The following is a 45463-nucleotide window of genomic DNA, read 5'->3' on the forward strand; positions in this document are numbered from 1 at the left end:
GCCCCTGCTTTTCAGGGGCGCGGGAATCTGCGGGGGCAACCACGAACCACCCGCGGTCGCCCGATCACAGGCACACCCGCGTCATCAGGCGCCCCAGCCAAAAAGCAAGCGCTTAGAAAAGTGCGGTCGGAGTCACACCCGACATCCCGTGACCCCGCCCATACGTACGGGTAACTTCCCCCACAGCCCTGCTTTCCGTCGCATGCCAATGGAGCCGTGATGCCCGAAGCCGTGATCGTCTCAGCCGCCCGCTCCCCCATCGGCCGCGCTTTCAAGGGCTCGCTGAAGGACCTGCGCCCCGACGACCTGACCGCCACGATCGTCGCGGCCGCCCTCGCGAAGGTCCCTGAGCTGGACCCCAAGGACATCGACGACCTGATGCTCGGCTGTGGCCTCCCGGGCGGCGAGCAGGGCCACAACCTGGGCCGTATCGTCGCCGTACAGCTGGGCATGGACCACCTGCCGGGCTGCACGGTCACCCGTTACTGTTCCTCCTCGCTCCAGACGTCCCGCATGGCCCTGCACGCCATCAAGGCCGGCGAGGGCGACGTCTTCATCTCGGCGGGCGTGGAGGTCGTCAGCAGCACCGCGCGCGGCACGAGCGACATCCCCACCGCCCGCAACCCCCTCTTCGCCGAGGCCGAGGCCCGTACGGAGACCGTCTCCAAGTCGGTGGGCGCCTCCTGGCACGACCCGCGCGAGGACGGCCTGCTCCCCGACCCGTACATCGCGATGGGGCAGACCGCCGAGAACCTGGCCCGCCAGTGGGGCGTGACCCGGCAGGACATGGACGAGTTCGGCGTCCGCTCGCAGAACCTCGCCGAGGAAGCCATCGAGAAGGGCTTCTGGGAGCGCGAGATCACCCCGGTGACGCTTCCCGACGGCTCGGTCGTCGGCAAGGACGACGGCCCGCGCGCGGGCGTCACCCTGGAGGCCGTCCAGGGCCTGAAGCCGGTCTTCCGCGAGGACGGCCTGGTCACCGCCGGCAACTGCTGCCCGCTGAACGACGGCGCCGCCGCCCTCGTGATCATGTCGGACACGAAGGCCCGTGAGCTGGGCCTGACCCCGCTCGCCCGGATCGTCTCGACGGGCGTCTCCGGCCTCTCCCCCGAGATCATGGGCTACGGCCCGGTGGAGGCGTCGAAGCAGGCCCTGTCCCGCGCGGGTCTCACCGTCGACGACATCGACCTGTTCGAGATCAACGAGGCCTTCGCCGCCCAGGTGATCCCCTCCTACCGCGATCTGAACATCCCGCTGGACAAGCTGAACGTGAACGGCGGCGCCATCGCCGTCGGCCACCCCTTCGGCATGACCGGCGCCCGCATCACCGGCACGCTCATCAACTCTCTCCAGTTCCACGACAAGCAGTTCGGCCTGGAGACGATGTGCGTCGGCGGCGGCCAGGGCATGGCGATGGTCATCGAGCGCCTCAGCTGACCGACCGCACCCACGCGGAGCCGTAACCGTACGGATGCACTCCGCAATGCTGTGGCCCGGGGTCCCGCATTCTGGGGGACTCCGGGCCGTTTTGTGATCCAATCTCCCCCAGGATGTGACCTATCTCCCCCCGGAAAGCGATTTACGCAGGTCAGAGTCGCTTCACCACCAAACATCGGGATCAAAATCCTGCCCGTTTCGTGACGTTACGCACTGACAGCTGGTTAGTCCGCCCTTCAAGCTGATGTAGGAAGTCGGGGGTCGACTTTGAACCGGGAGTACGTCAGTGAGCGCCATGCCGATCGCCTTGCTGCTCACCACGGCCGCCACCGCCGCCGTGGGCGTCGCCGTCCTGCGCACCCTCACGGGGCTGCGCCGACAGGTCGCTGCCTTGCGCACCGAGCTGGCCGAGAGCCGGGCCGCCGGTGTGCGCGCCCCGGTACCGGCCGCCCGTCCGGCCGCCGACACGGAGGAGATACGCGCGGCCGTCTCCGAGGCGCTCGCCGAGGAGCGGGAGCGTGAGCTGGCCGAGGCACGGGCGTTCTGGGCCGCCCAGGAGTCCCGTGACGTCGCCGACGCGCCTTCTCTGCTGGGGCTGCCCGACAGCGACCTGTTCCTGCCCCGGCAGTCCGATTTCGCGGGTCTGGAGCACCTGGAGCCGGTGATCGAGCCGAGCCTCGAGGGCGACGAGTTCGCCGGGGACTCCGCGGAGCTGGCCGCGGCCCGCCGCCGTCACCCCTCGCACCCCGATTTCGTGCCGGTGCAGTCACCTGTCACCAACGACCACGAGCGCACGGTCGCCTGCCTGGAGGACCTCGCCGCGTCCCGCACCGAGCTGGCCGACGTCCGCCCGGGCCCCCTCGGCACCCTCGACGTCTACGTCTTCGCCGACGGCACCACCCTCTGTATGACCCCCGGCCACCGCGAAACCGCCGAACGCCTCGCCACGGCCCTCCAGAGCGGTGACACCCCCGTCCTCCTGGGCGGCTCGGGCATCTCGGGCGCGTACACCCTCACGTTCGAGTGCGGCGACGACATGGTCTACATCCTGGCGGACCGGGTGATCGCGTCGCTGTAGGGGGCACTCCCGGGCTTTCGAGGGGCGCGGGAAACCGCGCGATCAGCCCTCACGCACCCGCCGCCGTCGCCCGATCACAGTGACCCCCGTGCTCCCCAGGCGCCCGACTCACACCCCGGCCCGCCGCTGAGCCTCCTCCACCAGCCCCACAGCCTCCGCCAGCTCACTCTCATCGCCCAGAACGAGCGCGAGGTCATTCCCGGCGACCATGACCTGATCGGCCGCCGCGAACATCCCCGCATCCGGCATCTCGTGCAGAGGCCCCTCGGGCGACTCCAACCGCTGGGCACGCAGTGCCAACTCCCTGGCCAGCCCCAGCGCCTCCGCGGCAGCGCTCCGCTGCAGCCGGCTCTGCGGAGCGGCCCTCAACCGGTCGGCGAAATGGTCCACGGCACGGGTCAACGGCGTCGTATCAAGCACGCCGCGAGCGTACGCGCCTCAGCCGGACTGTTGCCAACAGGCCGCCACTCAGGCAACGTGACCTGAAGGACCGGCTTACATTCCCTTTCGTCCGGAGGCGCCGATGTCCCAAGTCTTCTCCCCTGAGACCCACCGCAATCTGCTCGCCCGCATCCCCCATTGCACCGGTCGTGAAGTCTCCGACTGGCTCCGCAAAGTCGACGAAGGCCCCGCTCTCTTCAACTTCGAGGAGAAGGTCAGCTGGCTCCGGCACGAGTACGACCTCGCGTACGGCCACGCCAAAGCGATCGTTCACGAGTACGACCTGAGGAGGGCCGCGCGGAAGCTCCGCTGAGGGGCACCGAAAACCACGAAGGCCCCCGGACCTCGGTCCGGGGGCCTTCTACGGTTGTACAGGGGCGGGGTCAGCCCGTGTTCCTGGTCGTCTTCCTAGTCGTCGCCGCTGAAGATGGCGACCAGACGGAGCATCTCGACGTAGATCCACACGAGGGTCATGGTCAGGCCGAACGCGGCCAGCCAGGCCTCCTCGCGCGGGGCGCCGTAGGCGATGCCGTCCTCGATCTGCTTGAAGTCGAGGGTCAGGAAGAACGCGCCGAGCAGGATCGCGAGGATGCCGACGACCGCGCCGAGCGGGCCCATGCTGCGCAGTCCGCCGTCGGGGGCGAGCCCGAAGACGACCAGGAGCAGGTTGACCGCCATGACGAGGATGAAGGCGATCGCGATGGTCATACCGATGCGGGCGTACCGCGCGGTGACCCGGATCCAGCCCGCCTTGTAGACCAGGAGGGTGGCGCCGGAGACGGCCATGGTGCCGAGCACCGCCTGGAAGGGCGCGCCGCTCCACTGCGCGTTGAACATCTCGCTGAGCACGCCGAGGAAGACACCCTCGAAGGCTGCGTACGTCAGGATCAGCGCGGGCGAGGCCTTGCGCTTGAAGGACTGCACCATCGCCAGGACGAACGCGATGAGCGCGGCGCCGATGGCCAGGCCAAAGCTGGTGGACGTCACCGGCAGGAGGGCCCAGGCCAGGATCGCGCCGACGACGACCGTGCCGAGCGTCATGGCCGAGCGCATGACGACGTCGTCCATGGTCATGGCGCCCGTGCGGGCCGGAGCCTGCGGCGGGACGCCGTGCTGCACGTCCTGCTGGGCGTACGGGTTCGTCGCGTACGGGTTGCCGCCCTGCTGGGCGTAGGGGTTGCCCTGGGTGCCGACAGCTGCTCCCCCGGCCTGCGGCGCGGTGTTGAAGCCCGCGTGGCCGTTGTCGCGGCTGAACCCCCGTCGCGAGAAGACCGGGTTGCTGCTCCTCATTTCACTCCTCCATGGCCACCCTGCGTGGCCTTGGCTCAAGAGTAATAGGTAGGCAAAGGATTGACCCTAGTGCTTGGGGAGGATCTTTCCCTGCCGTGTCATCGAACACGCTACGCGTCTCCCTGATTCCCCGTCCCACCCCCCTCAACCCATGACCAACCCGGTACAAGCCCGCGATCATCCAGAGATCAACCACCACCACCCCCTGTCAGCCGCCCCGCTCCCACGGCTCGCACCCGTTGGTGGCGAGCGCCTTGCCAGGTCCCCTTGAGGGTCACGGTGGCCCGCCCCGGGGGTTCCGGAGGAGTGCCGGGGGGCATGGAGACAGCGTGCGCCCGGGGAGCGTGACGCGCATGTCCCCCGGGGGCGATGTGTCGGGGTGCGGGAGGAAATGTTCGGGGTTGGTCGGAGGTGCCCGGAACCGGACTTGAACCGGTACGCCCGCGAGGGGCAGCGAGGTTTAAGCTCGCCGTGTCTGCATTCCACCATCCGGGCAGGCCATGGGCTCCGCGCTGAGGTTCCGAGCCTATCGGGACGCTTCCCCCGAACAGTCGACGAGCGGACCGATGTTGTCTTATTTTATTGACGTCTGAGGGTGCATCAGCCCACGGAACACGCCATCCGCACTTGCCAATAGCCTTTCGGACGGCAGGACCGGGCGTGCGTGGAATGACGGAATTTCACCGCCCGAACGAGCGGACCGGTCGAGAACACGCGCAGTGACGCGGTGACTCGTGTCGGGCATGGCGCGTGACTCATGTCGGGCATGGCGCGCGTGACTCGTGTCGGGCAAGGGGCGTGACTCGTGTCGGGCATGGCGCTCCGCGCCCCGGGTCGGAGCCCGCCGTCATACCCAGGTATGACGCGCCGCCCGTCCGTCCGTCCGAAGTCTGCCCCCGGAACCAGAACAGCGGCTGACTACACGGCGCCCCTCCGTCGCGACGATGGAGGCATCCACGAAACGAACGGCCTCCGGCATGCCCCTCGGTACGTCCCGGCACGCCCCCCGGCCGTTCCCCGAACACCCCGAACGCCGTCGCCCCGCAAGGAGTTCCCACCCGTGACCACCACTCCCCTCGTCGACCGGGCCACCGCCGTGGCCGCCCGCGCCACGGAACTGTCGAAGGTCTACGGACAGGGCGAGACCAGGGTGGTCGCGCTGGACCAGGTCACCGTCGACTTCCAGCAGGCCCAGTTCACCGCGATCATGGGCCCCTCGGGGTCAGGCAAGTCCACGCTGATGCACTGCGTGGCGGGCCTGGACAGCTTCTCGGCCGGCTCCGTCCGCATCGGTGAGACCGAGCTGGGCTCGCTGAAGGACAAGCAGCTCACCAAGCTCCGCCGGGACAAGATCGGCTTCATCTTCCAGGCGTTCAACCTGCTCCCGACGCTGACGGCGCTGGAGAACATCACCCTCCCGATGGACATCGCGGGCCGCAAGCCGGACAAGCAGTGGCTGGACACCGTGATCCGGATGGTGGGCCTGGCCGACCGGTTGAGCCACCGCCCCGCCCAGCTCTCCGGCGGCCAGCAGCAGCGCGTGGCCGTGGCACGGGCGCTCGCTTCCCGGCCGGACATCATCTTCGGGGACGAGCCGACCGGAAACCTCGACTCGCGTTCGGGCGCCGAGGTGCTGGGCTTCCTGCGCAACTCCGTACGGGAGTTGGGGCAGACCGTCGTGATGGTGACGCACGACCCGGTGGCCGCGGCGTACGCGGACCGGGTCATCTTCCTCGCCGACGGACGCATCGTGGACGAGATCCACGAGCCGACGGCGGACTCCGTCCTGGACCGCATGAAGAGGTTCGACACCAAGGGGCGTACGAGCTAGGGGAGTTCGCCCCGCCGCCCCTACCCGTCCCATCCCGTTCCTGGGGCCGCGCCCCCAGACCCCCTCAGCCTTCGGCCTCGGCCTCGTCCTCGCACGCCGGACGGGCCGATTCGTGTGCCCCGACCCCGAAACAGGGACCCCTTCATGTTCCGTACCGCCCTGCGCAACGTGCTCTCGCACAAGGCCAGGCTTCTCATGACCGTGCTCGCGGTGATGCTCGGCGTCGCCTTCGTGTCGGGCACGCTGGTCTTCACGAACACCGTCTCGGACGCGCTCCAGAAGAGCTCGGCCAAGGGCTTCGACCACGTGGACGTCGCGATCGAGCCGGGGTACCGGCCGAACGAGGGCGACACCGTCATCGAGCAGCCGAAGCTGACGCCGGAGCTGCTGAAGAAGATCGAGCGGGCGCCCGGCGCCGAGTCGGCGATCGGGGTGGTGAGCGGGTTCACCGCCCTCGCCGACAAGGACGGCAAGCTGATCGGCGGCGGCTTCCAGTCGCAGGGCGGAAACTTCTGGGGGACGGACGACCCCCGGTATCCGATCCAGGACGGCGGTCGCGCGCCCGAGGGCGGGAACGAGATCGCCATCGACTCGGAGACCGCGAAGCGCGCCGGGTACAAGGTGGGCGACACCATCCGGATGTCCGTCGACGGGCCGGTCCGCACCCCCACCGTCACCGCGATCTTCACCACGGACGACGGCAATGTCGCGGCCGGCGGCAGCCTCGCCCTCTTCGACACGGCGACCGCGCAGAAGCTCTTCCACCTGGAGGGTGAGTACGACGCGATCAACGTGACGGCGGCGGACGACACCAGTCAGGCCCAGCTGCAGACGGCCATCGGCAAGATCCTGCCCGAGGACGCCGCCCACACCACCACCGGCCGGCAGCTCGCGGACGACCAGGCCACGCAGATCGCCACCGAGATGAGCGGCCTGAAGAACGCGCTGCTGGTCTTCGCCGGGATCGCCCTGTTCGTGGGCACGTTCATCATCGCCAACACCTTCACGATGCTGGTCGCCCAGCGCACCAAGGAGCTGGCCCTGCTGCGCGCGGTCGGTGCCTCCCGCCGCCAGGTCACCCGGTCCGTGCTGATCGAGGCGTTCGTCGTGGGCACGGTCGCCGCGGTGACCGGTCTCGCCGCCGGTGTCGGCATCGGCGCCGGGATGCGGGCCCTGATCGGCACCCTCGGCGAGACCCTCCCCGACGGCCCGCTGGTGGTCTCCCCCGGCACGGTCGCCACCGCCCTGCTCGTCGGCGTGTTGATCACCATGGTGGCCGCCTGGCTGCCGGGCCGCCGCGCGGCGAAGATCCCCCCGGTCGCCGCGATGAGCAGCGTCCACGCGAAGGCGACGACCAAGTCGCTCGTCGTACGGAACACGCTCGGCGCGCTGCTCGCCGGCGCGGGCGCCGCCACCGTCCTGTACGCCACCACCATGGACGGCTCGGACGGTCAGGCCCCGATGGGTATCGGCGCGGTGCTCCTGATCATCGGCGTCTTCGTCCTCACGCCCCTCCTCTCCCGCCCTCTGATCGCGGCCGCTGCGCCCCTCATGCGCGTCTTCGGGATCTCCGGCAAGCTCGCCCGGCAGAACTCCGTACGCAATCCGCGCCGCACCGCGGCGACCGCCTCGGCCCTGATGATCGGCCTGACGCTGATCACCGGTATGACGGTCATGGCGGGCAGCCTGCAGCAGTCCATCGCCAGGATGGCCGCCGACGCGATCAAGGCGGACTACGTCGTCTCGATGGCCAACGGCAACCTCCTCTCCCCCGACGTGGAGAAGAAGCTCGCCGCAGCCGAGGGCGTCACCGCCGTCTCGCCGTTGCGCAACGCCGAGTCCCGCATCGGGGACGAGACCGAGTACCTCACCGGGGTCAACGGCCCGGCCATCGGGAAGCTGACCGACCTCCCCATCGACAACGGCACGTTCAAGGTGGGCGGCCCGGACGTCGTCGTGGACGCGGACACCGCCGAGCGGCGCGGCTGGAAGGCCGGTTCGGAGTTCACCGCGGCATTCGAGGGCGGCGAGAAGCAGAAGCTGACGGTCACCGGGGTCTACGAGAGCAACGAACTGATCCGGGGCATCCTCCTGGACAACGCGACGCTGGCCGAGCGGCTGCCGGCCTCCGCCGACCCGGCCGACATGATGGTCATGGTCGAGACCTCGGCCGGTGCCTCCGACGCCACCAAGGACCGGCTGGAGAAGGCCCTGGGCGAGAACCCGGCGATCAAGGTCCAGAGCGGGCAGGACCTCTCCGACGACATCGCGAAGATGTTCACGCTGATGCTGAACATGCTGTACGGCCTGCTGGCCATGGCCGTGATCGTCGCCGTCCTCGGGGTCATCAACACCCTGGCCATGTCGGTCTTCGAGCGTTCGCAGGAGATCGGCATGCTCCGCGCGATCGGTCTCGACCGACGGGGCATCAAGCGGATGGTCCGTCTGGAGTCCCTCGTCATCTCCCTCTTCGGCGGTGTCCTCGGCATCGGCCTCGGCGTCTTCTTCGGCTGGGCCGCCGGCGAACTCATCGCCAGCACGATGCCGACGTACGAACTGGTCATCCCCTGGGCCCGGATGGCCGTCTTCCTCCTCCTGGCCGCCGCGGTCGGCATCCTGGCCGCCCTGTGGCCGGCCCGCCGCGCGGCGAAGCTGAACATGCTGTCGGCGATCAAGTCGGAGTAGTCACGCGGGAGGTGTGACACAGCTGAGTGGGCCCCGTTCCGCACCGGAACGGGGCCCACTCACACACGCGCGTACGGGACTGCACGAGGCCGCGCACAGTGCCCGCGCGCCCGTACGTGGCCGCTCACGCCCCCGTACGGGCGGTCAGGCCCCCCAGGTCCGGGCCCTGAGCGGCAGCCCCGACGCACCCCCTTCCGGGGGCCGGACAGCCAGTACCTGGTTGACGCCGATGCGGTTGCGTTCGAAGCCGAGGGCGGAGGCGGCCATGTAGAGGCGCCAGACGCGGGCGCGGGCGGGGCCGACGAGGGCGACGGCCTGGGCCCACCGGGCTTCGAGGTTGGTGACCCAGGCGCGCAGGGTGAGGGCGTAGTGCTCGCGGAGGGACTCCACGTCGCGGACCTCGAACCCGGCACACTCGAGCTGGGTGACGGTGGTGCCGACGGGGGCGAGTTCGCCGTCCGGGAAGACGTACGCGTCGATGAAGCCGTCGACGGAGTACATCCTCTCGTCGCGCTGCGGCCGCCGTGAGATCTGGTGGTTGAGCAGCCGTCCACCGGGGGCGAGGAGCCGGTACAGATCCTCGGCGTACTCCAGGTACTTGTCGGCGCCGACGTGTTCGGCCATGCCGATGGAGGAGATCGCGTCGTAGGGCCCGTCGGTGACGTCGCGGTAGTCCTGGACGCGGATCTCGACGCGGTCGGTCAGTCCCTCGTCGGCGACGCGTTTACGGGCGTATGCCGCCTGCTCCTGGGAGAGAGTGACGCCGACGACGTTCACGCCGTACTCGCGGGCTGCGTGCACCGCCATGGAGCCCCAGCCGCAGCCGACGTCGAGGAGCCGCGTGCCCGGGGTCAGGCCGAGTTTGCGGCAGATGAGGTCGAGCTTGTCGCGCTGGGCGGCTTCGAGGGTGGTGGTGCCGTCGGCGGCCGACCAGTAGGCGCAGGAGTACACCATCGACGGGCCGAGGACGGCCTCGTAGAAGTCGTTGCCGACGTCGTAGTGGTGGCTGACGGCTCGTCTGTCGGTGTGCCTGGTGTGCCGGTGGCGGGCGCGGACCTCCTCGGCGGGCGGTTCGGGCGGGAGGAGGACGGCGGGGCCGGCCAGCTTCAGCAGCCCCCTGATCGCCGCCCGCGCGTCCGGGGCACGCAGGGCTTCGGCGAGACTCCGGGCGTCCTCGTCCCGTTCCCACACGTGCTCGGCCACCAGGTCCAGTACTGCGTACAGGTCCCCGTCGATGCCGAGGTCGCCTGCGACCCAGGCGCGGGCCAGGCCCAGTTCACCCGGCTTCCACAGGAGCCGGCGCAGGGCCCTGCGGTTCCGTACCACCAGTACGGGGGCCTCCGGCGGACCGGCCGTCGAACCGTCCCACGCCCGCAGCCGGACCGGGAGCGAAGCCCCCGACAGTTGCTCGAACAGGGTCTTCAGCCGCGACGCGGCGTCCTGCATGGTGCACACCTCCGTGGCGAGAGATCCCGGAATGTCCAACGCCACGGTAAGCACCTGCGGGGCTCAGCCGTGGTCCGGAATGAGGTGTGTTGTTCGGGTGCGGGTGGGTGGGGGTCGCTCGCGCACGCCACACGACCGAACCTCCCGAGTTCTCCCGCGAACGCCGAAGGACCTCCCGCACCACGGATGGCGGAAGGTCCTTCGGGTCGATCAAGGGTGACCGGGAGGGGTCAGGAGGCCTTGGCCCTCTCCTCGGTCTTGGCCGGAGCGGCAGCGACCGGCGCCGGCTTGGCGGCCTCGTAGAACTCCTCGCGGGGAGTCTCGATGGCGCCGAGGGAGACGACCTCGCGCTTGAGGAACATCGCGAGGGTCCAGTCGGCGAAGACGCGGATCTTGCGGTTCCAGGTCGGCATCGCGAGGCCGTGGTAGCCACGGTGCATGTACCAGGCGAGACGGCCCTTGAGCTTGATCTTCATCTTGCCCATGACGATCATCGCGACGCCCTTGTGGAGGCCGAGGCCGGCCACCGCACCCTTGTTGGAGTGCGCGTACTCCTTCTGCGGGAAGCCCCGCATACCGGAGACCACGTTGTCGCCGAGGACCCGGGCCTGCCGCAGCGCGTGCTGCGCGTTCGGCGGGCACCAGGCGTTCTCGACGCCGGCCTTGCGGGCGGCGACGTCCGGGACCTGGGCGTTGTCGCCCGCGGCCCAGATGTAGTCGGTGCCGGTGACCTGGAGGGTCGGCTGGGCGTCCACGTGGCCACGGGGGCCGAGCGGCAGGCCGTAGCGCGAGAGGACCGGGTTCGGCTTGACGCCGGCGGTCCAGACGATCGTGTTGGAGTCGACCTCGAGGCCGTTCTTCAGCACGACGTGGCCGTCGACGCAGGAGTCCATGGAGGTGTTGAGGTAGACCTCGACCCCACGGCCCTCCAGGTGCTCCTTGCCGTACAGGCCGAGCTTCGGGCCGACCTCGGGGAGGATCTTGTCGGCGGCGTCGACGAGCACGAAGCGCATGTCCTCGCGGGACACGTTCTTGTAGTACTTCGCGGCGTCGCGGGCCATGTCCTCGACCTCGCCGATGGTCTCGGCACCGGCGAAGCCACCGCCCACGAAGACGAAGGTCAGCGCCTTGCGGCGGACGTCCTCGTCGGTCGTGGAGTCGGCCTTGTCAAGCTGCTCGAGGACGTGGTTGCGCAGGCCGATGGCCTCCTCGATGCCCTTCATGCCGATGCCCTGCTCGGCGAGGCCGGGGATCGGGAAGGTGCGGGAGACCGCGCCGAGCGCGATCACCAGGTAGTCGAAGGGCAGCTCGTACGCCTCGCCGACCAGCGGGGCGATCGTGGCGACCTTGCGGTCCTGGTCGATGGTGGTGACCCGACCGGTCAGGACCTCCGCCTTCGGCAGCACGCGTCGCAGCGGGACGACGACGTGCCGGGGGGAGATGCTGCCGGCGGCGGCTTCGGGGAGGAAGGGCTGGTAGGTCATGTACGACCGGGGGTCGACGACCGTGACGGTCGCCTCGCCGTAGCGCATCTTCTTGAGGATGCGCCGAGCTGCGTACAGGCCTACGTACCCACCGCCTACTACGAGGATCCTGGGACGCTCCGTGGTGCTCATGCCATCGAGTATGTACCCGCCATCCGGGGGTCGCTCGTGCGCCCCTTCACAAGCTTCTACACACCCTCTGCTACACTGCGCGGCCCTCGTGACGCAGGTCATGGCGCGAGCCGGGAACCCCCTTGTACGGCGGGGCGTTGTCAAGGCCGCGTGAACTGCCGTTCCGGCTTCTCGGACCCCCTGAGGGCCCCTCGAATCGGCCCCTGTTTTCACCCGGACGAGGCCCCGGCGAAACCCCCTCCACGGCGCCCTGTGGACTCCTCGGAAACCCCGAAGCCTCTGCGGAGCCTCAAAACATCGCTCAACTGGGCCGATTCTCTTGTGAAGAACTTCACGAAGTTTCCGGGCGGCGGGTCGACGAGGGATGCCGGAGCACCCCTCGGACGCGCTCATACGTTATCCGAACAGCTCAGGCGAGGCTACCGGCGAGTAGTAAACACTTGCTCACAAGCCACGCAGTGCGGCTGGGAGAGCCCCGATACCCGCCCGGGACTCAAGCCGCACCCAAGCCGGACTCACGCCACGGACCAGGCGATTCCGTCCAGAATGTCGTGTTCGCTCACCACGACCTCGGCCGCCCCGATCCGCTCCATGATCGAGAGGAGGACGAGGGCCCCCGCCGCGATCACGTCCACCCGCCCTGGATGCATCGACGGGACCGCCTCCCGCTCGGCATGCGTGGACCGCAGCAGCCACTCGGTGATCTCGCGGACCCGCTCGTAGGAGATCCGGGAGTGGTGGATGGCCACCGAGTCGTACGCGGGCAGGTCCTGGGCGATCGCGGACAGGGTGGTGACCGAGCCGGCGAGCCCGACGAGGGTGTGCGCCTCCCGCAGGGGGACGCTCCGCTCGGCGAGGTCCAGCGCGGCCTCGATGTCGGCGCGGATCGCGGCGATCTGCTCCGGTCGCGGCGGGTCGACGACGGCCCCGTCCCGTACGAGGTGCCGCTCGGTCAGCCGTACGCAGCCGATGTCCACGGACCGGGCGCCGCGCACCTCGTCGTCGCCGACGACGAACTCGGTCGAGCCGCCGCCGATGTCCACGACCAGGTACGGCCTGTCGAGGTCGGCGCGCCCCTTCAGTTCCTTGGTCGCGCCGGTGAAGGAGAACTCGGCTTCCCGGTCGCCGGAGATCACCTCGGGCTCGACGCCGAGGATGTCGAACACACCGCGGACGAACTCGTCCCGGTTCTCGGCGTCGCGGGAGGCGGAGGTGGCCACGAAGCGGACCCGCTCGGCGCCGAGCTCCTTGATGACCGCCGCGTACTCCCGGCAGGCCACGAAGGTCCGCTCCAGCGCCTCGGGGGCCAGCCGGCCCGTACGGTCCACGCCCTGGCCGAGCCGGACGATGGTCATCCGCCGGTCCAGCTCGACGAGTTCACCGGTGGCCGGATCGGCGTCGGCGACGAGGAGCCGGATGGAGTTCGTACCGCAGTCGACGGCGGCGACACGGGTCACTTGTCGTCCTCCTTCGACGGCTCCTGCGCGGACACCACGCACGGGCCCTTCGCCCACCACTCCGGGAGCATCGCGATCGCCTCGTCGCCCAGCGGGTTGACGCCGGGACCGGCGGCCAGCGAGTGCCCGACGAGGACGTGCAGGCACTTCACACGGTCCGGCATGCCGCCCGCGCTCGGGAAGCCCTCCAGGACCTCGATCTCGTCGCGGCGGGCGATGTAGTCCTCGTGCGCGGCCCGGTACGCGGCGGCCAGCTCGGGGTCCGTCGCCAGCCGCTCCGTCATCTCCTTCATCACGCCGTTCGCCTCCAGCGTGCCGATCGCGGAGGCGGCGCGCGGGCACGTCAGGTAGTACGTCGTGGGGAAGGGCGTGCCGTCCGGGAGGCGCGGCGCCGTCTCGACGACATCCGGCTGCCCGCAGGGGCAGCGGTGCGCGATCGCGCGCAGCCCGCGCGGCGGGCGCCCGAGCTGCTGCTGGAAGGCCTCGACATCGGCGTCGGTCGGCTCGGTGCGCGGGGTGGGCGGCGGAGGGGTCTGCATAACCTGCTACTCAAGTCCTCGGTGTGGCTCATCGGTTCACGGTCACGGGGTGGCCGTTCAGCTGTCGGCGGCGTCGGCCTTGTCGACCCCGTCCCAGACATTGGTGTACCAGGGGCGGTCGGCCGCCCCCTGCGTCGTACGGGACTGCTTCGCCGCGTCCGGGTCGATCATGGTGTAGCCGGTCTCGCCCGGCATCACATAGTGCAGCCGCTCCCGGATGCGCTGCTCGGCGTACGCGTCGTCCTGCCAGCGCGCCTTGAGGTCGCGCAACTCCTCGACCCGCTCGCGCGCCTCCTGGCGCTGCCGCTGCGAGTCGGCGATCTCGGCGCGCTGGGAGACGTACTGCCTTATGGGATAGGCGAGCGCCACGATCATCGAGCAGAGGACGAGGGCGAGCAGCGCGGCCCGGCCGGTCAGCCGGGAGCGGCGGGCCTGGCGCTTGGTCTGGGAGCGGTAGACCCGGGCCGCCGTCTGCTCACCGAGCACCTTCAGCCGGGTCGCGGTGGAGAAACGGTCCCGGTCCCGGTCCTTCACGGCCATGTCCCGCTTCCCCTTCTTCTCCTGCGCGTACGTGTCTCCCACGTGCGTACGTCCCCGCACACGGTACGGGACCGGTACGGGGACGTACGTACGACTGGCTCAGGCTTGGCCCTATAACGGCTCAGCTGACGGCTCTCAGCTGACGGCTCAGCCCTTGAAGCGGGGGAAGGCGGAGCGGCCGGCGTACACCGCGGCGTCGTCGAGGATCTCCTCGATGCGCAGCAGCTGGTTGTACTTGGCGACGCGGTCCGAGCGGGCCGGGGCGCCGGTCTTGATCTGACCGCAGTTCACGGCGACGGCGAGGTCGGCGATGGTGACGTCCTCGGTCTCGCCGGAGCGGTGGGACATCATGCACTTGAAGCCGTTGCGCTGGGCCATCTCGACGGCGTCCAGGGTCTCGGTCAGCGAGCCGATCTGGTTGACCTTGACGAGCAGGGCGTTGGCCGAGCCCTCCTCGATGCCGCGGGCGAGGCGCTCCGGGTTGGTGACGAAGAGGTCGTCGCCGACGATCTGGACCTTGTCGCCCAGCTTCTCGGTGATGGCGTTCCAGCCGGCCCAGTCGTCCTCGAACAGCGGGTCCTCGATGGAGACGAGCGGGTACGCCTCGACGAGCTCGGCGTAGTACTCCGTCATCTCGGCGGCGGAGCGCTCCTTGCCCTCGAAGGTGTAGACGCCGTCCTTGTAGAACTCGGAGGCGGCGACGTCCAGCGCGAGGGCGATCTGCTCGCCGGGGGTGTAACCGGCCTCCTTGACGGCCTCGAGAATGAGGTCGAGGGCGGCGCGGTTGGACTCCAGGTTCGGGGCGAAGCCGCCCTCGTCGCCGAGGCCGGTGGACAGGCCCTTGGTCTTCAGCACCTTCTTGAGGGTGTGGTAGACCTCGGCGCCCCAGCGCAGGGCCTCGGAGAAGGACTCCGCGCCGATGGGCGCGATCATGAACTCCTGGATGTCCACGTTGGAGTCGGCGTGCGAGCCGCCGTTCAGGATGTTCATCATCGGAACGGGCAGCAGGTGCGCGTTCGGGCCGCCCAGGTACCGGAAGAGCGGGAGGTCGCTGGCCTCGGAGGCGGCGTGGGCGACGGCGAGGGAGACGCCGAGGATGGCGTTGGCGCCGAGGGAGCCCTTGTTGTCGGTGGCGTCCAGGTCGAACATCGCCTGGTCGATCAGGCGCTGCTCGGTGGCGTCGTAGCCGACGAGCTCCGGGCCGATCTGCTCGATCACGGCGAGGACGGCCTTCTCGACGCCCTTGCCGAGATAGCGGTTGGGGTCGCCGTCACGGAGCTCGATGGCTTCGAAGGCACCCGTGGAGGCGCCGGACGGAACGGCGGCACGACCCGTGCTGCCGTCGTCGAGGCCGACCTCGACCTCGACCGTGGGGTTGCCTCGGGAGTCCAGGATTTCCCGGGCTACGACGACGTCGATGGACGGCACGAGCATCTCCTTCATGGGATGTGACGCTGGAAGTGCGGGGCCCACGGGCCCTGCGACTAGAGCCTAACCGCCCCCGGGCCGTCAGCAGCCGACCGACCGTCCCGTGGACAGAGAGACGGTACCTATTGTTCCAGGTCGGAACAAAGGGGGGTGGGCGAGAAAGTGAACAGAAGGAGGAACGGAAGGAGAGGCGGAAGGAGAGCAGAAGGAGAGGCAGAAGGAGGGAGCGGCCCGGGGAGACGGGCAAAGAAAAGCCCCGCCCCGGTGCGTACGGGGGAATGCGCACCGGGGCGGGGAGCCCGTGGGGACGGGGGGACGGCCCTCACGAGGTCTTCACTATGGAGGACACGGATGTGAGCGGGCTGTGGTTCAGCTGGGGAGCGGCCTGATTTTTCGGCCCAGCTGAACCTGCCCCGCCTGCCCGGCCGTGGGGGCGGCCGTGGGGATGGCAGGCGTCCGGCGGCCGTCGCGATCGCCGTGGGTCAGCTCAGGTGGAGCTGCTGGCCCGGGTAGATGAAGTCGGCGTCGTCGATGATGTCCTTGTTCAGCTCGAAGAGCTTCTCCCAGCCACCCTTGACGTTCTTCTCCTCGGCGATGGCGCTGAGGGTGTCACCGCTGACGACCTTGTACTCGCCGTCGCCCTTCTTGACCTTCTTGCCGGTGGGGGTCTCGACGGTGGCGCGCTCGGAGGAGCGGGAGGCGCGGGTCTCCTGGGTGCTCTTCTCGGTGCTCTCCTGGGTGCTCTTCTGCGAGGAGGAGCCGGAGTTCGAGCTGGAGGAGCTGGAGTTCGAGTTACCGCTGGAGGCGGCGGCGCCGTCGTACGAGGCGCCGGACAGGCCGACGCCGCAGACCGGCCAGGCACCCTTGCCCTGGCCCGCGAGGACCTTCTCGGCGACCGCGATCTGCTGGGCCTTGCTCGCCTGGTTGGCGGTGGAGGCGTACTGCGTACCGCCGAAGGCGGCCCAGGTGGAGGCGGAGAACTGCAGACCGCCGTAGTAGCCGTTGCCGGTGTTGATGGACCAGTTCCCGCCGGACTCGCACTGGGCGACGGCGTCCCACTCGGAGGCGGTGGCGGCGGAGGCGCTGCCGGCGGCCATCAGCGGGGCGGCGATGGCCGCGGCACCGGTGACACCGGCGACGGCGATGGCACGAGCCGCCTTGGACGGGCGACGGTGCTTGCCCTTGCTGGAAAACAGCATGGAGTGATCCCCTCACCGACGCCTGCGAGGTGAGCTGTCGGGTTCGGGCCGGTTGAGTTGCCCGGCCGCGCACGCTCGCCTTTCGGCTGACGTTGCGCGGCTTCACCCCAAGCCGGTTCCGGACGCACGCCCCCGAAGGGCCGCAACTGCCGGACCCGGCACTTACCTTGGGTCCCCCGCTCCTGCCTACGGCGCTTGACGCGACGACTGTTCCTTGCGGTCGCTGGCAGGATTCGGCGTGCCGACCGCAAGAGCCCGCTGTGGCGAGCGGTCACGACCGTAAACAGGTGATTGCCCGAATTTCAAAGACGATCAGGGGGTCTGTGATTCATCTCCCACATAGATCAAAACGGGCATTCAGGGGCGAACCGTGACCCGAACTGCCGCTACTTTTCGCCCGTTTCGGCACCGACTTCGAGGGTCTGACCGGGAAGGATAAGGTCCGGGTCAGTTCCGACCGTGACCTCGTTCTCGGCGTACAGCTCCCGCCACCCGCCATCCAGGCCGAGCGAGTTCACGATGCGCGTCAGATTGTCGCCCGCACGGACGGTGTACGCGCCGTCCGCGACCTCTCGCGCCGCGTCGCCGTCACGGGAGGCGTGACGGCCGGAGGGCGTGGAGTCGACGCGGGAGCCGTCGGCCGCGTCCGTGCCCGCGTCGGCGTCAGCGTCCGCATCGGCACCCTCGTCGGCACTGGTGCCTCGATGGCGGCCGGTGCCGCTTTCACTGTCATCGGCAGCCGAAGAGCTGTCGCTCTGTGCTGACTTGTCCGAGTTGGCGCTGCCGGAGTCCGTGGTGTCGTCCGAGTCGGTGCCGGTTTCGGCCTTGGTGGAACCTTCGAAGACACCAGGGGACGATTCCGGCGATTCTGATGTTTCGGACGATTCGCTCGACCTGCCGGCTCCACCGGAGCCGGTGGAGCCGGTCGAATCGGCGGACTTGGCCGAGTCTGTCGACTCGGCCTCGTCGGTGGAAGTGGATGAATCAGACGAACCGGACGAGTCAGATGAACTGCCCGACCCCGCCGAGCCGTCCGCGACGCCCGTGTCCACGTCGGCGGAACCGGAGTCGCCGCCGAGATTGTGGAGCAGTCCGCAGGTGGACCAGACACCGACGCCCTGGTCGGCGAGCACCTTCTCGGCCACCGCTATCTGCTGGGAACGGCTGGCCTGGTCGGCGGTTGTCGCGTAGTCGAGGCCGCCGTACTTCTCCCAGTTCGCCTGGGTCAGCTGGAGGCCGCCGTAGCGCCCGTTCCCGGTGTCCGCGCTCCAGGAGGCGCCGCTCTCGCACTCCGCCACCTGGTCCCAGGTGGTTCCGCTGGCCGCACTCGCGCCGGTGGCGCCGAGGAGTGGGATCGCGATGGCCGAGCCGGTCACGCCGGCCGCGACGAGGAGGGCCGGAGCCTGACGGGGGCGACGGTGACGACCGTTCCCGGAGAGCATGCGGTTGCCTTTCACACGACAGCAGGGGCCTGTGCGACGGGTGTGGTGACCCCTTCGCACTGACGTGTGAACGTATCGGCAGTCGATCAGTTGTCACAAGTTAATGCAGCACAGATCACGTGAAGATCACAGAGTTGAGGGAGTGTCATCTTCTGCCGCGGAATGGGGTACTGCTACGGGCCGCCCGGGTACTGCTACGGACCGCTTACGGGCCGCTCCTGCGGGGTGAATTGCACCGGAAGCGTGCGCAATCCACGCATGATGAGCCCTCCTCGCCACCTCAAATCGGCTGAATCCACTGCAAGTCGCAGATCGGGGAGGCGGGTGAGGAGCGTCGCCAGCGCGGTCTGGCCTTCGAGGCGGGCGAGTGGGGCGCCCAGGCAGTAGTGGATGCCATGGCCGTAGCCGAGGTGCTGGTTGTCGCGGCGGGAGAGGTCGAGGGTGTCGGGGTCGTCGAAGCGGGCCGGGTCGCGGTCGGCCGCCGCGAGTACGACGAGGACGGGGTCGCCGGGGGCGATGTCCTGCCCGCCGATGGTGAGGGGTTGGGTCGCGAAGCGCCAGGTGGCCAGCTCGACGGGGCCGTCGTAGCGGAGGAGTTCCTCGACGCCGGTTTCGAGCAGCGCGGTCTCCTGGGCGTCGAGGGAGGCCTGGAGACGGGCGCGCTGCTCGGGATGGGTGAGAAGGGCGTACGTGCCGTTCCCGATGAGGTTGACGGTCGTCTCGAACCCGGCGAACAGCAGGATGAACGCCATCGCCGCGGCCTCGTTCTCGGTGAGGTGCTCACCGTGGTCGGAGGCGCGGATGAGCGCGGAGATGAGGTCCTCGCCGGGGGCGGGGTGCTCGGTGAGGCCTTCTCGCTTGCGGCGGATGAGGTCGCCAAGATAGCCGCGCATCTTCTTCACCGACCGCGCGACACCGCCACGCGGGCCGCCGCCGTGCCGGATCATCATCCCCGCCCAGTCCCTGAAGTCGTCCTGATCCTCCCGGGGGACGCCGAGCATGTCGCAGATCGCGTAGATGGGGAGGGGGAAGGCGAACTCGTGGATGAGATCGGCTTCGCCCTTGTCCGCGAACTGGTCGATGAGGTGATCGGTCAGCTCTTGGACCCGGGAGGCGAACTCGGCGACCCGGCGAGGAGTGAACGCCTTGGAGACGAGGCGGCGGAGACGGGTGTGATCCGGCGGATCGATGTTCAGCAGATGCGTCATCAACTCGGCCTTGCGCTCACCGGGGATACCCGTCTTCCCCTTGGCGTGCGCGGGCTCGTCGTGATGCGCCGGGTTCTTGGAGAGACGTCCGTCGGCGAGGGCCTGCTTGGCATCGGTGTAGCGGGTGACCAGCCAGGCCTCCACACCACTGGGGAGGCGTGTCCGGTGGACGGGGGCGTGGTCTCGGAGCCAGGCGTACGCCGGGTAGGGGTCGGTGGCGAACTCCCAAGTGAAGAGATCGGGCGCGCCGGTTCCCGGGGAGGTGGCGGGGGTGGATGCGGGCTGGTTGGTCACTCGTCGACGGTATCTGGCCTTTCCGGGGCCTCCGCCTCCGTCCCCGGTACTCGGTCAGGCAGGAGCACGACGCGGCCGCTCGCGGGGTCGAAGCCCAGTACCGGACAGTCGTCGGCGCCCTCCGGGCACATCAGGACCGGCTTGCCGAGGCGGTGACCGATGGAGCGCAGGAAGCCGCAGAACGCGTCGAGCCGGTCCTGGCCCTGCAGCTCCAGCAGGGCCACGTCGAAGTCGATCTCCTCGTCCGAGTAGAAGCGGAAGATCGCCAGCATGTCCTCCGTCGGCCAGACCCTCAACTGGGGGCATTCGGCGTCGAGTGGCCGCGCCAGTATGCGCACGGCTCTCGGCAGCGCCGACGTCGTGGTGCCTTCGATGTACTCGTGCCTCCAGCCGCTCCGTGCGACGAGATCGAGGAGCGCTTGCCAGTCCTCCGCCGAGGCGTCCAAGACGTGTAGGTCAGGCAGCGAACCCATCAGCTCAAGGTCGAAGTTCTCCTTCACGTCGTCCCAGAACAGGTCCGGGGTCCCGTCGGTCGTCCGCATTCCAGCGAGTCAGGCCTCGTCGCTCTCCTCGTCGGTGTCCTCGTCCGTCTTCGCCTTCGCCTTCGCCCCTGTGCCCACCCCTTCCACGGCGCGGATCGCGTCCCGGTACGCGCGGGCCGCCGCGCGTAGTGCCGCCTCCGGGTCGATGCCCTCGGACTCGGCGTGGGCGGCGAGGGTGAGAAGTTCGTAGCCGATGTCGTCGCCGGGGGGTATCGGGACGTCGAGCCCTGCGGTGCGGACGCGGGAGGAGAGCTTGGCGGCCAGGGCCAGGCCGGGCTGGCCGAGGGGTACGCCGTCGGTGACCGACTCGCGTTGCTTCTCGACTGCCTTGGTGCGGAGCCAGTGCGCCTTGACTTCCTCCGGCGTCGTGGCCGTCGCGTCGCCGAAGACGTGGGGGTGGCGGTGGATGAGCTTGGTGATGATGCCTGCGGCCACGTCGTCGATGGAGAAGGGGGTGTCGGGGTCGTCCTCGGCGATGCGGGCGTGGAAGACGACCTGGAGGAGGACATCGCCCAGTTCCTCGCGGAGTTCGTCGCGGTCGCCCTCCTCGATGGCCTCGACGAGTTCGTACGCTTCCTCGATGCCGTACTTGGCGAGGCCCTTGTGGGTCTGCTGGGAGGACCAGGGGCATTCTGCGCGGATCCGGTCCATGACCTGGATGAGGTCGAGGAGGCGGGCGCCGGGGAGGTCGTAGGAGGCGGGGAGGAGCTCCAGGGACGGCATCCGGACGCGGCCGGAGCCGGCGAGGCGGGCGAGGCCGTCGGTGAGGCGGGATTCGCCCTCGGCTGTGGCCACCACGAGCACCGTGCGGTCGCCGGCGCAGGCGTCGACCAGTTCCTCGGCCGTCGGGGTCGCCTGCTCCACCGTTGTGCCGGCCTCGCGGAGATAGGGCAGCTGGGGGTGTGCCTCGTCCGCACAGAGAACGCGGTCCGCCCCGTGCAGTGCCTGCCACGCGGGCCAGGAGAGCAGGCCGGGCGCGACACGGTGGCTGGTGGTGAGCAGGACGACTCGGCCGGGGCCAGGGGTGGCGTCCGTGGTCTCGGGGGCTGTGGTCTCGGGGGTCGTGGTGGCGGGGGCGCCGTCGGGGCGGTGTGCGTTCACCCCACGAACGTAACCCACGTCACGGACGACCCCCGAAGTTATCCACAGGCTGGGGGCGCGGGCACCCCGCTACGCCGACTCCTGCGTCCCCGTCCCGGTGACCTCCTTCAGCCACGGTGTCTTGGCGTCCAGCAGACCGACCCGGCCGGATGTCGGGTCGACGCCCCAGCTGCCGTAGCGGGGGTTGAGGTCCACGTCGAGTTTCTTGGAAGCCTCCGAGAGGGCCTTCCAGAAGACGATGCCACCCTCCTGGGTGTTGAGGTCGGCGCCGAGGGAGGCGGCGAGTTTCTGGACCTCGACGTCGCTGCGGAGGCTCTCCTCGAGCTGTTCGGGGGCGACGCTGTAGCGCTGCAGGTAGGCCGTTTCCAGGGCCTCGGCGCCGCCGGCCTCCGCTTGCAGGTCGGAACGGTACTTCTGGACTTCCTTGCGGGTGACGGTCGCGCCGGCGTCCTCGAGTGCCTGGTCGAGGACCTTCTCCAGGACCATGCCGTTCAGGGTGTTGCGGGTGAGGGCGCCGCTCTGGGCTACGACCTGCTGGTACTGGTTCTGGTCCACGCTGGCGGTGCGCTGGGCGGTGCGCACCTCGTTCACCCGGTTCTCCAGTTGCGCGACCGTGATCCGGTCGTCGCCGACGACGGCCGCCGCGCCGGGATGCGCATCACTTCCGCAGGCGGTGAGGAGCGGGGCCGCGGCGGTGATCGCTGCGGAGAGGAGGAGCGCGGTGCGACGGCGGCGGTGCAAGTGGGCCTCCCGAGGAGATTGTGCGGCGGTGCACAAAGTCTTGCGGTGATCGATGGTAGGCAGTGGCCCTGCTCTCGGCCAGCCATTCGACCAACGATTCACGTCGACTTCGGGCACCGTCGCACCGGGACCGTGCCACCACCGGCCCGCAGCCACGGCCGCTCCGACCGCGGCACGGCGCGGATGCCCGCCCGGCGTCGGGCGGTGGTCGTCGCCCGATTCACCCCACGATCGCCACCGGGGCGTCCCACGCGTTGCGGTCCACGGTGATCGTGTAGCCGCCGCGGGTCTCCTTGCTGTTGACCATGTACTGGTGGGCGCGGTGGTGCCCGGTGTACAGCTTCGGGTCGAAGGGCCAGTCGGTGGTGGTCGTGTTGACCTTGTCCCACTTGGCGTACCAGAGGTTGCCCGGCAGGTTCGTGCGGTCGGTGGCGGTGGCGACGGCCTTGGCGCTGGAGCTGCTGAAGCCGTAGAAGCCGGAGCGGTACTGCTTGGCTTCGAGTGCCTTGTGCCAGGAGCGGATGTAGGTGAGGACGGCGTTGTTGCAGGCCGTGTTCGTGGTGTCGTACGCCTCCATGTCGAGGTAGAGCGCGCTGCCCGGCTTCATGCCGAGGGCGGCGGCTTTGGCGACGGCGTCAGCTCCGTCGGCGGCGCCCTGGGAGGCGGCGGTCGACGCGGTGATCACCTCGGGGCTGGAACCGGTCTGGCAGGGCGGCTGGGCGCCGACGTAGAGCGGGACGAGCTTCCAGCCGAGGGTGTTGACGGCCTTCACCCAGGAGGCGGTGAGGTTGGGCTGGGAGCAGCCGCGGTTCTTGCCGCCGACGTAGACGGCCGCCGCGCCGTAGAGGCCGCCCTTCCAGGCCTTCATCGCGGCCGGGGAGGGTGCCGTGCAGGTGTCGAAGGCGCGGCCCGTGTAGACCTTGGCGGTGGGCCAGGCGGTGGTCGTGGCCAGGGAGTTCTGCGCGGCGAGCCCGGCTCCGGCGAGGACGGCGGCACCGGCGGCGGTCCAGGCGATGTATCTGCGCTTCCTGGACTGCCGGTGGCCGGCCGTGCCGGACTGCCGGTGGCCGGCCGTGCCGGACTGACGGTGGCTCGCCTTGCCGGATTGACGGTGGCTCGACTGGTTGTCGGACATGAGTGGCCCCACCCCTTGATCGTTGTGTGCGCACAGCTAAGCGGTGTCGTCTCCGTGTTCGGGAAACCCCGCCTCTCGGCCCTGGCAAACTTCGGCCAAGGTGGCGCAAAACATGCGATCCGCCGCCTGGGTCGGCCTCAGCCGCGCACCTGCCCCAGCCACTGCAGCGTGCGCCGGACCTCGCCCGCCAGCGGATGGCCCGGCCCCCGCAGTCGTTCCACGTCGAGCAGCAGGCGGCCCAGGGTCTCGTGGGCGGCGCCGCGGTCGCCGAGGGCGAGGAGGAGGTGGCCTATGCGGCGGCGGACGTCGAGGGAGAGTTCGGGGTCACCGCCGACGTACTGGTTCTCGTAGTACGGCAGCAGGGAGCGGTACTCGGCGAGGGCCGCGGCCGGTTCGCCGAGTTGTTCGAGGCACTGGGCGGAGTCGTAGCGGAAGCGCAGTGCCTGGGGGTCGGCCTGGCCGGCCTCGGTGGCGCGCTCGTCGGCGAGGCGGCGCAGCTCGGGCAGGGCGCGGCGGTACTGGCCGTCGTCCATGAGGGTGGCCGCGTACTGCTTGCGCAGGGTGCGGACGACGGGTGAGTGCTCGCCGTGCTGGGCGGCGGCGGCCGGGAGGATGGCGCCGAGGATGTCGACGGCCTGGGTGATGCGGCCCTCGCCGAGGAGCCTCTTGACCTCGTCGACGGCGCCCGCCACGTCGGGCTTGTCGGCCGCGGGCGCGGCGTCGGGCGCGGCGGACGGCTGCGGCGCGGGTATACGGGCGCGGTCCGGCCAGGGGGCGTGCGGGCGCAGGAAGGGGCGCGTGGGGTCGAGCGGGGAGCCGGTGGGCATACCGCGCGCGGGCAGCAGCGGGAGCAGTTGCTCGTACGTCTCCTGCGCGGAGGACGGGCGGTGCTGCGGGTCCTTGGAGAGCAGCCGGAGGACCAGGGCCTCCAGGTTCTCGGGCACCTCGGGGCGCAGTCGACGGACGGGGACCGGCGGCTCGTAGAGGTGGCGGTGGAGGACGCCGAGGGCCGTGGAGCCCGTGAACGGGACGTTGCCGCTGAGCAGTTCGTGTATCAGCACACCGAGGGCGTACAGGTCGGTGTACGGGCCCACCGCGCCGCCCATGGCCTGTTCGGGGGCCATGTACGCGGGGCTGCCGATCGGCGAACCGGTGTGGGTCAGGCGGGTGGTGTCGGTGTCCATCACGGAGGCGACGCCGAGGTCGAGGACGGTGACCGTGCCGTCCTGCTTGACCATGACGTTCCGCGGCTTGAGGTCGCGGTGGATGATCGGCACCGCGTGCACCGCGGACAGCACGGCGCACAGCTGGGCGGCGACCGAGACGGTCCACTGCCACGGGTACGGGTCGTGCTCGGCGAGGTGGTCGGCGAGGTCGGCCCCGTCGACGTACTGCATGACGAGGAACAGCTCCTCGCCCTCGCTGCCCGCGTCGTGCACGGTCACCAGGCCGGGGTGGTCGACCTGGGCCGTGACGCGGCACTCGCGCACGAAGCGGCGACGCAGCTCGTCGGCCTCCTGGCCCGCGACCTTGTCCGGGCGCAGCAGCTTCACCGCAACGCGCCGGTCGAGGCGCTGGTCGTACGCCGTCCAGACCTGGCCCATGCCGCCCTGTCCGATGATCGTGGACAGTTCGTAGCGGCCGGTGATCAGGCGTCCGGCGCCCTGTCCCTGGATCACCGGTCACCTTCGTGATTGCGGAGATAGTCACTGAGCTCGTCGAGCTCGGCGCGCACCTGGTCTATGCGGGCGGGCCCGGGGCGCTGCGGCTCCGGCGCCGACTGGGGCTGCGGCGGGGGCTGCGGCTGCGAGTGCTGCGGCTGGACGGGCGGCTGCGGGACCGGCGGGGCGGGGGTGTAGGGCTGGGGGACCTGGACCGGCGGGTAGCTGTACCCGGTCTGCTGCGAGTACGCCGTGGTCTGGGCGTACGGCGACGGCGGGGCCGTCCGGGAGCGGCTGAAGTGACGTATGTCCGCGTACAGGTAGTACGCGACGATCGCCGCGAGTCCGCCGAGGAGCAGCGACATGCCGACGTCGCCCTTCCAGGTGGTGAACTCCTCCTCGCCCGGGTCCGTGCCGATGATGTAGAGCGTCACGATGATGTGGACTATCGCCAGAGCGAACAGCCACCAGTCGCGGGGCCTGCGGGTCACCGAGGCGAGCCGCAGCAGGCAGGCCCAGGCGAGCAGGCCACAGCTCATGACGGCGACCACCACGAAGATCACACGGAGTGTGACCTGGCCCCCTTGGTCGGGGCCGGGGGGCGGTGTCGGCGCATAGCCGTGGCCTTGCATGGCTGCTCCTGAGGGCCTGGTGAGAGCGGACTTACGATGTCGTCCCGAGGGTATCGGTCGACCACGACATGAGGTCCAGGGTTGTGGACAACCGTTGTAGTACCGCAGTGCTGGTCACGCCGCCGTAGGCGGAGCGGTTCCGTCCGGTAGACGTGATCGTAGGGGGAGTTCGCGGTGTCGGGCCGCCGCGACCGTGCTGTCCGCGGGCTCAGTCCGGGGCGACCGTACCGTCCGTCAGTCCGTCGTACATGCCGCGCACCAGGCGTTCGCCGAGGCGGCCGGCCTGGCGGAGGGTGTCCTCGAAGGCGGCGAGGGCACGGAACCGTTCGCCGTAGCGGCGCTGCTGGTCCAGGGGGAGCCGGGGCAGTTGGAGGCGGCGTACGTCGAGGCGGGTCGCGGTGGAGGCGTAGCTGCTGGCCTGGCGGCTGTTGGCGCTGCCGCGCAGGAAACCGGCGACGAACCACGCGTCGAGCGCGGCCCGGTCCGGGCGCAGCAGCGTGAGGTTGCGGCCGAGGGCGGCGCCCGCGGTCTCCTCGTCGATCACGCGCGCGACCCCGCCGCCGCCGAGGACGGGGACGACGACGTCGCCGGGCTCCACGAGCACGGGGTCCTCGCCGCTCTCCGGCAGGGTTCCCGAGGGTGCCGTGCCGGCCAGGACGTCGTGATCGGTGAGCACGCGCGTGTGGGGGCCGTGCCCGCCCGTGCGCAGCACCAGGGCTCCCCCGCGCGCGAGTTCGCCGACCGTGGTGAGCGGCCAGCGCGCGGGCCGTGCCTCCGCGGCGAGCGGGGGTGTGAGGTCGGCGGTCAGGCGGAGGGTCTCGCCGAGGCGTTCGCGTACTGCGGTCAGCTCCTCGGCGCCGCCGCCCGCCGCCGGGGGCGGCAGATGCCGGGCGGGGGCCAGGTCCACGTCGTCGTCGAGCAGTTCGATGACCGGCACCGAACGGCTGAGCCCCGGCCGCTCCGCCACCTCGCCCGCCCGGTCGAAGGGCCGCCAGGCGTCGAGCACGGCGGTGCGCACCGCCGCCCAGTCGAACCCGCTCCGCCCCTCGGGCACGAGCCGCCCGGTGTCGACGAGCAGCAACGCGGGCGGCACGGACGCCTTCCCGGGCCGGCGCAGCACCCACAGGTGCAGTGGGATGTTGTACGGGGGTGCCGCGCCGACCGGCAGGGCGATCACGGCGCGCAGGGCGCCCCGGCGCAGCAGGTCGGCGCGGATACGGCGCCCCGAGCGGCGGCTCGCGGCGGCAGGAGGCATCAGCAGGACGGCGGTGCCGCCGTCCTCCAGGCGGGCCAGCGCGTGCTGCACCCAGGCGAGTTCGGATTCGGTACGGGCCGGGAAGCCGTACTCCCAGCGCGGGTCGTAGGCGAGTTCGTCGTGGCCCCAGTTGCGCTCGTTGAACGGCGGGTGGCACAGGACGGCCTCGGCCCTGAGGTGCTCGTAGGCGTCCGTGCGGAGGCTGTCCCCCGGGGCGGTGCGGACGGTGCTCTTGGTGCGCAGGGCGAGGCGGAGCGCGGTGAGGGCGGCCAGTTCGCGGGAGCTGTCCTGGCCGTACAGCTCCTGGTCCGGGCGGGCGGCGACGGCACGCAGGAGGGCGCCGGTGCCGCAGGCCGGGTCGAGCACCGAGCGGGCGGGCCCGGCGAGTTCGGCCATCAGCTCGGCGAGTTCGCCCGGAGTGAGCGTGTATTGGCGTGGGTTGGCGTCGAGGTGCCGGGCGAGCAGGAACTCGAAGGTCTGCCGCGCTCCCAGGTCGGCCGCGAGCTCGGTGGCGCCGCGCAGCAGCGGGATCGAGGGCAGGAACTCGGCGGGTGTCGTGGCGGGCACGGCGGGCTCGTGGACCGAACCGAAGCGTGGGGTGAGGACCTCACGGAGCGGGTCGGGCAGGAGTAGGGCCAGCTGCTCGTCGTCGGGGCAGGCGCTCAACTCCAGCCAGGCCAGGGGCCGGTCGTGGAGGTACAGCAGGGCGCAGCCCGCGTGCACCAGGGCGGTGACGGGGCCCTCCGGGTGGCCGGTGACCTGCTGCCAGACGCGCTCCTTGAGAGGCACCTCGGCGAGCTTGCCCTGGTTGCGCAGCCACTCCTCGACCTCGCTGAGCGCGAAGGCCGGGCTGGTCTCGGTGCCGCCGACCGGTTTGGGGAAGTCGGCGTGGCGTCGGCGCCAGTTGCTGACGGCGGCGCGACCCACCCCGGCGAGCCGCGCGATGTCCGCGGCGGTGACCTCTGTCCCGTTCCCCTGCACGCGCCCGGCTCCCCTCGTACCTGGTCTGTGGCGTCGAGCATACCGACGCACGCAAGATCTACCCATACACATCGTGTACACACTCAATCTTGTGAATCGCGTTGACTCGGTTCACAAGCTCTGCTGTCATTGACTCATCGAACAACGGACCACCCGATCCGGGTGGTCACACGTCGGCTGCGCTGTCACAACCGGGGGGAGGAGCATGGCCAGGGGAATGAAGCCCAGCTCGCGGCGTACGCAGCGGTCGGTCTCCTCGTCATCGGTGTGGTCTCGACGAACGCCGGGAGCGGTGACACCACCGAGAACGGCAGCGGTTCAGCCGACCCGCTTCAAGGCCTTTGTGAACAGTCACGGCACCACCGCCGAGAGAACCGCCGTCTCACATGTCACCGAGGTTCACAGGCCGGCCCCACCGGCGGGCGACACCGACTCCGCCGGCGAACAGGCCGGCACCCGCACGTACTGACGCGCACCGCTCACCGACGACCCGCGCGGCAGCACCGCTCATCTCACTCATTCGATTCCCAGGGGGGAACTCCCATGCGTCGCACCGCACTCGCCGCTCTCTGCATCGCCACCGCTGCCACCTTCTCGCTCACCGGCTGTCTGCCCGGCGAGGACAACGCCGACGGCCCGTTCGCCGGGCTGACCGGCGGCGAGATCGCCGACAAGGCCGTGAAGACCACCTCGGACGCCGACTCGCTCCGGATGAAGGGCGAGGTCCAGGACAAGTCCGACGGCGGCACGGTCCAGATGGACATGGCGATGAACAAGAAGGGCGACTGCGCCGGCACGCTGAGCATGAACGGCGAGGGCGAGGCCGAGCTGATCAAGGTCGGCGACACCATCTACATGAAGTACGACGAAGCGTTCCTGCGCGCCCAGTCGAAGGACTCCTCCAAGGAGGAGGCCGACATGGTCGTCGACATGCTCGCCGGCAAGTGGACCAAGACGTCCGCGACCGCCGAGGACTCCAAGGACATGGCGAGCTTCTGCGACCTCGACACCGTCCTCGCCGACTTCGAGGACGTGAACTCCGACGCCACGCGCGGCAAGACCTCCGAGGTCGACGGCACCCCCGCGATCCTCCTCGACGAGAAGGACGGCAAGGACCGATACACCCTGTACGTCGCCACCGAGGGCAAGCCGTACCTCCTGCGGGTCGTGAGCAAGTCCGCCAACGAGCCCGGCGACCTCGTCTTCACCGACTACGACAAGCCGGTTCCGGCCGAGGCTCCCAAGGGCAAGGTCATCGACCTGGACGAGGACTTCAGCTGACGCACCTCCCCGCACCCTCCCCGCAGGGCGGCACCGCGAAGGCCTCAGTCCGCGTGGAAGCGGGCCGGGGCCTTCGTCGGGTTGCCGCCGGTGGGGAGTTTCTGCTCGGGGCAGGTGGTCAGGACGCGCTTCATGGCGGCCTGTTCGGCGGAGGTGACCCAGAGGCCGTACTTCGCCTTCACGGCGACCTGAGCGGCCACATAGGTGCAGCGGTACGCCTTGTTGGGCGGGAGCCAGGTCGCCGTGTCACCGTCGCCCTTGCTGCGATTGGTGCTCGAGTCGACCGCGAGGAGGTTGAGCGGGTCGTTGGCCAGGGCTATGCGCTTGCTGTCGTCCCATTGCTGGGCGCCCTTCTGCCAGGCGTCGGAGAGGGCCACGATGTGGTCCACGTCGATCTTGCTGCGGCCCCGGACGTACGGCACGTCCCCGCCGGTGTACGGGTCCGGGTCGAGCACGCCGGAGGCCACCGTGCAGTCGTCGTCCCGGAACTTCACGTCTTCCAGGTCGCGTTTGAGTACGTCGTCGCGGGTGTCGCAGCTGTTGGAGTCCGTGTCGGCCCAGGGGCTGCCGAACTCACCGCGGTCGTAATTGGTCTTGGGCGCCCGCCCCTTGACGGTCAGCGCCTCCGCGGCGGCGAACGCGGCGCCGCCGCCCCCGCCGGGGTTCTCCTGCGGTCCGGCCGAGCCACCCGTGTTGTCCAGTTCGCAGCCGGTCGCGGCGACCAGCACCAGAGCGACGGCGGCGACCCCACCCCTCAGACGCACCACGCGACACCTCTTTCCTCTGCCTGTACTGCTCTTACGCGGTCCTGCGCGGGTTCCCCGGTCCTACCTGGTCAACACCGTAGCGGCCGCCGGATACGGCCAGACCGGCACCCGGCAGGCATCAGGTGCACACCGGGCGTATCTCCGGGGGCGAGCGGGTGAGCACTCGAAGGAAATCCGCCAGGAATCGCCAGAAGTCGTTCACCTGTTTCCTGTGAGGAGGCCCCGTCGTTCACGCCGGGGAGGGATCGCATCCGGGTGTCGCGACGCGGAGCGTCGCCGCATCCGGTCCAGGGCGCGGAGCGGGCGGGGGCCGGACATGCCCGTTACACCCACCGGCTGCGCGTGTCGTCCGCTGCCCGGACCGCCCTCGCCCTGACCCTCCCGGCCTACTGGTCCAGGAGGGGGCATCCACGACAACCGCGCCCGCTACGACCCCAGAATCGAAGCCAGGAACTCCCCGGTCCACCCCAGCAGATCCCGGCCGACCAGCGGCTTCCCGCCCACCTTCGCCGTCTTCGGGCGGGGCACCAGCACCTGGTGGGCGGCCGGCTTGATGACCGTGCCCGGGTACAGGCGCTTGAGGCGGAGCTCCTGGGACTCCCGCAACTCCACCGGGGCGAAGCGGATGTTGGCACCCTGGAGGACGATGTCGCCGACGCCGCAGGCCCGGGCGAGCATGCGCAGGCCGGCGACGAGCAGCAGGTTCTCCACCGGCTCGGGCAACTTGCCGTAGCGGTCGACGAGTTCCTCGCGCACCGCGGCGATGTCGGCCTCGGTGTTGACGGAGGCGATCGCCCGGTACGCCTGCAACCGCAGCCGCTCGCCCGGCGCGTAGTCGTGCGGGACGTGCGCGTCGACCGGCAGCTCGATCTTGACGTCGAGCGGCGGCTCCTCCTCGATCTCCCCGGTCTCCAGCTGCCGCCGGTAGTCCGCGACGGCCTCGCCGACCATGCGGACGTACAGGTCGAAGCCGACGCCCGCGATGTGACCGGACTGTTCGCCGCCCAGCAGATTGCCCGCGCCCCGGATCTCCAGGTCCTTCATCGCCACGTACATGCCCGCGCCCATCTCCGTGTGCTGGGCGATGGTCGCGAGGCGCTCGTGAGCGGTTTCCGTCAGGGGCTTCTCGGGCGGGTACAGGAAGTACGCGTAACCCCGTTCGCGGCCTCGGCCGACCCGGCCTCTCAGCTGGTGCAACTGCGACAGGCCGAAGGTGTCTCCCCGCTCCACGATCAGCGTGTTCGCGTTCGAGATGTCGATACCCGACTCCACGATCGTCGTGGACACGAGGACGTCGAACTTCTTCTCCCAGAAGTCGACGACGACCTGTTCCAGGGCCTGTTCCGACATCTGGCCGTGGGCCGTCGCGATGCGCGCCTCCGGGACGATCTCGCGCAGCCGGGAAGCCGCGCGGTCGATCGACTCCACCCGGTTGTGGATGTAGAAGACCTGGCCCTCGCGCAGCAGTTCGCGGCGGATGGCCGCGCCGATCTGCCTCTCCTCGTACGGGCCGACGAAGGTGAGCACCGGGTGGCGCTCCTCCGGCGGGGTGGTGATCGTCGACATCTCGCGGATGCCGGTCACCGCCATCTCCAGGGTTCGCGGGATCGGCGTCGCGGACATCGTCAGCACGTCCACGTTCGCGCGGAGCTTCTTCAGCTGCTCCTTGTGTTCGACGCCGAACCGCTGCTCCTCGTCGACGATGACCAGCCCCAGGTCCTTGAACCTGGTCTCGGACGAGAAGAGGCGGTGGGTGCCGATGACGATGTCGACCGCGCCCTCGCGCAGGCCCTCCAGCGTGCCCTTGGCATCGGTGTCCGTCTGGAAGCGGGACAGGGCCCGCACGTTCACCGGGAACTGCGAGTACCGCTCGCTGAACGTGCCGAAGTGCTGCTGGACCAGGAGGGTCGTCGGGACCAGCACGGCCACCTGCTTGCCGTCCTGGACTGCCTTGAAGGCGGCCCGGACCGCGATCTCCGTCTTGCCGTAGCCGACGTCGCCGCAGATCAGGCGGTCCATGGGGACCGTCTTCTCCATGTCCTCCTTGACCTCGGCGATCGTCGTCAGCTGGTCGGGCGTCTCCGCGTACGGGAAGGCGTCCTCCAGCTCCCGCTGCCAGGGCGTGTCCGCCCCGAACGCGTGGCCGGGCGCCGCCATCCGCGCGCTGTAGAGCCTGATGAGGTCGGCGGCGATCTCCTTGACCGCCTTCTTCGCCCGCGCCTTGGTCTTCGTCCAGTCGGCGCCGCCCAGGCGGTGCAGGGTCGGGGCCTCGCCACCGACGTACTTGGTGATCTGTTCCAGCTGGTCCGTCGGGATGTAGAGGCGGTCGCCGGGCTGGCCGCGCTTGGCGGGGGCGTACTCGACGACCAGGTACTCACGGGTCGCGCCCTGCACGGTCCGCTGGACCATCTCGATGTAGCGGCCGACACCGTGCTGCTCGTGGACGATGTAGTCGCCCGGTTCGAGGGTGAGCGGGTCGATGGTCTTGCGGCGCCGGGCGGGCATCCGGGCGCCGTCCTTGCCGGCCGCCTTCTGCCCGGTGAGGTCGGTCTCGGTGAGGACCGCCAGCTTCAGGGACGGGTCGATGAAGCCGTAGTCGATCGAGCCGCACGCCACATGCACGACCGACGGGGAGATCTGTCCCAGTTCGGCCTCCAGACGGGCCGCGATGCCCTCGCCGCCGAGCACCTCGACCGTGCGGGCGGCCGGGCCGTGCGCCTCGGTCACGAACACCGTGCGCCAGCCGTCGGCGAGCCAGCCCTTGGTGTCGGCGAGGGCCTTCGCGGTGTCACCGCGATAGGTCTCGGGGGCGTGCATGCCCAGCTTGAGGGTGCCCGCGTCGAGCTCCTCGTCGGCCGCGAACGGCGACACCGACCACCACATCATGTCCAGCTCACGGGCCCGGTCGCGGACGTCCGCGATGGACCGGAGGGAGGCCGCGCCGACGTCGATGGGCGCCTCGCCGCCACCGGCGGTCGCCGCCCAGGACGCCTGCAGGAACTCCTGCGAGGTGGCCACCAGATCCGCCGCCCGCGTCCGCACCCGCTCCGGGTCGCACACGATCGCCATGGCGCCCTTCGGCATGACGTCGATCAGCAGTTCCATGTCGTCGACGAGGACCGGAGCGAGGGATTCCATCCCTTCGACGGCGATACCCTCGGCGATCTTGTTGAGGAGTTCACCCAGCTCCGGATGGCGCTCGGCGAGGGCACGCGCGCGGGCGCGTACGTCGTCGGTGAGGAGGAGCTCACGGCAGGGCGGCGCCCACAGGCCGTGTGCGGCGACCTCCAGGGAGCGCTGGTCGGCGACCTTGAAGTACCGGATCTCCTCGACGTCGTCGCCCCAGAACTCCACCCGGAGGGGGTGCTCCTCGGTCGGCGGGAAGACATCCAGGATGCCGCCGCGTACGGCGAACTCGCCACGCTTCTCGACGAGTTCGACGCGGGAGTACGCGGCTGCCGCCAGGGCCTCGACCGTACGGTTCAGGTCGGCCGTCTCGCCCGTGCGCAGGGCGACCGGTTCCAGGTCTCCGAGGCCCTTGACCTGGGGCTGGAGGACCGAGCGGACCGGGGCGACGACCACCGAGACCGGGCCGGTCTCCGGGTCGTCCGGGCGCGGGTGGGTCAGGCGGCGCAGTACGGCGAGGCGGCGGCCTACGGTGTCGCTGCGCGGGCTGAGGCGCTCGTGCGGGAGCGTCTCCCAGGCCGGGTACTCCACGACGCCGTCCGGGGGGAGCAGCGAGCGCAGGGCCGCCGCCAGATCCTCGGCCTCGCGGCCCGTCGCCGTCACGGCGAGTACGGGGCGGCCGGAGTCCCGCGTGAGGGCGGCCACCGCGAAGGGGCGGGCCGCCGGGGGGCCCACCAGGTCGATGTGGGTGCGGCGGCCGTCGGCTGCCGCCCTGATCGCCTCCGCGAGGGGGGCGTCCTTGACTACGGCGTCTAGCAGACCGTGGAGGCTCATTCGGGGCGTTTCCCGTCCGGGTGGGCAAGGTGTGGGGCTACTGGCTTGGGGGCTGGCTGTGGGGCTACGGCTTGGGGCTGCTGGGGCAACACGAACGCCCGGACTCGTGTGACGGGCCGGGGGTGTCCAGGGTACGACGCGCGGTGTGGGGGCTGTGGACAACCTTGGTCTCACCCCCGCCGGCCCTACCCGTCCCTCCCCCACTCCCGGCTTCGCCCGAGCGGCAGGTGCCCCCATCCAGGGACGCTGCCCCTTCGACCCCGGGCCCTGTGCGTTTGAGCGTTTGAGCGTTTGAGCGTGCGGGAGCGTCGTGGCTTGTCGTGCAGTTCCCCGCGCCCCTGAAGAGCAGGGGCTGCGCCCCTTCGATGAGGGCGCGCCTAATCTTTAGGGCACCTCTCACCTGTCCCAGACCGAACGCGAGTGCCGATGCCCCCAACGACCCAGCCCCCGGCGCTCATACCGTCGCCGGTCACGGCATCGGTCTCTCCCCCGGCCCGTGACCGGCGTTTCCCATCCGAGCGGCGCGAGCCGTACGTGCTGGCGGTCGTGCTGTTCGTCGCGTACGCGGCGGTGTCGATCGGGCGGTACCGGCGGATGGGGACCCGTTCGTACGACCTGGGGATCTTCGAGCAGACGGTGCGGGCGTACGCGCACTTCCAGGCGCCGATCGTCGAGCTGAAGGGGCCGGGGTACAGCGTTCTCGGGGATCACTTCAGCCCGGTCACCGTACTGCTCGCGCCGTTCTACCGGGTGTTCCCCTCACCCGTGACGCTGCTCGTCGCGCAGGCGGCGCTGTTCGCGCTGTCGGCGGTGCCGGTGACGCGGGCGGCGGCGCGCCTGTTGGGGCGGGCGCGAGGGCTCGCGCTCGGGGTGGCGTACGGGCTGTCGTGGGGGCTGCAGAACGCCGTGGACTTCGACTTCCACGAGATCTGTTTCGCGGTTCCGCTGATCGCGTTCTCCCTGGAGGCGCTGCTACGGCAACGGTGGCGTGCGGCGCTGCTCTGGGGGCTCCCGTTGGTGCTGGTCAAGGAGGACCAGGGGCTGACGCTGGCGGTCATCGCGGCCGTCGTCGCGATACGGGCCCGGCGGCACGGCGCGTCCCGGGTGGTGCCGTACGCCCTCGCGGTCGCGTCGTTCGGCGCGGCCGCCACGCTGCTCACCTTCACCATGATCATCCCGGCCTTCAACACCGCCGGTTCCTCCGACTACCTGACCAAGGTCGGCGGCTCCGGCCCCCTCGACGGAGTGGACACCAAGATCCGCACCGTCCTCTGGCTACTCATCCCGACCAGCGGACTGCTCGCCCTGCGCTCGCCGATCCTCCTCGCCGTCCTCCCCACCCTGGGCTGGCGGTTCGTCTCCTCCGACCACCACTACTGGGGCACGGCGTGGCACTACAGCGCCGTACTGATGCCGATCGTCACCCTCGCGCTCGTCGACGCGCTCCCCGCCGCCCGCCACAGCTCCCGCCCGTGGCTGCGCTCGTACACCTTCCATCTGCCCGCCGCCGTCCTCGCGGCCTCGCTCGCGCTGACGACCGCGCTGCCGCTGGGCACCCTGACCGAGGCCGCCGCCTATCGTGTCCCGGCCGAGGTCAGGGCCGTGGAGAGACTGCTGGACACCATTCCCGACGGGGCCACCGTCGAGTCCAACATCGGCCCCATCACCCGGCTGACCTCCCGCTGCCGCGTCTTCTGGATGGGCCGGACCAAGGGCCTCGCCCCCGACTACATCGTCTTCAACAACTCCTCGCGCTGGGTGAAGGACGTCCCCGGGTTCGCCCGTCAGCTGCATCCGCGGGACGAGTACGTGCTGCGGGGCGTCATCCAGGGGTACGTGCTGCTGGAACGTACGTCCCCCGAAGACACGACCCTCTGAACGCGTCCTCCTGAGACGGGTGGAGCCCGGCGCCCGGAAGCCTCCGCTTCCCGACGCCGGGCTCTCCCCCGGTTTCCCCCGTGCCCAGTGGCCGACGGCCACTCGGTGGCTACTCGGTGGCGATCGCGTTCAGTACGTTCATGCGGCCCGCCCGGAACGCCGGCACCAGCGCGGCGAACAGGCCCACGAAGGCCGAGCCGATGAAGACCCCGATGATCGTCGGCCATGGGATGTCGAGGACCTTCAGGCCCTCCAGGGCGAGGAGCTGCTGGGCGGTGGCGCCCCAGCCCATGCCCAGCCCCAGGCCGAGCAGCGCGCCGAAGAGGGCGATGACGACCGACTCCAGGCGGATCATGCGGCGCAGCTGGCGGCGGGAGAGGCCGATGGCCCGCATCAGACCGATCTCGCGCGTCCGCTCGACGACCGACAGGGCCAGCGTGTTCACGACGCCCAGGATCGCGACGATGATCGCGAGGGCGAGCAGGCCGTAGATCATGTTGAGGAGCTGGTCGATCTGGCCCTTGAGTGCTTCCTTGTAGTCGGTCTGGTCGCGGACCTCGTACTGCGGGTAGTCGTGCAGCGCGTCCTTGAGGGACTTGTACGCGGCCGCGTCCTGGCCGTCCTTCGCCGAGGCGAAGAGCAGCTGGTCGAGGGGCATCTTGTCGGCGGGGACGTACTTGGCCATCGTGTCGATGGAGGTGTACATGGCCCCGGCGTCGATGACGACGTCGCTGCTGGTGATCGCGCGGACGGTCAGGTCGGCCGTGGAGCCGTCCCTGAAGTCGACGGCGATCTTGGAGCCGAGTTCGATGCCGTGGTCCTCGGCGAACTTCTCGTGGACGGACATCGAGTCGGGCTTGTAGGCGTCCGGCAGCTTGCCCGCGACGACCTCGGTGGCGAGGTCGGTGGCGTAGCTCGGGTCGGCGGCGGTGATGGCCGTCTTCTCGAGCGTCTTGCCGTCGGGGGTGGTGAAATCGGCCTCGGTCCACTTGTACTGGGTGAGGCTCTTGACGCCCTCGGCGGAGCGCGCGGCCTCGACGGCCTGCGGGGTGATCAGCTGGCCGGTGTCGGACTGGATGATGAAGTCCGTGCCGACCGTCTTGTCGAGCTGCTCGGTGGCCGAGGCGACCATGGAGGAGCCGACGACCGACAGACAGGCGACCAGGGCGAGACCGATCATCAGGGCGGCGCCCGTGGCCCCCGTACGGCGGGGGTTGCGCAGTGCGTTGCGCTCGGCCATCCGGCCTACGGGTCCGAAGGCCCGCAGGACGACCGCGCCCAGCACCTTCACCACGGCGCCGGCGAGCAGCGGGCCGATGACGACGAAGCCGATGAGGGACAGGACGACCCCGCCGCCCAGCCACATCGAGCCCTCGCTCGCCTTGTCGGCGGCGGCCGCCAGATACAGGCAGTAGCCGCCGGCGCCGGTCAGGAGCAGGCCGATCACGGCCCGTACGATGCCGGCCTTGGCGTCCAGCGGGGCGCCGGCGTCGCGCAGGGCGGCCATCGGGGAGACCTTGCCGGCGCGCCGGGCGGGCACGTACGCGGCGAGGACGGTGACGACGATGCCGAGGAGCAGGCCGACCGCCGGGGTGGTCCAGGCGATGGTGAGGTCGTCGGTGGACAGGTTCATGCCGGTGGCGCTCATCAGCTTCATCAGGCCGATGGCGAGGCCCACGCCGCCGGCGACGCCGAGGATGGAGCCGAAGACGCCGAGGAGCAGCGCCTCGACGAGGACCGACCGGTTGACCTGGCCGCGGCTGGAGCCGATGGCCCGCATGAGGCCGATCTCGCGGGTCCGCTGGGCGACCAGCATCGAGAAGGTGTTGATGATCAGGAAGATGCCGACGAGGAAGGCGATCCCGGCGAAGCCGAGCATCGCGTACTTCATCACGCCCATGAACTCGCCGACGTCCTTGGCGTTGGCGTCCGCGATCTCCTTGGCGGTCTGCACCTTGTAGGCGCCGCCCAGTTCGGCGGAGACGCTCTTCTTCACCTGCGCGTCGGTGAAACCGGCTGCGGCGGTGATGTTGACATTGGTGTACACACCGGTCTCGCCGACGAGGGTCTTCTGGGCGGTGGCGGTGTCGAGGTAGAAGATCGCGGCGCCCGGGTTGGTGACCTGGAACTCGGCGATGCCGGAGACCTTCGCCTCGTGCGTGCCGACCGCCGTGATCACACCGATCGCGTCGCCGAGCTTCAGGTCGTGCTTGTCGGCGGTGTCCGCGTCGACCACGATCTGGTCGGGACCGCGTGGCGCGTTGCCGGACGAGATCTTCATGGTCCGGGCGTCGTTGGCGTTCCAGTTGCCGACGATGGTCGGGGCGCCGCTGGTGGGCGAGAGGCTGTCCTTGTCGCCGTCGACGACGGTGACCGAGGTCGTGAAGACGGTCCCCTCGGCCGACTTCACGCCGTCCGCGCCGCCCACCTTGTCGACGACGGACGCGGGCATGACCGGCGGCTTGCCGTTGTCGGACTGCGTCTCACCGCTGTCCGAGGCGCCCTTGGCGCTGACCGTGACGTCGGAGGAGGTGGCCGCGAACAGCTTGTCGAACGTCGTACCCATCGTGTCGGTGAAGACCAGGGTCCCCGTCACGAACGCCACCGACAGCATGACCGCGATGGCCGACAGCGCCATCCGTCCCTTGTGCGCGAAGAAGTTGCGCATCGAGGTCTTCATGACGCTCATGACGTACGTCCCCGCGCGTCGAAGTCCTTCATGCGGTCCAGCACGGCGTCGGCGGTCGGCTTGTACATCTCGTCGACGATGCGGCCGTCGGCCAGGTACAGCACCCGGTCCGCGTACGAGGCGGCCACCGGGTCGTGGGTGACCATCACGATGGTCTGGCCCAGCTCGTCGACCGACCTGCGCAGGAAGCCCAGGACCTCGGCGCCGGCCCGCGAGTCCAGGTTGCCGGTCGGCTCGTCGCCGAAGATGATCTCCGGCCGGGCGGCCAGCGCCCGGGCCACGGCGACGCGCTGCTGCTGGCCGCCGGAGAGCTGGGTGGGCCGGTGCTTGAGCCGGTCGCTCAGGCCGACGGTGTCGACGACCCGCCCCAGCCACTCCTTGTTCGGCTTCCGCCCGGCGATGTCCATGGGCAGGGTGATGTTCTCTATCGCGTTCAGCGTGGGCAGCAGGTTGTACGCCTGGAAGATGAACCCGATCCGGTCCCGGCGCAGCTGCGTGAGCTTCTTGTCCTTGAGCCCGGTGATCTCGGTGTCGTCGAGGTAGATCTGACCCGACGTCACGTTGTCGAGTCCGGCGAGGCAGTGCATGAGGGTGGACTTGCCGGACCCCGAGGGACCCATGATCGCGGTGAACTGTCCCCGCGCGATGTCCACATCCACCTGATCGAGGGCGACGACACGGGTCTCACCGGACCCGTACGCCTTCACGACCTGCCGCGCCCGCGCGGCAACGGCCGTAGTCCCTCCAGTACCCCCGTGCCTGGTGATGGTCACAGCCGATGTCACGGTATGTCTCCTAAGTCGGTCAGCGGATGCCGCTGTCGAAGAAGTTCGAAGTGGTGCGTCACTGACGTGCGAAGCGGTACGTCGATGAGTCTGGCCCCCGGAAGGGGTCCGGCGCGCTGGTGCCCAGCGCAGTCTTCTGCTGGGGAAAACCCCACCCCCATGGGTCCGGTCCACCGCCCCCCAGCGGCGTAAAGCCAGGTTAAGGACGGGAGGCGTCCCCTCTCGTCCTCCGGCGGTACGAACCCACCCCCAGCCGTAGTACGGAGGTACCCCTAAGGGATCTCGCCCGCCAGGAGGAGACGGTCTCGGGGTTCGCCTCCTCCCTCGGTGCGACCAGGCTGCACCCTCCCGTGGCGTGAGGGTCAATGGCATGGTGGTCGGCGGCAGATAGGTGCAAGGGGAAGGCATCCGGTGGGCGACAATTCGGTGGGCGACATACGCCCCGCGATACGCGACTCGGCACAGCACACCGGATCCGGCAGACGAAAAGCGGTCACCGCCGCTCTCATGCTGGCCATGGGCCTGGCCGCGATGGACTCCACGATCGTCTCGACCGCCGTGCCGCAGATCGTCGCCGACCTCGGCGGCTTCTCCGTCTTCTCCTGGCTCTTCTCCGGCTATCTGCTCGCCGTCACCGTCACCCTCCCCGTCTACGGCAAGCTCTCCGACACCTTCGGCCGCAACCCGGTCCTCATCGTGGGCGCCGCCCTGTTCCTGCTGGGCTCCCTGCTCTGCGCGCTGGCCTGGAACATGGGCTCACTGATCGCCTTCCGTGTCATCCAGGGCCTGGGCGGCGGAGCGCTGCAGGGCACGGTCCAGACCCTCGCCGCCGATCTCTACCCCCTGAAGGAGCGCCCCAAGATCCAGTCGAAGCTGTCCACGGTGTGGGCGGTGTCGGCGGTGGCGGGCCCCGGGGTGGGCGGCGCCCTGGCCTCGTACGCGGACTGGCGCTGGATCTTCCTCATCAACCTCCCGCTCGGCGCGGTGGCGTTGTGGCTGCTGGTCCGTCATCTGCACGAGCCCCGGCGGGAGTCGACGGGCCGCCCCCGGGTGGACTGGGCGGGCGCCCTGACCATCTTCACCAGCGGCGGGGCCTTGCTGATGGCGCTGGTGCAGGGCGGGGTGGCCTGGGACTGGCTCTCCTGGCCCTCGATCAGTCTGCTGGGTACGGGAGTCGCCCTGATCGCCGTGGTGGTACTCATCGAACGCCGGGCCGCCGAACCGATCATCCCCGGCTGGGTGTGGCGCCGCCGCTCGATCGCGGCGGTGAACCTGGCGCTCGGCGCGCTGGGCCTGCTGATGGTCGCGCCGACGGTCTTCCTCGCGACCTACGCACAGTCGGTGCTGGGCCTGGCGCCGGTGGCCGCCGGGTTCGTGGTCTCCATCTGGACGTTGAGCTGGCCGGTGTCGGCCGCCCTCAGCCAGCACGTCTACCGCCGTATCGGCTTCCGGAACACGGCGATGCTGGGCATCGCCGCGGCGGCGGCCCTCCTCTTCGCCTTCCCGCTCCTCCCCTACCCGGGCGAGGCCTGGCAGCCGATGCTGCTGATGCTCCTGCTGGGCGCCGCGCTGGGCCTCTTCCAACTCCCCCTGATCATCGGTGTCCAGTCCAGCGTCGAATGGTCCGAACGCGGCACCGCCACGGCCTCGATCCTCTTCTGCCGCCAGACCGGCCAGACCCTGGGCGCCGCGGTCTTCGGCGCGGTCGCCAACGGCGTCCTGGCCTCCCGCCTCGGCGGCGCGGGCGACCTCGACGCCGTCACCCACTCCCTCGACGCCGGCACGGCCGCGGAACCGGTCCGCCGCGCGGTCGCGGACGCGGTCCACGCCGTCTACCTGGGCGCGGCGTGCGCGGCGACGGTGGCGTTCGTGGTGCTGCTGCTGGTGGCGCCGCGGAGGTTTCCGGTACTCGAGGAGCACTGACACGCGAGCGGGCCCTGCCGGAACACGCCCGGCAGGGCCCTCTCGTCAGCGGATCGACCTGATCGCTATGTCTTCGAGATCATCGAAATCCCGCCCGTCGCAAGAGAGAACACCCGGGCCAGGGCCTTGCGGACGTCCGGGTCCCGGTCGAGCCGTTCCAGCGATGCGAACCTCGTCGGCTCGATATCGATCGTGGCAGTCCCGCCGACACCTGAGTCGTCCATGGCCGAGAACAACAGGAGGCATCGATAGGCCCGGACGGCCCCTCCCCGGCTCTCGCGCATCAACGACTGAAGCAGGACACTGCCCTCCTCGACCTGGCTGCGGAGTGCGTCCACCGAGGTCCACCGGGTCGCGAAGCCTCGGTGCTCCGCCTCCAACTGGATCTCGATCAGCGTGTCGAAACCGATCTGACACACGCGGAAGTCGGGGTCGGTCGAACGAATCATGGACATCAGAGCACTACTCCCCGCCGTAGACATCGATACGGATCTCCGTGTCCGGGTCGATACGCCCGTCCTCGATGCGCTCCTGGGATCGCCCCAACGCTGATGACCTCAGCTCAGTCTCGCCCAGGTCTCGCCCGGGTAGAGCGTGATGCCGGCGGTGTCTCGGCGGACAACCGCTGCCTTTTGGGGTCGACCAAGTGGCGATCCGTGAGGCGGCATCTCACACTCTGCTCACAGCACGCCCACAGAGCGCTCCTGACCCTCGTTCAAAAATCTGAGTTAATCGGGGTAACACCCCAGGTCAGCGCCAGATCCTCCAAGTAAGCGCATACCGACCGATCAGTTTGTCGAAAGTCTCGCGCACCGCCGAACCCACGAGTAACGTTCACGCCCGCCCCCCGCTCCCTGCGGTCCACACCGGACCCGAGCCGCGCAAGGAGACCAAGGGATGACCGACGCTTTCTCGTCACCCCCGCACCAACCGCCGTACCCGCCGCACACCTCGTCCCCCTCGTACCAGACCTACCCCTGGGCACCCCAGGAACCGGTCGCGGTCCCGGCCCCCCGGTCCGCCCGCACCGCCCCCCTCGGCCACCACAGCGACCTGCGGGTGCTGCGGAGCGCGTACCGCTGGCAGCGGCGGGTGGCGACGCTGACCGCGCTGGGCTACTTCGTGCTCTTCCTCGTCCTGTCGGCGTTCGCCCCGTCGTTCATGACGAGCGAGGTCAGCGGCGGACTCTCCACGGGCCTGCTGCTCGGTCTGCTGCAGCTGCCGGTGACATGCCTGGCCATCTGGCTGTACGAGCACACCGCGCGCCACCGGGTCGACCCCCTGGCCGACCGCATACGCGACCTGGCGGCCGTCGACGCGAAACGGGACGCGCGGCAGGACCCGAGGCGGGGAGCCACGCAATGACATTCACCATCTCCCCGACGGCATCCACCGCCCCCTCGACGACAGCCGTCGGCGGCCTCGCCGAGTTCAGCGGGTCGGCCCAGGCGATGTCGCTCGTCGGTTTCACGGCGGTCGCCACGATCACGCTGCTGCTGTGCGTGATGACGGGCCCGGACCGGGACGACCTCGACGAGTTCTACACCGGCTACAGCTCGCTCTCCCCCATGCGCAACGGCCTCGCCATCGCGGGCGACTACATCTCGGCGGCGACGGTGCTGGGCACCGGCGGAGTGATCGCCCTCTTCGGCTACGACGGTGTCGTCCTCGCCCTCAGTACGGCCCTGTCCCTGATGCTGCTGATGTTCCTGCTGGCCGAACCCCTGCGCAACGCGGGCCGGTTCACGATGGGCGACGCGCTGGCCCGGCGGATGCCCGGCCGGTGCGTACGCATCACCGCCTGCGTCGTCACGATCGCCGCGCTGATGCCGATGATGCTGGTCCAACTGGCGGGCACCGGCGACCTGCTGGCGTTCGTCCTCGGCTTCTCCAGCGACAGCCTGAAGACCGGTGTCGTGGTGGTCGTCGGCGCGCTGATGATCGGCTACGCGGCGATCGGCGGCATGAAGGGCACCGCCCTCATCCAGATCATCAAGATCGTGATGCTGCTCGGCTCGGGCGCACTGGTCGCCGTGCTGATCCTGAACAAGTTCGACTGGGACCCCGGCCTGCTGCTCGGCGCGGCGGCCGACAAGAGCGGCATCGGCACCGGCTACCTCCACTCCGGGCTGCAGTTCGCGGGCGGCCCGCACCCCGAACTCGACATGATCAGCGCCCAGTTGACGGTCGTCCTCGGCGGCGCCTGCCTCCCCCACGTCACCATGCGCATGTACACGGCGAACAGCGCCCGTCAGGTCCGTCGCTCACTGTCCTGGGCGGTCCCCTCCGTCGCCCTCTTCGTCCTGATCATCTCGGTGATCGGCTTCGGCGCGACGGCCCTGATCGGCCGCGAGGTGATCGCGGCGGCCGACCCGCAGGGCAACACGGCCTATCTGCTGGGCTCGATGGCGGCGTTCGGGGCGGAGGTGTCCACGGCGGAGACCCTGCTCTTCACCACGGTCACGACGGCGGTCTTCCTGACCCTCCTCGCCTCCGTGGCCGGCATGATCCTCGCCTGCGCCAACTCCCTCGCCCACGACGTCTTCGCGGCCCGGGCCACCAAACCCCTCACCCCGCGCCGTGAGATGACCATCGCCAGGCTCTCGGCCTGCGCGGTCGGCACCGCCGCGATCGTCCTCGCCACGATGGTCCAGCAGCGCAACCTCCAGCCCCTGGTCACCCTCTCCTTCTGCCTCGGCGCCTCCGCGATCGCCCCCGCCCTCGTCTACGGCCTCTTCTGGCGCCGCTACACCCGAACCGGCCTCATGTGCACGCTCATCGGCGGCACCCTCTCCGTCCTCGTCCTCATGACCGGCACCAACCTCGTCTCCGGTTCCCCCCACTCCGCCTTCCCACGAGCCGACTTCAACTGGTTCCCCTTCACCACGACCGGCCTGGTCTCCATCCCTCTGGGCTTCCTCGCCGGCTGGCTCGGCACCCTCCTCTCCGGCCGCACCAAGGCAGACGAACAACGCAAGCAGTACGAGGCGGTGGAGGGCTGGATCCTGGCGGGCGCGGTGAGGAGGGAGAACTGAAGACTGCCGGGCCGTGGGTCTTTTCAGGGGCGCGGGGCCGTGTCGATATGCGGCTCGGCCGCGTGGGAGTGACCAGCCCCCACACACCCGCACCCGCACCCGAAAACGCGCCCTAGTCCGTGAGCGCCGAGAGACTGTCCCGGATGCAGTCCATCTGCGCCCGAACCCCGTCCCACCTCTCCCCGTGGTCCCGCAACACCCTCTCGGTCTCCCGGGCCACCCACTCCTCCCGCCGCCGAGCCTCCGCGATCGCCTCGGCGGCACGGTCCTCGGCCTCGTCCTGCATCCGCGCCGCGGCCGCCTCCGCGTCCGCGAGGCCCCGCTCGGCCTCGAGAAGCTCCGCCTCCGCCCGAGCGGCCCGTTCGGCCTGCCCGGCATCGAACGCGGCCGCCCGTTCGGCGACCTCCCGCTCGATGGCGGCCACCCGCTCGTCGTACTCCTTGTCGAGGTCGGCGAGCATCCCCTCGGTCCGCTCCCGCATCTCCCGCAGCGCGGCCAACGCCTCGCCCCGCCCCTCCTTCACCCCGCGCCGGGCCTCGATCCGCAGCTCGTCGGCCTCGGCCTGGGCGGCCAGCAACCGGTGCCGGGCCCGCTCGTCGGCCTCGCCGCGCAGCTCGTCGGCGTACGCCTGCGCGTCACCCCGCAGCCGCAGCCCGGCCTCCTCCGCCTCGGCCACGAGCCGCCGGGCCTCGTGACGCCCGCCCTCGCGGACGGCCGTGGCCTCCTCGACACCGAGTTCGTACAGTTGCCGGGCGCGTTCGCCGAGCGCCTCGTACGTCTGCGGGGTCAGCCCGGCGACCGTCTCGCGCAGCCGGGCGAGTTCCGCGCCCATCTCCCGGGCCAGCACGGTCAGCCGGGCGGCCCGCTCCCACGCGGCGTCCCGGTCCCGCGAGAGGGCCGCCGTGTGGGCGTCGACCTCGTCGAGGCGGTAGCCACGCCGTACGACGTCGAACTCGAACTCATGGGGTGCCGTCGGTGCGCTGCTCATGCTGGTCCCTCTCCGCCGGACGCGCACGAAATGATGATTTCGCGCACATCTTGATGTATCGGGCAGAAATGTTCATAACGCGACACTCCGTGCGTGGGTCACGGGAGAGGCGGCGAACGTAGGGATCGAGCACAGGAAGCGGGCACGGAGCGGGCACACGGAAGGGCCCGGCCCGGTC

The 45463-nt window shown here is 70.1% G+C and carries 34 protein-coding genes, 1 tRNA gene and 1 riboswitch; of the genes, 10 read left to right on the forward strand and 25 right to left on the reverse strand.

Features of this window, described 5'->3' with window-relative positions; all coding sequences use genetic code 11:
- The first annotated feature begins 219 nt into the window (after nucleotides 1-219).
- Nucleotides 220-1437: an acetyl-CoA C-acetyltransferase gene (locus ACFU53_RS17945; protein WP_383992690.1), complete on the forward strand. Its 1218-nt coding sequence runs from the start codon at nucleotides 220-222 to the stop codon at nucleotides 1435-1437.
- A 295-nt stretch (nucleotides 1438-1732) separates the two neighbouring features.
- Complete coding sequence (locus tag ACFU53_RS17950) at nucleotides 1733-2515, forward strand: hypothetical protein (RefSeq protein WP_383992772.1); 783 nt, start codon at nucleotides 1733-1735, stop codon at nucleotides 2513-2515.
- A gap of 108 nt (nucleotides 2516-2623) precedes the next feature.
- Here the strand turns inward: ACFU53_RS17950 and ACFU53_RS17955 are convergent, their stop codons facing one another.
- Nucleotides 2624-2935, reverse strand: a complete 312-nt coding sequence (locus tag ACFU53_RS17955) for a hypothetical protein (protein ID WP_383992693.1) — start codon at nucleotides 2933-2935, stop codon at nucleotides 2624-2626.
- A 103-nt stretch (nucleotides 2936-3038) separates the two neighbouring features.
- On the opposite strand from ACFU53_RS17955, the gene ACFU53_RS17960 reads away from it, so the two are divergent.
- Nucleotides 3039-3269: a DUF4287 domain-containing protein gene (locus tag ACFU53_RS17960; RefSeq protein WP_383992696.1), complete on the forward strand. Its 231-nt coding sequence runs from the start codon at nucleotides 3039-3041 to the stop codon at nucleotides 3267-3269.
- 95 nt (nucleotides 3270-3364) lie between these two features.
- Here the strand turns inward: ACFU53_RS17960 and ACFU53_RS17965 are convergent, their stop codons facing one another.
- Both ACFU53_RS17965 and ACFU53_RS17970 read right to left on the reverse strand, forming a co-directional pair.
- Nucleotides 3365-4246 carry a Bax inhibitor-1/YccA family protein gene (locus tag ACFU53_RS17965; protein WP_383992699.1) on the reverse strand — a complete coding sequence of 294 codons (882 nt, stop codon included), beginning with the start codon at nucleotides 4244-4246 and terminating at the stop codon, nucleotides 3365-3367.
- Between the two features lie 412 nt (nucleotides 4247-4658).
- Nucleotides 4659-4741: transfer RNA gene (locus ACFU53_RS17970), tRNA-Leu, on the reverse strand.
- Between the two features lie 565 nt (nucleotides 4742-5306).
- On the opposite strand from ACFU53_RS17970, the gene ACFU53_RS17975 reads away from it, so the two are divergent.
- Nucleotides 5307-6077, forward strand: coding sequence for an ABC transporter ATP-binding protein (locus ACFU53_RS17975; protein WP_383992702.1), 771 nt, complete (start codon nucleotides 5307-5309; stop codon nucleotides 6075-6077).
- Between the two features lie 144 nt (nucleotides 6078-6221).
- Nucleotides 6222-8762: an ABC transporter permease gene (locus ACFU53_RS17980; RefSeq protein ID WP_383992705.1), complete on the forward strand. Its 2541-nt coding sequence runs from the start codon at nucleotides 6222-6224 to the stop codon at nucleotides 8760-8762.
- Nucleotides 8763-8906: 144 nt separating this feature from the next.
- On the opposite strand, the gene ACFU53_RS17985 is transcribed toward ACFU53_RS17980, so the two are convergent.
- The 16 genes from ACFU53_RS17985 to ACFU53_RS18060 form a co-directional block, all read right to left on the reverse strand.
- Complete coding sequence (locus tag ACFU53_RS17985; RefSeq protein ID WP_383992707.1) at nucleotides 8907-10208, reverse strand: class I SAM-dependent methyltransferase; 1302 nt, start codon at nucleotides 10206-10208, stop codon at nucleotides 8907-8909.
- A gap of 230 nt (nucleotides 10209-10438) precedes the next feature.
- Entirely contained in the window at nucleotides 10439-11824 is a 1386-nt protein-coding gene (locus ACFU53_RS17990; RefSeq protein WP_383992710.1) for an NAD(P)/FAD-dependent oxidoreductase, read from the reverse strand.
- Between the two features lie 515 nt (nucleotides 11825-12339).
- Entirely contained in the window at nucleotides 12340-13281 is a 942-nt protein-coding gene (locus ACFU53_RS17995; RefSeq protein ID WP_383992713.1) for an exopolyphosphatase, read from the reverse strand.
- Nucleotides 13278-13820, reverse strand: coding sequence for a DUF501 domain-containing protein (locus ACFU53_RS18000; protein ID WP_383992716.1), 543 nt, complete (start codon nucleotides 13818-13820; stop codon nucleotides 13278-13280). The genes ACFU53_RS17995 and ACFU53_RS18000 overlap by 4 nt, the downstream gene beginning before the upstream one ends.
- A gap of 57 nt (nucleotides 13821-13877) precedes the next feature.
- Complete coding sequence (locus ACFU53_RS18005; RefSeq protein ID WP_383992774.1) at nucleotides 13878-14360, reverse strand: septum formation initiator family protein; 483 nt, start codon at nucleotides 14358-14360, stop codon at nucleotides 13878-13880.
- 147 nt (nucleotides 14361-14507) lie between these two features.
- Nucleotides 14508-15788 carry a phosphopyruvate hydratase gene (eno, locus tag ACFU53_RS18010; protein WP_383992777.1) on the reverse strand — a complete coding sequence of 427 codons (1281 nt, stop codon included), beginning with the start codon at nucleotides 15786-15788 and terminating at the stop codon, nucleotides 14508-14510.
- Between the two features lie 482 nt (nucleotides 15789-16270).
- Nucleotides 16271-16987 (reverse strand): transglycosylase family protein, encoded by a 717-nt coding sequence (locus ACFU53_RS18015; protein ID WP_383992719.1) that lies wholly within the window; start codon nucleotides 16985-16987, stop codon nucleotides 16271-16273.
- 4 nt (nucleotides 16988-16991) lie between these two features.
- Nucleotides 16992-17191, reverse strand: a riboswitch (cyclic di-AMP (ydaO/yuaA leader).
- Nucleotides 17192-17373: 182 nt separating this feature from the next.
- The gene (locus tag ACFU53_RS18020) at nucleotides 17374-18429 is read right to left on the reverse strand and encodes a transglycosylase family protein (protein ID WP_383992722.1); all 1056 of its coding nucleotides are present in this window, start codon (nucleotides 18427-18429) and stop codon (nucleotides 17374-17376) included.
- A gap of 194 nt (nucleotides 18430-18623) precedes the next feature.
- Nucleotides 18624-19931 carry a cytochrome P450 gene (locus ACFU53_RS18025; RefSeq protein ID WP_383992724.1) on the reverse strand — a complete coding sequence of 436 codons (1308 nt, stop codon included), beginning with the start codon at nucleotides 19929-19931 and terminating at the stop codon, nucleotides 18624-18626.
- Nucleotides 19928-20473 (reverse strand): hypothetical protein, encoded by a 546-nt coding sequence (locus ACFU53_RS18030; protein ID WP_383992727.1) that lies wholly within the window; start codon nucleotides 20471-20473, stop codon nucleotides 19928-19930. The genes ACFU53_RS18025 and ACFU53_RS18030 overlap by 4 nt, the downstream gene beginning before the upstream one ends.
- A 9-nt stretch (nucleotides 20474-20482) precedes the next feature.
- On the reverse strand, nucleotides 20483-21574 hold the full coding sequence (locus ACFU53_RS18035; RefSeq protein WP_383992729.1) for a nucleoside triphosphate pyrophosphohydrolase: 1092 nt from the start codon (nucleotides 21572-21574) through the stop codon (nucleotides 20483-20485).
- A gap of 69 nt (nucleotides 21575-21643) precedes the next feature.
- Complete coding sequence (locus ACFU53_RS18040; protein WP_383992733.1) at nucleotides 21644-22315, reverse strand: SurA N-terminal domain-containing protein; 672 nt, start codon at nucleotides 22313-22315, stop codon at nucleotides 21644-21646.
- A gap of 220 nt (nucleotides 22316-22535) precedes the next feature.
- Nucleotides 22536-23450 (reverse strand): glycoside hydrolase domain-containing protein, encoded by a 915-nt coding sequence (locus ACFU53_RS18045; protein WP_383992736.1) that lies wholly within the window; start codon nucleotides 23448-23450, stop codon nucleotides 22536-22538.
- 137 nt (nucleotides 23451-23587) lie between these two features.
- Nucleotides 23588-25081: a protein kinase gene (locus ACFU53_RS18050; protein WP_383992780.1), complete on the reverse strand. Its 1494-nt coding sequence runs from the start codon at nucleotides 25079-25081 to the stop codon at nucleotides 23588-23590.
- 44 nt (nucleotides 25082-25125) lie between these two features.
- Complete coding sequence (locus tag ACFU53_RS18055) at nucleotides 25126-25743, reverse strand: hypothetical protein (RefSeq protein ID WP_383992739.1); 618 nt, start codon at nucleotides 25741-25743, stop codon at nucleotides 25126-25128.
- A 208-nt stretch (nucleotides 25744-25951) separates the two neighbouring features.
- A complete protein-coding gene (locus ACFU53_RS18060) occupies nucleotides 25952-27979 on the reverse strand; it encodes an N-6 DNA methylase (protein ID WP_383992741.1) in 2028 nt (675 codons plus the stop codon).
- Between the two features lie 543 nt (nucleotides 27980-28522).
- Here ACFU53_RS18060 and ACFU53_RS18065 point away from each other — a divergent pair.
- Nucleotides 28523-29260 (forward strand): hypothetical protein, encoded by a 738-nt coding sequence (locus tag ACFU53_RS18065; protein WP_383992744.1) that lies wholly within the window; start codon nucleotides 28523-28525, stop codon nucleotides 29258-29260.
- Nucleotides 29261-29304: 44 nt separating this feature from the next.
- Here the strand turns inward: ACFU53_RS18065 and ACFU53_RS18070 are convergent, their stop codons facing one another.
- Both ACFU53_RS18070 and mfd read right to left on the reverse strand, forming a co-directional pair.
- On the reverse strand, nucleotides 29305-30027 hold the full coding sequence (locus ACFU53_RS18070; RefSeq protein WP_383992747.1) for an HNH endonuclease family protein: 723 nt from the start codon (nucleotides 30025-30027) through the stop codon (nucleotides 29305-29307).
- Nucleotides 30028-30453: 426 nt separating this feature from the next.
- A complete protein-coding gene (mfd, locus tag ACFU53_RS18075) occupies nucleotides 30454-33987 on the reverse strand; it encodes a transcription-repair coupling factor (RefSeq protein ID WP_383992750.1) in 3534 nt (1177 codons plus the stop codon).
- 426 nt (nucleotides 33988-34413) lie between these two features.
- Here mfd and ACFU53_RS18080 point away from each other — a divergent pair, with 426 nt between their 5' ends.
- Entirely contained in the window at nucleotides 34414-35865 is a 1452-nt protein-coding gene (locus tag ACFU53_RS18080) for a DUF2079 domain-containing protein (RefSeq protein ID WP_383992753.1), read from the forward strand.
- A gap of 109 nt (nucleotides 35866-35974) precedes the next feature.
- Here the strand turns inward: ACFU53_RS18080 and ACFU53_RS18085 are convergent, their stop codons facing one another.
- Both ACFU53_RS18085 and ACFU53_RS18090 read right to left on the reverse strand, forming a co-directional pair.
- Nucleotides 35975-38554: an ABC transporter permease gene (locus tag ACFU53_RS18085; RefSeq protein WP_383992755.1), complete on the reverse strand. Its 2580-nt coding sequence runs from the start codon at nucleotides 38552-38554 to the stop codon at nucleotides 35975-35977.
- Complete coding sequence (locus ACFU53_RS18090; protein WP_383992758.1) at nucleotides 38551-39339, reverse strand: ABC transporter ATP-binding protein; 789 nt, start codon at nucleotides 39337-39339, stop codon at nucleotides 38551-38553. Before ACFU53_RS18090 ends, ACFU53_RS18085 begins: the two co-directional genes overlap by 4 nt.
- 426 nt (nucleotides 39340-39765) lie before the next feature.
- On the opposite strand from ACFU53_RS18090, the gene ACFU53_RS18095 reads away from it, so the two are divergent.
- Nucleotides 39766-41262 carry an MFS transporter gene (locus ACFU53_RS18095; RefSeq protein WP_383992783.1) on the forward strand — a complete coding sequence of 499 codons (1497 nt, stop codon included), beginning with the start codon at nucleotides 39766-39768 and terminating at the stop codon, nucleotides 41260-41262.
- Between the two features lie 65 nt (nucleotides 41263-41327).
- On the opposite strand, the gene ACFU53_RS18100 is transcribed toward ACFU53_RS18095, so the two are convergent.
- Nucleotides 41328-41717, reverse strand: coding sequence for a hypothetical protein (locus tag ACFU53_RS18100; RefSeq protein WP_383992761.1), 390 nt, complete (start codon nucleotides 41715-41717; stop codon nucleotides 41328-41330).
- Nucleotides 41718-42159: 442 nt separating this feature from the next.
- Here ACFU53_RS18100 and ACFU53_RS18105 point away from each other — a divergent pair, with 442 nt between their 5' ends.
- Both ACFU53_RS18105 and ACFU53_RS18110 read left to right on the forward strand, forming a co-directional pair.
- On the forward strand, nucleotides 42160-42627 hold the full coding sequence (locus ACFU53_RS18105; protein WP_383992764.1) for a DUF485 domain-containing protein: 468 nt from the start codon (nucleotides 42160-42162) through the stop codon (nucleotides 42625-42627).
- Between the two features lie 86 nt (nucleotides 42628-42713).
- Nucleotides 42714-44297, forward strand: a complete 1584-nt coding sequence (locus ACFU53_RS18110) for a cation acetate symporter (RefSeq protein WP_383992786.1) — start codon at nucleotides 42714-42716, stop codon at nucleotides 44295-44297.
- Nucleotides 44298-44409: 112 nt separating this feature from the next.
- Here the strand turns inward: ACFU53_RS18110 and ACFU53_RS18115 are convergent, their stop codons facing one another.
- Entirely contained in the window at nucleotides 44410-45285 is an 876-nt protein-coding gene (locus tag ACFU53_RS18115; protein ID WP_383992769.1) for a cellulose-binding protein, read from the reverse strand.
- Nucleotides 45286-45463 lie beyond the last annotated feature (178 nt).

The sequence above is a fragment of the Streptomyces sp. NPDC057474 genome (assembly GCF_042802555.1).
GTDB lineage: Bacteria > Actinomycetota > Actinomycetes > Streptomycetales > Streptomycetaceae > Streptomyces.

Excerpts from the sequence above, each read along its gene's own strand:
- ACFU53_RS18080 (WP_383992753.1), top strand. The coding sequence starts at position 34,414 with ATGCCCCCAACGACCCAGCCCCCGGCGCTCATACCGTCGCCGGTCACG.
- ACFU53_RS17965 (WP_383992699.1), bottom strand. The coding sequence starts at position 4,246 with ATGAGGAGCAGCAACCCGGTCTTCTCGCGACGGGGGTTCAGCCGCGAC.
- ACFU53_RS18020 (WP_383992722.1), bottom strand. The coding sequence starts at position 18,429 with ATGCTCTCCGGGAACGGTCGTCACCGTCGCCCCCGTCAGGCTCCGGCC.
- ACFU53_RS17980 (WP_383992705.1), top strand. The coding sequence starts at position 6,222 with ATGTTCCGTACCGCCCTGCGCAACGTGCTCTCGCACAAGGCCAGGCTT.
- ACFU53_RS17945 (WP_383992690.1), top strand. The coding sequence starts at position 220 with ATGCCCGAAGCCGTGATCGTCTCAGCCGCCCGCTCCCCCATCGGCCGC.
- ACFU53_RS18085 (WP_383992755.1), bottom strand. The coding sequence starts at position 38,554 with ATGAGCGTCATGAAGACCTCGATGCGCAACTTCTTCGCGCACAAGGGA.
- ACFU53_RS17985 (WP_383992707.1), bottom strand. The coding sequence starts at position 10,208 with ATGCAGGACGCCGCGTCGCGGCTGAAGACCCTGTTCGAGCAACTGTCG.
- mfd (WP_383992750.1), bottom strand. The coding sequence starts at position 33,987 with ATGAGCCTCCACGGTCTGCTAGACGCCGTAGTCAAGGACGCCCCCCTC.
- ACFU53_RS18055 (WP_383992739.1), bottom strand. The coding sequence starts at position 25,743 with ATGCAAGGCCACGGCTATGCGCCGACACCGCCCCCCGGCCCCGACCAA.
- ACFU53_RS18105 (WP_383992764.1), top strand. The coding sequence starts at position 42,160 with ATGACCGACGCTTTCTCGTCACCCCCGCACCAACCGCCGTACCCGCCG.
- ACFU53_RS17960 (WP_383992696.1), top strand. The coding sequence starts at position 3,039 with ATGTCCCAAGTCTTCTCCCCTGAGACCCACCGCAATCTGCTCGCCCGC.
- ACFU53_RS18000 (WP_383992716.1), bottom strand. The coding sequence starts at position 13,820 with ATGCAGACCCCTCCGCCGCCCACCCCGCGCACCGAGCCGACCGACGCC.
- ACFU53_RS18115 (WP_383992769.1), bottom strand. The coding sequence starts at position 45,285 with ATGAGCAGCGCACCGACGGCACCCCATGAGTTCGAGTTCGACGTCGTA.
- ACFU53_RS18065 (WP_383992744.1), top strand. The coding sequence starts at position 28,523 with ATGCGTCGCACCGCACTCGCCGCTCTCTGCATCGCCACCGCTGCCACC.
- ACFU53_RS17950 (WP_383992772.1), top strand. The coding sequence starts at position 1,733 with ATGCCGATCGCCTTGCTGCTCACCACGGCCGCCACCGCCGCCGTGGGC.
- ACFU53_RS18030 (WP_383992727.1), bottom strand. The coding sequence starts at position 20,473 with ATGCGGACGACCGACGGGACCCCGGACCTGTTCTGGGACGACGTGAAG.
- ACFU53_RS18005 (WP_383992774.1), bottom strand. The coding sequence starts at position 14,360 with ATGGCCGTGAAGGACCGGGACCGGGACCGTTTCTCCACCGCGACCCGG.
- ACFU53_RS18100 (WP_383992761.1), bottom strand. The coding sequence starts at position 41,717 with ATGTCCATGATTCGTTCGACCGACCCCGACTTCCGCGTGTGTCAGATC.
- ACFU53_RS18015 (WP_383992719.1), bottom strand. The coding sequence starts at position 16,987 with ATGCTGTTTTCCAGCAAGGGCAAGCACCGTCGCCCGTCCAAGGCGGCT.
- ACFU53_RS18045 (WP_383992736.1), bottom strand. The coding sequence starts at position 23,450 with ATGTCCGACAACCAGTCGAGCCACCGTCAATCCGGCAAGGCGAGCCAC.
- ACFU53_RS17990 (WP_383992710.1), bottom strand. The coding sequence starts at position 11,824 with ATGAGCACCACGGAGCGTCCCAGGATCCTCGTAGTAGGCGGTGGGTAC.
- ACFU53_RS18110 (WP_383992786.1), top strand. The coding sequence starts at position 42,714 with ATGTCGCTCGTCGGTTTCACGGCGGTCGCCACGATCACGCTGCTGCTG.